The 56,736-nt window shown below is 61.4% G+C and carries 52 protein-coding genes and 2 riboswitches (2 of these 54 running past the window's edge); of the genes, 20 read left to right on the top strand and 32 right to left on the bottom strand.

Features of this window, described 5'->3' with window-relative positions:
- The 6 genes in view from G3O01_RS31215 to pelG are tightly spaced (at most 58 nt apart) and all read left to right on the top strand, a layout consistent with a single transcriptional unit that may run on beyond the window.
- Window positions 1-1,010, top strand: partial view of a tetratricopeptide repeat protein gene (locus G3O01_RS31215; protein WP_205810823.1) — the 3' portion only. It extends 2,914 nt beyond the left edge of the window; the window shows 1,010 of its 3,924 coding nt (coding positions 2,915-3,924); the start codon falls outside the window, past its left edge; its stop codon occupies window positions 1,008-1,010.
- A gap of 29 nt (window positions 1,011-1,039) precedes the next feature.
- Entirely contained in the window at window positions 1,040-1,603 is a 564-nt protein-coding gene (locus G3O01_RS31210) for a penicillin-binding protein activator LpoB (protein ID WP_205810821.1), read from the top strand.
- Between the two features lie 58 nt (window positions 1,604-1,661).
- Window positions 1,662-3,140 carry a PelD GGDEF domain-containing protein gene (locus G3O01_RS31205; RefSeq protein ID WP_205810820.1) on the top strand — a complete coding sequence of 493 codons (1,479 nt, stop codon included), beginning with the start codon at window positions 1,662-1,664 and terminating at the stop codon, window positions 3,138-3,140.
- Window positions 3,127-4,296, top strand: coding sequence for a sugar ABC transporter permease (locus G3O01_RS31200; protein ID WP_205810818.1), 1,170 nt, complete (start codon window positions 3,127-3,129; stop codon window positions 4,294-4,296). The genes G3O01_RS31205 and G3O01_RS31200 overlap by 14 nt, the downstream gene beginning before the upstream one ends.
- 10 nt (window positions 4,297-4,306) lie before the next feature.
- The gene (gene pelF, locus G3O01_RS31195) at window positions 4,307-5,890 is read left to right on the top strand and encodes a GT4 family glycosyltransferase PelF (protein ID WP_205810817.1); all 1,584 of its coding nucleotides are present in this window, start codon (window positions 4,307-4,309) and stop codon (window positions 5,888-5,890) included.
- A gap of 16 nt (window positions 5,891-5,906) precedes the next feature.
- The gene (gene pelG / locus G3O01_RS31190) at window positions 5,907-7,277 is read left to right on the top strand and encodes an exopolysaccharide Pel transporter PelG (RefSeq protein WP_205810815.1); all 1,371 of its coding nucleotides are present in this window, start codon (window positions 5,907-5,909) and stop codon (window positions 7,275-7,277) included.
- 65 nt (window positions 7,278-7,342) lie between these two features.
- On the opposite strand, the gene G3O01_RS31185 is transcribed toward pelG, so the two are convergent.
- Window positions 7,343-8,392 (bottom strand): aldo/keto reductase, encoded by a 1,050-nt coding sequence (locus G3O01_RS31185; RefSeq protein ID WP_205810813.1) that lies wholly within the window; start codon window positions 8,390-8,392, stop codon window positions 7,343-7,345.
- 52 nt (window positions 8,393-8,444) lie between these two features.
- The gene (locus tag G3O01_RS45605; RefSeq protein WP_277403063.1) at window positions 8,445-8,573 is read right to left on the bottom strand and encodes a hypothetical protein; all 129 of its coding nucleotides are present in this window, start codon (window positions 8,571-8,573) and stop codon (window positions 8,445-8,447) included.
- A 247-nt stretch (window positions 8,574-8,820) separates the two neighbouring features.
- Here G3O01_RS45605 and G3O01_RS31180 point away from each other — a divergent pair, with 247 nt between their 5' ends.
- Window positions 8,821-13,272, top strand: a complete 4,452-nt coding sequence (locus tag G3O01_RS31180; protein ID WP_241024409.1) for a DEAD/DEAH box helicase — start codon at window positions 8,821-8,823, stop codon at window positions 13,270-13,272.
- Between the two features lie 1,092 nt (window positions 13,273-14,364).
- Window positions 14,365-16,368, top strand: coding sequence for a cyclic di-GMP phosphodiesterase (gene pdeR / locus G3O01_RS31175; protein ID WP_205810809.1), 2,004 nt, complete (start codon window positions 14,365-14,367; stop codon window positions 16,366-16,368).
- Window positions 16,369-16,572: 204 nt separating this feature from the next.
- Here pdeR and G3O01_RS31170 read toward each other — a convergent pair whose 3' ends face one another.
- The 3 genes from G3O01_RS31170 to G3O01_RS31160 form a co-directional block, all read right to left on the bottom strand.
- Window positions 16,573-17,451, bottom strand: coding sequence for a crotonase/enoyl-CoA hydratase family protein (locus G3O01_RS31170; protein ID WP_205810808.1), 879 nt, complete (start codon window positions 17,449-17,451; stop codon window positions 16,573-16,575).
- Window positions 17,452-17,893: 442 nt separating this feature from the next.
- Window positions 17,894-19,000: a malate/lactate/ureidoglycolate dehydrogenase gene (locus tag G3O01_RS31165; protein WP_205810806.1), complete on the bottom strand. Its 1,107-nt coding sequence runs from the start codon at window positions 18,998-19,000 to the stop codon at window positions 17,894-17,896.
- A gap of 101 nt (window positions 19,001-19,101) precedes the next feature.
- Window positions 19,102-20,562: a M20 family metallopeptidase gene (locus tag G3O01_RS31160; RefSeq protein ID WP_205810804.1), complete on the bottom strand. Its 1,461-nt coding sequence runs from the start codon at window positions 20,560-20,562 to the stop codon at window positions 19,102-19,104.
- 169 nt (window positions 20,563-20,731) lie between these two features.
- Between G3O01_RS31160 and G3O01_RS31155 the strand changes: the two genes are divergently transcribed.
- Both G3O01_RS31155 and G3O01_RS31150 read left to right on the top strand, forming a co-directional pair.
- Complete coding sequence (locus G3O01_RS31155) at window positions 20,732-21,040, top strand: superinfection immunity protein (protein WP_205810802.1); 309 nt, start codon at window positions 20,732-20,734, stop codon at window positions 21,038-21,040.
- Window positions 21,041-21,081: 41 nt separating this feature from the next.
- Window positions 21,082-22,236: an epoxide hydrolase family protein gene (locus G3O01_RS31150; RefSeq protein WP_205810801.1), complete on the top strand. Its 1,155-nt coding sequence runs from the start codon at window positions 21,082-21,084 to the stop codon at window positions 22,234-22,236.
- Window positions 22,237-22,254: 18 nt separating this feature from the next.
- On the opposite strand, the gene G3O01_RS31145 is transcribed toward G3O01_RS31150, so the two are convergent.
- Window positions 22,255-22,665, bottom strand: coding sequence for a helix-turn-helix domain-containing protein (locus G3O01_RS31145; protein WP_205810799.1), 411 nt, complete (start codon window positions 22,663-22,665; stop codon window positions 22,255-22,257).
- A gap of 76 nt (window positions 22,666-22,741) precedes the next feature.
- Between G3O01_RS31145 and G3O01_RS31140 the strand changes: the two genes are divergently transcribed.
- Together G3O01_RS31140 and G3O01_RS31135 are read left to right on the top strand one after the other, a co-directional pair.
- The gene (locus tag G3O01_RS31140; protein ID WP_205810797.1) at window positions 22,742-23,059 is read left to right on the top strand and encodes a multidrug efflux SMR transporter; all 318 of its coding nucleotides are present in this window, start codon (window positions 22,742-22,744) and stop codon (window positions 23,057-23,059) included.
- A gap of 46 nt (window positions 23,060-23,105) precedes the next feature.
- Window positions 23,106-23,216: riboswitch (ZMP/ZTP riboswitch) on the top strand.
- Between the two features lie 39 nt (window positions 23,217-23,255).
- Entirely contained in the window at window positions 23,256-23,888 is a 633-nt protein-coding gene (locus tag G3O01_RS31135; RefSeq protein ID WP_205810795.1) for a LysE family translocator, read from the top strand.
- A gap of 433 nt (window positions 23,889-24,321) precedes the next feature.
- Here the strand turns inward: G3O01_RS31135 and G3O01_RS31130 are convergent, their stop codons facing one another.
- The 8 genes from G3O01_RS31130 to G3O01_RS31095 all read right to left on the bottom strand — a co-directional run bounded on the left by G3O01_RS31130 (window position 24,322) and on the right by G3O01_RS31095 (window position 31,058).
- On the bottom strand, window positions 24,322-24,594 hold the full coding sequence (locus tag G3O01_RS31130) for a YodC family protein (RefSeq protein WP_205810793.1): 273 nt from the start codon (window positions 24,592-24,594) through the stop codon (window positions 24,322-24,324).
- A 557-nt stretch (window positions 24,595-25,151) separates the two neighbouring features.
- Entirely contained in the window at window positions 25,152-26,654 is a 1,503-nt protein-coding gene (locus G3O01_RS31125) for an MFS transporter (RefSeq protein ID WP_241024408.1), read from the bottom strand.
- 32 nt (window positions 26,655-26,686) lie between these two features.
- Window positions 26,687-27,319 (bottom strand): TetR/AcrR family transcriptional regulator, encoded by a 633-nt coding sequence (locus G3O01_RS31120; RefSeq protein ID WP_205810791.1) that lies wholly within the window; start codon window positions 27,317-27,319, stop codon window positions 26,687-26,689.
- A gap of 68 nt (window positions 27,320-27,387) precedes the next feature.
- The gene (gene crcB / locus G3O01_RS31115; RefSeq protein WP_205810789.1) at window positions 27,388-27,783 is read right to left on the bottom strand and encodes a fluoride efflux transporter CrcB; all 396 of its coding nucleotides are present in this window, start codon (window positions 27,781-27,783) and stop codon (window positions 27,388-27,390) included.
- 76 nt (window positions 27,784-27,859) lie between these two features.
- Complete coding sequence (locus G3O01_RS31110; RefSeq protein ID WP_205810787.1) at window positions 27,860-28,225, bottom strand: DUF190 domain-containing protein; 366 nt, start codon at window positions 28,223-28,225, stop codon at window positions 27,860-27,862.
- Between the two features lie 27 nt (window positions 28,226-28,252).
- Window positions 28,253-29,563, bottom strand: a complete 1,311-nt coding sequence (locus G3O01_RS31105; protein ID WP_205810785.1) for a voltage-gated chloride channel family protein — start codon at window positions 29,561-29,563, stop codon at window positions 28,253-28,255.
- Between the two features lie 77 nt (window positions 29,564-29,640).
- Window positions 29,641-29,708, bottom strand: a riboswitch (Fluoride riboswitch).
- Window positions 29,709-29,793: 85 nt separating this feature from the next.
- On the bottom strand, window positions 29,794-30,018 hold the full coding sequence (locus tag G3O01_RS31100; RefSeq protein ID WP_205810783.1) for a hypothetical protein: 225 nt from the start codon (window positions 30,016-30,018) through the stop codon (window positions 29,794-29,796).
- Window positions 30,019-30,116: 98 nt separating this feature from the next.
- Window positions 30,117-31,058, bottom strand: a complete 942-nt coding sequence (locus G3O01_RS31095) for a LysR family transcriptional regulator (RefSeq protein ID WP_205810781.1) — start codon at window positions 31,056-31,058, stop codon at window positions 30,117-30,119.
- Window positions 31,059-31,250: 192 nt separating this feature from the next.
- On the opposite strand from G3O01_RS31095, the gene G3O01_RS31090 reads away from it, so the two are divergent.
- The 3 genes from G3O01_RS31090 to G3O01_RS31080 all read left to right on the top strand — a co-directional run bounded on the left by G3O01_RS31090 (window position 31,251) and on the right by G3O01_RS31080 (window position 33,574).
- Window positions 31,251-32,000: an SDR family oxidoreductase gene (locus G3O01_RS31090; RefSeq protein ID WP_205810780.1), complete on the top strand. Its 750-nt coding sequence runs from the start codon at window positions 31,251-31,253 to the stop codon at window positions 31,998-32,000.
- A gap of 90 nt (window positions 32,001-32,090) precedes the next feature.
- On the top strand, window positions 32,091-32,462 hold the full coding sequence (locus G3O01_RS31085; protein ID WP_205810778.1) for a nuclear transport factor 2 family protein: 372 nt from the start codon (window positions 32,091-32,093) through the stop codon (window positions 32,460-32,462).
- A 167-nt stretch (window positions 32,463-32,629) separates the two neighbouring features.
- Entirely contained in the window at window positions 32,630-33,574 is a 945-nt protein-coding gene (locus G3O01_RS31080) for an AEC family transporter (RefSeq protein WP_205810776.1), read from the top strand.
- Window positions 33,575-33,606: 32 nt separating this feature from the next.
- Here G3O01_RS31080 and G3O01_RS31075 read toward each other — a convergent pair whose 3' ends face one another.
- Window positions 33,607-33,939: a transposase gene (locus tag G3O01_RS31075; protein WP_241024407.1), complete on the bottom strand. Its 333-nt coding sequence runs from the start codon at window positions 33,937-33,939 to the stop codon at window positions 33,607-33,609.
- A 300-nt stretch (window positions 33,940-34,239) separates the two neighbouring features.
- On the bottom strand, window positions 34,240-36,144 hold the full coding sequence (locus G3O01_RS31070; RefSeq protein ID WP_241024406.1) for an MOSC and FAD-binding oxidoreductase domain-containing protein: 1,905 nt from the start codon (window positions 36,142-36,144) through the stop codon (window positions 34,240-34,242).
- Between the two features lie 262 nt (window positions 36,145-36,406).
- Here G3O01_RS31070 and flhD point away from each other — a divergent pair, with 262 nt between their 5' ends.
- Window positions 36,407-36,727: a flagellar transcriptional regulator FlhD gene (gene flhD, locus G3O01_RS31065; RefSeq protein WP_205810774.1), complete on the top strand. Its 321-nt coding sequence runs from the start codon at window positions 36,407-36,409 to the stop codon at window positions 36,725-36,727.
- Window positions 36,728-36,742: 15 nt separating this feature from the next.
- The gene (flhC, locus tag G3O01_RS31060; protein ID WP_205810772.1) at window positions 36,743-37,402 is read left to right on the top strand and encodes a flagellar transcriptional regulator FlhC; all 660 of its coding nucleotides are present in this window, start codon (window positions 36,743-36,745) and stop codon (window positions 37,400-37,402) included.
- A 39-nt stretch (window positions 37,403-37,441) separates the two neighbouring features.
- Here the strand turns inward: flhC and G3O01_RS31055 are convergent, their stop codons facing one another.
- On the bottom strand, window positions 37,442-38,278 hold the full coding sequence (locus G3O01_RS31055; RefSeq protein WP_205810771.1) for an isocitrate lyase/phosphoenolpyruvate mutase family protein: 837 nt from the start codon (window positions 38,276-38,278) through the stop codon (window positions 37,442-37,444).
- 104 nt (window positions 38,279-38,382) lie between these two features.
- Window positions 38,383-38,808, bottom strand: a complete 426-nt coding sequence (locus G3O01_RS31050) for an OsmC family protein (protein WP_205810769.1) — start codon at window positions 38,806-38,808, stop codon at window positions 38,383-38,385.
- Between the two features lie 338 nt (window positions 38,809-39,146).
- Between G3O01_RS31050 and G3O01_RS31045 the strand changes: the two genes are divergently transcribed.
- Entirely contained in the window at window positions 39,147-39,437 is a 291-nt protein-coding gene (locus G3O01_RS31045; RefSeq protein ID WP_205810767.1) for a DUF4148 domain-containing protein, read from the top strand.
- Window positions 39,438-39,583: 146 nt separating this feature from the next.
- Here G3O01_RS31045 and G3O01_RS31040 read toward each other — a convergent pair whose 3' ends face one another.
- The 6 genes from G3O01_RS31040 to G3O01_RS31015 all read right to left on the bottom strand — a co-directional run bounded on the left by G3O01_RS31040 (window position 39,584) and on the right by G3O01_RS31015 (window position 45,291).
- A complete protein-coding gene (locus G3O01_RS31040) occupies window positions 39,584-40,138 on the bottom strand; it encodes a carboxymuconolactone decarboxylase family protein (protein ID WP_205810765.1) in 555 nt (184 codons plus the stop codon).
- 33 nt (window positions 40,139-40,171) lie between these two features.
- Window positions 40,172-41,509, bottom strand: a complete 1,338-nt coding sequence (locus G3O01_RS31035) for an aspartate aminotransferase family protein (protein ID WP_205810764.1) — start codon at window positions 41,507-41,509, stop codon at window positions 40,172-40,174.
- 33 nt (window positions 41,510-41,542) lie between these two features.
- Window positions 41,543-42,583, bottom strand: a complete 1,041-nt coding sequence (locus G3O01_RS31030; protein WP_205810762.1) for a C45 family peptidase — start codon at window positions 42,581-42,583, stop codon at window positions 41,543-41,545.
- 103 nt (window positions 42,584-42,686) lie between these two features.
- Window positions 42,687-43,547, bottom strand: a complete 861-nt coding sequence (locus G3O01_RS31025) for a MurR/RpiR family transcriptional regulator (RefSeq protein WP_205810760.1) — start codon at window positions 43,545-43,547, stop codon at window positions 42,687-42,689.
- 138 nt (window positions 43,548-43,685) lie between these two features.
- Window positions 43,686-44,549 (bottom strand): hypothetical protein, encoded by an 864-nt coding sequence (locus tag G3O01_RS31020; protein WP_205810758.1) that lies wholly within the window; start codon window positions 44,547-44,549, stop codon window positions 43,686-43,688.
- 238 nt (window positions 44,550-44,787) lie between these two features.
- Window positions 44,788-45,291 carry a hypothetical protein gene (locus tag G3O01_RS31015; RefSeq protein WP_205810757.1) on the bottom strand — a complete coding sequence of 168 codons (504 nt, stop codon included), beginning with the start codon at window positions 45,289-45,291 and terminating at the stop codon, window positions 44,788-44,790.
- Between the two features lie 75 nt (window positions 45,292-45,366).
- On the opposite strand from G3O01_RS31015, the gene G3O01_RS31010 reads away from it, so the two are divergent.
- Window positions 45,367-46,005: an NUDIX hydrolase gene (locus G3O01_RS31010; RefSeq protein ID WP_205810755.1), complete on the top strand. Its 639-nt coding sequence runs from the start codon at window positions 45,367-45,369 to the stop codon at window positions 46,003-46,005.
- 11 nt (window positions 46,006-46,016) lie between these two features.
- Here G3O01_RS31010 and G3O01_RS31005 read toward each other — a convergent pair whose 3' ends face one another.
- The 3 genes from G3O01_RS31005 to G3O01_RS30995 form a co-directional block, all read right to left on the bottom strand.
- Window positions 46,017-47,537: a sugar ABC transporter ATP-binding protein gene (locus tag G3O01_RS31005; protein ID WP_205810753.1), complete on the bottom strand. Its 1,521-nt coding sequence runs from the start codon at window positions 47,535-47,537 to the stop codon at window positions 46,017-46,019.
- A gap of 79 nt (window positions 47,538-47,616) precedes the next feature.
- Window positions 47,617-48,594, bottom strand: a complete 978-nt coding sequence (locus G3O01_RS31000) for a substrate-binding domain-containing protein (RefSeq protein WP_205810751.1) — start codon at window positions 48,592-48,594, stop codon at window positions 47,617-47,619.
- 13 nt (window positions 48,595-48,607) lie between these two features.
- Entirely contained in the window at window positions 48,608-49,651 is a 1,044-nt protein-coding gene (locus G3O01_RS30995) for an ABC transporter permease (RefSeq protein ID WP_205810749.1), read from the bottom strand.
- A 481-nt stretch (window positions 49,652-50,132) separates the two neighbouring features.
- Between G3O01_RS30995 and G3O01_RS30990 the strand changes: the two genes are divergently transcribed.
- Window positions 50,133-50,906 carry a DeoR/GlpR family DNA-binding transcription regulator gene (locus G3O01_RS30990; RefSeq protein ID WP_205810747.1) on the top strand — a complete coding sequence of 258 codons (774 nt, stop codon included), beginning with the start codon at window positions 50,133-50,135 and terminating at the stop codon, window positions 50,904-50,906.
- A 7-nt stretch (window positions 50,907-50,913) separates the two neighbouring features.
- Here the strand turns inward: G3O01_RS30990 and zwf are convergent, their stop codons facing one another.
- From zwf to G3O01_RS30965, 5 genes are all read right to left on the bottom strand, one after another.
- On the bottom strand, window positions 50,914-52,395 hold the full coding sequence (gene zwf, locus G3O01_RS30985) for a glucose-6-phosphate dehydrogenase (protein ID WP_205810744.1): 1,482 nt from the start codon (window positions 52,393-52,395) through the stop codon (window positions 50,914-50,916).
- A gap of 184 nt (window positions 52,396-52,579) precedes the next feature.
- Window positions 52,580-53,293 carry a ribulose-phosphate 3-epimerase gene (locus tag G3O01_RS30980; RefSeq protein ID WP_205810742.1) on the bottom strand — a complete coding sequence of 238 codons (714 nt, stop codon included), beginning with the start codon at window positions 53,291-53,293 and terminating at the stop codon, window positions 52,580-52,582.
- Window positions 53,293-54,789: a xylulokinase gene (xylB, locus tag G3O01_RS30975; protein ID WP_205810740.1), complete on the bottom strand. Its 1,497-nt coding sequence runs from the start codon at window positions 54,787-54,789 to the stop codon at window positions 53,293-53,295. Before xylB ends, G3O01_RS30980 begins: the two co-directional genes overlap by 1 nt.
- A 30-nt stretch (window positions 54,790-54,819) precedes the next feature.
- Window positions 54,820-55,857, bottom strand: coding sequence for an NAD(P)-dependent alcohol dehydrogenase (locus G3O01_RS30970; protein WP_205810738.1), 1,038 nt, complete (start codon window positions 55,855-55,857; stop codon window positions 54,820-54,822).
- A 43-nt stretch (window positions 55,858-55,900) separates the two neighbouring features.
- A protein-coding gene (locus G3O01_RS30965; protein ID WP_205810736.1) for a sugar ABC transporter substrate-binding protein crosses the window boundary here: on the bottom strand, window positions 55,901-56,736 show its 3' portion. It continues 121 nt past the right edge of the window; the window shows 836 of its 957 coding nt (coding positions 122-957); its start codon lies off the right edge, out of view; it ends in the stop codon at window positions 55,901-55,903.

Here is a 56,736-nt window from a genome sequence, read left to right as displayed (position 1 = left end):
CCGCTGCGCAAACCAGCGCATTCGAATCGCTGACGCGCGAGCCCGACGACGAAGTGATGCAGGCAATGGCGCGCGAGCAGTTGCTCAGCAACGCACAGGCGCTGGCCGGCGCACTCCGTTACGTCGATCAGGGGTCGCTGCGCTTTACCGAGGAATCGGCGACGGGCAGCGTGCGCCTCACGCCGTCGCAGAACCTGCAGTTCCGCTATATGCAGCGCGATCAGACGGTGGACGGCTCGCAACTCGCGTATGCGCCAAAGCATGACCGGCTCGCCGAAGCAATCTACGGCCACAAGGGCCAATACGACGAAGAACACGTCACGCTGGGCCGCCGCAATGCGCTCGAAGACTTCACGACGGCGCGCGTCGAAGGCACGTACAACCTGTCGCAACGCCTGACGCTGACCTACGCGTTCGGCTACAACCAGGCGGCGACGGAGTCGACGCAACTGACGGTGGGCGGCACCAAAGACCTCGCGACACTCGGCTTCAACTACCGGCTCGATCCGCACTGGTTCGGCGGGGCGCGTTACGAATACGCGCGCTTTCATGGCCAGGACCGTTCGTATCTGGGCAACGGCAGTCTCGTCGAAGCGAACATCGGCTACAAGATCAAGGCCGATTACCCCGACTACACAATCCGCGCTGTATTTGCGCACGGCCAGTACAACGCGACGGGCACGCCCGGCGACCGGCTGCGCGTGCTGCTGCCGGATAACACGGCGTTCACGGCCGCGTCCTTCATGCCGCAGACCTTCACCCAGGGCGGCCTGCTCTTCTCGTTCGGCGACGATCTGCCCGAGCAGTATTCGAAGGGCTGGCGGCCGATGTTCGCAGGCGGCCCGATCCGCGACTCTCGCGCGGGCTGGTCGGGTCAGGCGGAACTCGGCTTCGCCGGCAGCGTGTTCGGCCACGATCAGATGCTGGTGTATGGCGCGTATCAAGGTGTCTCGTCGAATCATTCGACGTCGGTGAAGGAAGTCGGCGTACGGTATCGCTATCTGTATTGACGTATTCAAGCGCTTTTGAGGAGAACAACATGGACCACAACAGGAACATTCGCGTACGCGCGGCGGCGGCGCTTGCATCCGTATCGGCATCGGCGGTTGCGCTGATGGCGCTCACGCTCGCGGGCTGCGCGGTCGTCGACCGCAGTGCGCCGCCCGCGATCGCGAAAAGCGACAGCGTCGCGATCCTGCCGATCGCGAACAACACCGAAACGCCGCAGGCGGGCCAGCGCGCGGCATCGATTGCGCAAAGCCTGCTCGCGTCGTACGGCTATACGAATCTGTCGCGCTACCCCGCGAGCGCCGACGACGAAACGCTGTTCGATGCCGCCAGGCCCGATGCGCAGCAGAATGCGCTGAACTGGGCGCGCCAGCAGAACGCGCGCTATGCGCTGTCAGGCGCCGTCAACGAATGGCGCTACAAGGTCGGCGTGGACGGCGAGCCGGCCGTTGGCCTCACCTTCGACGTGATCGATGTGCAGACGGGCAAGGTCGTATGGACGGGCACGGGCAGCCGCACCGGCTGGAGCCGCGATGCCGTGTCGGGCGTTGCGCAGAAGCTGGAGCGCGACCTGCTCAAGCCGCTCGCGCAGTGAAGCACGCCCCGCTCCGCATGACTATCATCGAAGCTGGGTTCGATTTAAGGCGAACGCCATGAACACGCAGGCTAACGAACACTCCGCGGCGCGCGGGCGGCACCGGCGCCGTCAGGCGCAAAGCGTCGGCGCGGGCTCCTGGTGGGCGCGCGTGATTGCGCCGCCGCGCGGCTCCACGCACCGCCGCCTGATTGCCGCGCTCGAGACGATCGTCGCGACGCTCGTGGCCGTGGCGATCTGCTGGGCCTTCGATCACACCGATCCGCTGCTGGTGCAAACCGGCTTCGGCTGGATCTGGATCGTGCCACTCGTGATCGCGCTGCGCTACGGAACGATTGCGGGCGTGTTCTCCGGGCTGATCCTGCTGGGTGCGTGGTATGCAATTTACCCCGGGTATAGCGGCGTATCCGCGCCCGCGTCGTTCGCGCATGCGCTGATGGAAACGCCGCATACGCGGCTCTTTCCTGTGAGCTTCTTTCTCGGCGGCTTCGTCATCACGATGCTGTGCGGGCAATTCGGCGACATCTGGATCACGCGTCTGCGGCAAGGCCGCATTGCCAACGACTATCTCGCCGAACGCCTGTCGATCCTCACACGCAACCAGTTCATGCTGCGCATCTCGCATGAACGGCTCGAACAGGATCTGCTCGGCCGCCCCGCTACCTTGCGCGATTCGCTCGCGCGTCTGCGCACGGTGATTCTGAATCAGACACCGACCGACGCGCAGCACGGCGCGGTCGATCTGCGAGGTGCGCAGCAGTTTCTCGATGCAGCCGCGCAAGCGTGTCAGATAGAAAGCGCGAGCGTGCATGCGTGGCGCGGCAGCAAGCCGGCGACAGCCGTGGCGGCATCGATCGGCGCGCCGTCCGCCTTCGAGCCCGACGATCCCCTGGTGCGCGAAGCGCTCGAAACGCGCACGCTGGTGCATGTCGAATCGAAAGCGAATCAGGACGTGTCGGCAAGCCGCTATGTCGCTGTCGTGCCGCTGATCGACGCGCAGAAGAATCCCGTGGGCGTGCTCGCCGTCGAGCGCATGCCGTTCCTTGCGCTCACGCGCGACAACCTGCAGTTCCTGCTGGTGTTGTGCAACTTCTACGCGGACGGCGTGCAGCATGCCGTCGTCACGCGCGACACGTTGAGCGCCTTCCCGACCTGTCCGCACACGTTCGCGCTCGACTATGCGCGGCTCGTGCATCTGAAGCGCGATACGCAGGTGACGTCGTCGATCGTCGCGCTGGTGTTTCATACCGACGAACGCAGCACGACGCTGTTCGACCACGTGCTGCGCACACGCCGCGCGCTCGACGTGCAGTGGCCGTTGCGCGACGAGCGGCATCGCGTGGTGCTCACGCTGATGCCGCTGTCGGGCGATAGCGCTGTGGATGGTTATCTGCTGCGGATCGAAGAGAACCTGCGCGCGCAATACGGCGTCGATTTCGAAGCCGCGCGCGTGGCCGTTCATTCGATGTCCGTGCCCGCCGACGAGCCGATCGCCGCATTGCGGCGTTTGCTGGAGCGCTGCGATGTCCGCTTCTGACGACGCCACGGCCGCTCGCCGGCAACCCACCCGGCCACTCGTTACGTTGGCGGGTGTGCTGCTGGTTGGCCTCGGCCTGTTGCTGCAGTTCGTGGTCTTCGTGATCGCCACGCGCAGCGCGCCGGACACGTCGGCTGAATGGCTCGGCGGACTCGTCGATATCGATGTCGCGGCGCTGCACGCCGCCGCGCATCTGAACACGCAAACGCTGCTGCTGTGCCTGCTCGTGCAGGCTTGCGCGGCGCTCGCCACATCGCTCGGTCTGACAGCGCTGATGCCTGTGCGCTACCGGCGGCCGCACGTTGGACTGCTCGTATCGCTGTGGTTTCTGAACTTCGCGGTGCCCGTCGGCGGGATTCTCTGCACGATCGGCGCGCTCGCGATTGCCGCCGTGCTGCCACGGCCGCGCGCTCAGTTGCCGGTCGTGCTCGTCGAGGAACCGGAGTTCGCGGCGAACCTGATCGGCACCGTGTCATATGGACGCGGCGCACGGCTGAAAGCGGAATTGCAGAACTCGGAAGCGGGCACCTCGTTCCGGATGACCGCCCTGCTCGCGATGCAATCGATGCCCGCGCGCACCGTCTCGCCGCTGTTGCAAGGCATGCTCGCCGATCCGCTCGACGATATCCGCCTGCTTGCATACGGCATTCTCGACAACCGCGAGAAAGTGCTCACGCAGCAGATTCTCGTCGAACGCCCGAAGCTCGATACGAAGCTGAATCCCGATCTGAGCGACGCGGAACGTGCACGCGCGAACCGCACGCTGGCGCAGCTGTATAGCGAACTGATCTACGAAAACCTCGTGACGGGCGACGTGTACCGCAATGCCGCCGATCAGGCCGACGGCTTCGCCGCCGCCGCGCTCGAACACGATCCGAAGGACGCGGCGCTGTGGCGTCTGCGTGGACGCCTCGCGATCGCGCGAGCCGATCTCGACGGCGCGGACATGATGCTGCAACGCGCGATCGATTGCGGCTTCCCGCGCGAACGCATGTTGCCCTACCTCGCCGAAACCGCTTACCTGCGCCGCGATTTTGCGCGCGTGCGCAAACTGCTCGCCGAAATGGACAGCCGCGCGGCCACGCCGACGCTGTCCGCCGTGCTCGATTTCTGGAAGCCGCGCGGCCCGGGCGCCGCGCAGCCTCGCTCTATCTGAGGCCGCCCTCATGTTCTCACCGAAAACGCCCTCATTGCCGCACGCGGAATCCGCTGACATCGCCCTGCTGCTCGAAGGCACATTCCCGTATGTGAGCGGCGGCGTGTCGAGCTGGGTCAACCAGATCATCCGTGCGTTTCCCGAGTATTCGTTCGCGCTGTGTTTTCTTGGCAGCCGTCCGCAGGATTATCCGAAGATGCAGTACGCGTTGCCCGACAACGTCGTGCATCTGGAGAATCACTATCTGTACGATTTCGCGCCGCCGCCGCTGGTGCAAAAACAGCGCGGCGATTCGTCCGCGTTCATGCGCTCGGCGGATCTGCACGAGTCGCTGCGTAACCCCGCCATGCGCCACGCGGCGGGCCGCATGCTCAAGGACATGTTGAAGGATTTGCGCCCGGGCGGCGCCTTGGGCGAAGACGCGTTTCTCTATTCGAAGGAAGCCTGGCAGTATCTGACCGAACAGTACCGGCAGTTCTGCACGGACCCATCGTTTGTCGATTACTTCTGGACTGTGCGCATCATGCACAAGCCGCTGTGGCAGCTCGCGAAGATTTCCGAAGGGCTGCCGCGCGTGAAGATGTTCCATACGGTGTCGACGGGTTATGCGGGCTTTCTCGGCGCGCTGGCGCGCTATCGCCACGCGCGGCCGCTGCTCGTGTCGGAACACGGCATCTATACGAAGGAACGCAAGATCGATCTGTTCCAGAGCGAATGGATCCGCGACAACCGCAGCATCTTCGAGCGCGACGTGTCGCAGATCGGCTATTTCCGCGATCTTTGGGTGCGCTTCTTCGAAACGCTTGGGCATGTGTGCTACGACGCGGCCGAAGACATCATCGCGCTGTATGAAGGCAATCGACGCCGGCAGATTATCGACGGTGCGCCCGAAGCGAAAACGTCCAACATTCCAAATGGCGTGAATCTGCCGAAGCTCGCTCCGCTGCGCACGCAGCGTGCTCCTGGCGTGCCGAAGACGTTGTGCCTGATTGGCCGCGTGGTGCCCATCAAGGACATCAAGACGTTCATCCGCGCGATGCTGACCGTCGTGCGCCGCATGCCCGAAGCCGAAGCGTGGATTGCCGGGCCGGAGAACGAAGATCCTTCGTATGCGGCCGAATGTCATGCGTTGGTGGAAAGTCTCGGCTTGCAGGACAAGGTGAAGTTTCTCGGCTTCCAGAAGATCGACGAACTGCTGCCGAAATGCGGCGTGCTGGTGCTCAGTTCGATTTCGGAAGCGCTGCCGCTCGTCGTGCTCGAAGGGTTCGCGGCGGGCGTGCCGTCGGTGACGACGGATGTCGGCTCGTGCCGTCAGTTGATCTACGGTCTGGATGGCGACGATGCGGCGCTCGGCGCAGCGGGCCGCGTCGTGCAGATTGCGGATCCACGCGCGCTCGCCGAAGCCGCGCTCGATCTGCTCGATGAAAACAACTGGCACAGCGCGCAACAGGCGGGCATTGCGCGCGTCGAACGCTTTTACACCCAGGACCAGATGGTCGGCTCGTATCGCGATCTGTATGCGCGGCTCACCACGCAAGCCGATCTCGTCGATCCACCCGCATCGGAAGCCGATCTGATGCCAACGCCGCACTGAACGGGAGCACGCAACCATGGCAGGGATTGGTTTCGAACTGCGCAAGATGCTCCGGCGCAACACGCTGCTGGGGCTGATGCAGGCCTATACGTACGCGGGTCTGATTGGCGCGGGACCGTGGGTGCTGTCGATCGTCGGCATTCTGCTGATCGGCGTGCTCAGCATTCCGTTCGTGTTGCCCACTGGCCTGATCACGCAGTTTCAGGTGTCGGTCACGTATCTGATTTCGTTGTCGCTCGTATTGACCGGGCCGTTGCAGCTTGCGTACACGCGCTTTACGTCCGACCGCCTGTTCGAGAAGCGGCGCGATCTCGTGCTGCCGAATTTTCATGCGGTGATGTTCATCGTCACGGCTGCTTCGACGGTGCTCGGCGGGCTGGCCATTGTGTTCCTGTTTCCGCAGCAGACCGCCGCGTATCGCTTGCTGATGCTCGCGGGCTTCATCGTGATGGGCAACATCTGGATCGCGACGATTTTTCTGTCGGGCATGAAGCAATACATGTCGATCATCGTCGTGTTCTTCATTGGTTATTCGGTGACGACGATAGCGGCGCTCTCGCTGAACCGCTACGGGCTGACGGGTCTTCTGTCGGGCTTCGTGATCGGACAGACGGTGCTGTTGCTGGGCCTGCTCGCGTTGATCTACCGCGATTACACCAGCGATCATTTCATCTCGTTCGAAATGTTCCGCAAGCGGTATCGCTACCCTTCGCTGATGCTGACGGGCTTTCTGTACAACCTCGGCATCTGGGCCGACAAGTTCATGTTCTGGTATTCGCCAGGCACCGGGCAGCCGGTGATCGGTCCGCTGCGCGCGTCGATCATCTATGACATCCCTGTGTTTCTCGCGTATCTCGCGATTATTCCAGGCATGGCCGTGTTTTTGATGCGCATCGAAACGGACTTCGTCGAATACTACGACGCGTTCTACGACGCCGTGCGCGAAGGCGCGTCGTTGCAGCATATCGAACGCATGCGCAATGCGATGGTCGAGGCCTTGCGCAACGGCATCTGGGAAATCATGAAGGTGCAGGCCATCGCCGCAATGATGCTGTTCGCGGCAGGCACGATCCTGCTGAACTGGCTGCAGATTTCGACGCTGTATCTGCCGCTGCTGTATATCGATGTGATTGCGGCCAGCATGCAGGTCGTGTTCATGGGCACGATCAACGTGTTCTTCTATCTCGACAAGCGCAAGATCGTGCTGTTTCTGGTGGGCTCGTTCGTGGTGTCGAACGTGGTGTTGACGGCGATCACGTTGTCGCTGAATCCTGCGTACTACGGATATGGATTTGCAGGCTCGCTGCTTCTGGTCGTGCTGGCGAGTCTCTATCTGCTCGATCGCAAGCTCGATTCGCTGGAGTATGAGACGTTCATGTTGCAGTGAACATGCATGCGAAAACGGCGCGCATCGAAATGCGCGCCGCTTCGTTTCACACCGGCTGTTCCTTCTTATTCGCCAAAGCGCGTTCCCGCAATCTGCTGACGCCGCGGATCGCCCTGCCGCTCCAGCATCCAGCCCGGATACTCGGACGGCAAACGGCTCACTTCATCGAGTTTCGCGAGATCGTCCGCATTCAGTTCCACCTTCGTGGCCGCGATATTGTCATCGAGTTGCTCGACCCGCTTCGCGCCGACGATCACGCTCATCACCGAGCGTTGATGCAGCAGCCACGCCAGCGCGATCTGCGCGACCGACACGCCCTTCGCTTCCGCAATCGCGCGCATCACATCGACGCAATCGAATGCGCGCTCGCGGTTGACGGGCGGGAAATCGAATGTGGTACGGCGATCGCCGGCTTCGCCTTGCCGGTCGCGTTTGTATTTGCCGCTCAAGAGGCCGCCCGCGAGCGGGCTCCACACCATCAGGCCGAGCCCTTCGCTCCTGAGCATCGGCATGAGTTCGCGTTCGAGGTCGCGGCCCGCGATCGTGTAATACGCCTGCAACGTATCGAAACGCGCGAGGCCGAGACGCTCCGAAATGCCGAGCGCCTTCGCGATCTGCCACGCAGCCCAGTTCGATACGCCGATATAGCGCACATGGCCGTGCTGCACGAGCGTATCGAGCGCACGCAGCGTTTCTTCGATCGGTGTGACGGGATCGAAGCCGTGGATCTGATACAGGTCCACGTGATCGAGTTGCATGCGCTGCAAGCTCGCCTTGATGCCGTCCATGATGTGATAGCGCGATGCGCCGCGCGCGTTCGCGAAATCGCCCGTCTGACCGAACACCTTGGTGGCGACGACCACGCTGTCGCGCGGCACTTTGAGGTTCTTCAGCGCCTGGCCGGTGATCTGCTCGGAGAGACCGGAAGAATAAACGTCGGCGGTATCGATGAAGTTGATGCCCGCGTCGATCGCGCGGCCAATCAGACGTTCGGCGTCGTTCTGCTGCAGGTCGCCGATATGCTGCCAGATGCCACCCGTGCCGCCGAAGGTCATCGTGCCGAGGCACAGTTCCGACACGAAAACGCCAGTGCGGCCAAGCTGGTTGTATCGCATGGTTCGAGACTCCACGTTGGGTGAGGAAGCGCTGCTGGGTTGATCAGCATACTCAATGCGTGCGGATGCTGCTGGTGCTCTGCCATTGCGCGCCGGTGGCTTCGTCTTGCGTTGCAGCATCGATTGGTTGGATGTATTTCGGGCATCCTTTCATCGCGATTTCAAACACTGTTTCCGTCATGTGGTACAGGCACCGCTCATTGCTCGCATGGATGATCGGTGTGTATTGGATCAACGCTATCGGTAGTGCAGGCGTGTTTGACTGTTGATGACCGGTAGTTGCGTTGTACGATCAACTGCCTATCCATGCAGAATCAAACTCAGCAAGACGCCGCGAAACCTGCGAGACTGAGCCGGTCTACCGTTTTTCGCGGGAGCGAGCGCGCTGCGCACTGGATATGCCGCGCCCCGCCCCCACCTTCGACGCCATGACTCCCGCTTCCACCGCCGCCATCGGAAAGGCCGATCCACTGGCCGAGTTCCATCCCGCCGTCGCGGGCTGGTTCCGGAAGACCTTTCCCGCGCCCACCGACGCGCAAGCGGCCGCCTGGCCGTTGATCCGCAGCGGCCGGCACACGCTCGTCGCCGCGCCGACAGGCTCGGGCAAGACGCTGACCGCCTTTCTCGCCGCGCTCGACGAACTCGTGCGCGACGGCCTCGCGCACGGCGGCACGCTGCCCGACGAAACGCTGGTGGTCTACGTGTCGCCGCTCAAGGCGCTGTCGAACGATATCCGCATCAACCTGCAAACGCCGCTCGAAGGCATCGCGAACGAGCTGGCCGCAAGCGGTCTGCCCGTGCCCGAAATCCGCACCGCCGTGCGCACGGGCGACACCACGCAACAGGAGCGCAACGCGCTGAAAAAGCGAGCACCGCACATTCTCGTCACGACACCCGAATCGCTGTACGTGCTGCTCGGATCCGCATCGGGCCGCAAGATGCTCGCGACGGTGCGCACCGTGATCGTCGATGAAATCCACGCGATGGCGGGCGGCAAACGCGGCAGTCATCTTTCCCTGTCGCTCGAACGGCTCGACGCGTTGTGCGGACGACGTTTGCCGCGTATCGGGCTATCGGCGACGCAAAAGCCGATCGAGGCCGTCGCGCGTTTTCTGGTTGGCGGCGCGAGTATCGACAGCAGCGAGCCCGCCGATTGCGCGATCGTCGATGTCGGCCATGTACGGGAGCGCGATCTCGCGCTGGAGATTCCGCCCGTGCCGCTCGAAGCGGTGATGTCGAACGAAGCGTGGGAACTCGTCTATAACCGGCTCGCTGAACTGGTCGCACAGCATCGCACGACGCTCGTGTTCGTCAACACGCGGCGCATGGCCGAGCGCGTCGCGCGGCATCTGACTGAGCGCCTCGGCAAGGACGCGGGTGCCGCGCACCACGGCAGCCTTGCCAAAGAGCAGCGTTTCGACGCCGAACAACGCCTGAAGCGTGGCGAACTGCGCGTGCTGATCGCGACGGCGTCGCTGGAGTTGGGCATCGATATCGGCGACGTCGATCTCGTCTGCCAGATGGGTTCGCCGCGCGCGATCGCGCCGTTTCTGCAACGTGTGGGACGCTCGGGCCATCATGTGGGCGGCATGCCGAAGGGAAGGCTTTTTCCTTCGTCGCGCGACGATCTGATCGAATGCGCGGCATTGCTCGATTGCGTGCGGCGCGGCGAACTCGACATGCTGCACATTCCGCGCGCGCCGCTCGACGTGCTTGCGCAGCAGATCGTCGCTGAAGTCTGCAATGCCGAATGGAGCGAGGACGCGTTGTTCGAGCGCTTCCGCCACGCCGCGCCGTATGCATCGCTCGAACGCGAGCAATACGATGCCGTGCTGCGCATGCTTGCCGAAGGCTATACGAGCCGCCACGGACCGCGCGCGGCTTATGTGCATCGTGACGCGGTGAACGGCACGCTACGCGGACGGCGCGGCGCGCAGCTGTATGCGGTGACGTCGGGCGGGACGATTCCCGAGAATGCCGACTACGCGGTGATTCTCGAACCGCAAGGGCTCAATATCGGCACCGTCAACGAAGACTTCGCCGTTGAAAGCCTCGCGGGCGACGTGTTCCAGCTCGGCAACGCCTCGTACCGGATCATGCGTGTCGAGAGCGGCCGTGTGCGCGTCGAAGATGCGCAAGGTCAACCGCCGAACATTCCGTTCTGGCTCGGCGAAGCGCCGGGGCGCAGCGACGAGTTGTCGATGGGCGTCGCGCGGTTGCGCGCGGAAATCGGGCAGCGAATCGTCACGCAGGTCGCTTCGGACGCCGATGCATTCGCCGACCCGCACGACAGCGTAGTCACGCTGGAAGAACAGCAGGCCAAGACCACGCTCGATCTCGAACCCGCCATCGCGTGGCTCGTCGAACAAACACTTGTACCCGAAGCGGCCGCGCGACAGATCGTCGAATATCTGGCGCGCGCCCGCCAGACGCTCGGCGCGCTGCCGACGCAAGACACGCTTGTCATGGAGCGCTTCTTCGATGAGTCAGGCGGCACGCAGCTCGTGATTCACACGCCGTACGGCAGCCGTGTGAATCGCGCGTGGGGCCTTGCGCTGCGCAAGCGTTTTTGCCGCACCTTCAACTTCGAGTTACAGGCCGCCGCGACGGAAGACGCGATCGTGCTGTCGCTGACGGGCGCGCACAGCTTCGCGCTCGATGAAGTGTGGCGTTATCTGCGCCCGGCGACCGCCGAACACGTGCTGGTTCAGGCGCTGCTCGACGCGCCGCTGTTCGGTGTGCGCTGGCGCTGGAACGCGACCACGGCGCTCGCGTTGCCGCGCTACACGGGCGGCCGCAAAACGCCGCCGCCGTTGCAGCGCATGCGCAGCGACGATCTGCTCGCGACCGTGTTTCCCGATCAGGCGGCATGTCTCGAGAACATCGTTGGCGAGCGCGAGTTGCCGAGTCATCCGCTCGTCGACCAGACGCTCGACGACTGCCTGCACGAAGCGATGGACACCGACGCGTGGCTCGCATTGCTGCGGCGAATCGAGAGCGGCGACATCGCGCTGGTGTCGCGCGATCTGCCCGCGCCCTCGCCGCTCGCCGCGGAAATTCTCACGGCCAAGCCCTACGCGTTTCTCGACGACGCACCAATCGAAGAGCGCCGCACGCAAGCGGTGCTGAACCGCCGCTACACGAACGGCCCCGAATCCGCCGACGATCTCGGCGCACTCGATGCCGACGCAATTGCAGGCGTCGGCGAAGAAGCATGGCCGCAAGTGCGCAACACCGACGAGATGCACGAGGCGCTGATGGGGCTCGCGTGCATCACGGAAGCCGAGGCGCAGCGCAACGAAGGCTGGCCCGCGTGGCTTGCACAACTGGCGAAAACGGGCCACGCCACACGCATGCAGATCGCGCAGCACGACGCGCTATGGCTGCCCGCCGAGCGCCTGACGTGCCTGCGCGCGATCTATCCGCATGCGGAAATAGAACCGGCGCTGCGCGCGCCGAAAGGTTTCGACGAAGCCTGGACGGAAGACGACGCGCTCGTCGACGTGGTACGCGCGCGGCTGACGGGTTTCGGGCCGCTGCCGCTTTCGGTGATTGCACGCGCGCTGGCGCTACCCGCCTCCGTTGTCGCGCTTGCGCTCACGCGGCTCGAAGCAGAAGGCTACGTGATGCGCGGCCGCTTCACACCGGGTGCAACCGACGAAGAATGGTGCGAACGGCATCTGCTCGCGCGCATCCATCGATATACGGTGCGGCGCCTGCGGCGCGAGATCGAGCCTGTCGAGCGGCACGATTTCATGCGCTTTCTGTTCGAGTGGCAGCACCTCACACCTGACACGCGCGCCGAAGGACGCGACGCGCTCGCCGCCGTGCTCGATCAGCTCGAAGGTTTTCAGGCGGCGGCGAGCGCCTGGGAAGAAGACATCCTGCCGGCGCGGCTGAAGGACTATTCGATCATGTCGCTCGATGAACTGAGCCGAGCGGGCAAGATCGTCTGGATGCGGCTCACCGATCGTGCACGCGGCGCGAGCGGGCCGGTGCGCAGCACGCCTATCGTGCTGTTGCCGCGCCGCGCGCTGCCTGTATGGACGGCACTGCTCGATATGTCGAAGCAGCCGGAGTTGTCGTCGAAGGCGCAACTCGTGTTCGATGCGCTGACGCAGCACGGCGCGATGTTCTTCGATGAACTCTCGGGCGATGTGCATCTGCTGCGTGTCGAACTGGAAAACGCACTCGGCGAACTGGTCGCGGCGGGGCTCGTCAATTCGGACAGCTTCGCCGGGTTGCGTGCGTTACTGAAGCCTGTTGCGAAGCGCAACGCGTCGTATTTTCCGAGCCGTCGACCTCGCGGCGCGGGGGCGCTGATCGGCGGGATGGATGATGCGGGACGCTGGGCGCTGTTGCGGCGGCCCTCTGCTTCGCTGCCGGAAGACCATGCCCAGCCTTTGCGTCGCTCGCCATCGTCCCCGCCCGAGGTGATCGAGCATGTTGCGATGGCGCTGTTAAGACGCTATGGCGTCGTGTTCTGGCGGTTGCTCGAACGCGAAGCGGAATGGCTGCCGCCGTGGCGCGATCTGCTGCGGGTGTATCAGCGGCTCGAGGCGCGCGGCCAGGTGCGCGGTGGGCGTTTCGTCAATGGGCTTGCGGGCGAGCAGTTCGCGCTGCCTGAGGCGATTCCTTTATTGCGCGAAGTGCGCCGTCATGCGGGTGATGGTGCGTTGGTGTGCGTTGCTGGTAGTGATCCGCTGAATGTCGTCGGCACGCTGTTGCCGGGTGACAAGGTGCCCGCTGTCACGGGGAATCGTGTGCTGTATCGCGATGGGGTGCCGGTTGCGGCGCTCGTTGCGGGTGAATTTCATCTGCCAGAGGATGTGGTTGGCGAGGCCAGGGAGTTGATGCGGGTTCGGTTGGCTCGGCGGTGATAGGGGTGCCCTTTTTGCGGGGCTGCATGTGGGTTTGGTTTGTCTTGCTGGTTTGGTTTGGTTTGGTTTGCTTGTGCTTTCGCTGGCATCCGCGTTTTGTTACTGGTGCTTCACGCGTTGCCCCTGTGCGGGGCGGCACTTACTTTCTTTGCCGCCGCAAAGAAAGTAAGCAAAGAAAGCGGGCTAACACCGCCCGTTCCTGACCACCGCCTGAGGGCCTCCAACAGTTCCTCCACTTCAAACGGCGTTCTGCCATTCAATGCCCGTTGCCAACGCTTCGAATCAACGCCTCACCCGCTTCAATCACCCGTAACGCAGCCAGCGGCAGCGAACGGTTAATGCCGCCCAGGTGGCAAACTGTGTGTAGGTCGTAGTGCTTCACACGTCAGCGCTCTTACGACACCGATCGTGCTTTCGGGCCGTAACTTTGGTTTTCAGTCCAGAGTGGAGCGCATAAGCCGCGAAAGCCTACACACAGTTTGCCGCTATAGAACGTGGGCAATCTGATCGCGTGAACCGCGACGCGGGAGCATGAAGCGGGTGAGGCGCTCAATAAGAGCGTTGGCAACGGGCGTCGAAAAGAGCGACGCCGCATGAAGGAGAGGACCCGTTGGGGGCCCTCAGGCGGAGGTCAAGAACGGGCGGTGTTAGCCCGCTTTCTTTGCTTACTTTCTTTGCGGCGGCAAAGAAAGTAAGTGCCGCCCCGCACAGGGGCAACCCAGGCAAACCAATAACATCACGCGGATGCCAGCGAAACCACAAGCAAACCAAACCAACCCAACACCGCAAAAACAACCCCCAACAACAATCAAAACCGCATAACTTTTAACACGAACGATCGCACAACTCCCTGCGAGCCAGCGAGCACAACCACACACGTCAACGTTTGCTTAACCGACCCCAAAAAAGCATCATTTTTTTCTATGCTTTGTGGTTAAAGAAAGGCGATTACAAGGTCGTTAATCAATTCGGAGCCTAACGCCCGGCCGCTTCGTTACAATGAAGCAAGTCAGTCAATAAGACCTTAGCCGCCGCGTGCTGTAATCGTATTCGGAGCTCGACTGGAGGCAACTTTCTGCCCGGGGACTTCTCATGAACGACGACCAACACGATCAGGTGCTTTTCGCCCGATTCGGAACGAGCAGCCCCTGCTGGAGGCTGTCGAGCGACAGCAATGCACTCGAACTCACGCCTGAGACGGAAGACGATGCCGCCACGGTCGCCATCGCGCTGTCGGGCGCGCAAGCCGCGCAGATCCGCCGGCTCACGGGCGTCACCGCGCACCTGACCATGGACGTGCGTCTGCACGGCGAAGCGCTGCGTCTGCATCTCGTCGGCAAGAAACTCAATAGCAGCACCTGGGCAGGCACCGCTTCGGCATACGAAGACACGGAATCGGTCGCGCGCGATCTGGTGCATGGGCTGTCGTTTGCCGAACAGGTCGTGTCGGAGGTCAACTCGGTCGTCGTGATCGTCGACAAGAACGGCCGCATCCAGCGCTTCAACCGGCTCGCCGAAGAACTCACCGGCATGAAGGAAGAAGACGTGGTCGGGCGCAGCGTGTGGGCGCTCTTCATGTCGTCGGAAGCGGGCGCGGCGTCGAGCCAGAATATTTCGGGCTTCTTCAATCAGGGCATCGCCTATGAAGTCGAGCGCCGCGTGCGCACCGTGCACGGTGAGCGGCTCTTTCTCTTTCGCAACAAGTTCGTCATGAGCGGCAGCGGCGTCGACGAGCAGTTTTTGATCTGCTCGGGCACCGACATCACGGAAGAACGGCGCGCACAGGAGCGGCTGTCCGAACTCGCGAACACCGATTCGCTGACGGGCCTGCCCAACCGCAACGCGATTCACGACAAGACGCGTGTAGCGATTGCCAGCGCGGCGGCGGGCGAATCCGTCGGCATCCTGTTTCTCGATCTCGACAACTTCAAGAAGGTCAACGACCACTACGGCCACGTATTCGGCGACCGGCTGATCCAGGATGTGTCGTCGGCCGTGCGCGAATGCCTCGCCGACGAAGACACGCTCGCGCGCCTCGGCGGCGACGAATTCATCGTGCTGTCGCCGGTAGCGTCCGTCGCGTCGATGGAAGCGATGGCGCAGCGCATTCTGGAGCGGCTGCGCGTTCCGTTCAGTCTTGGGCTGGTGGAGGTCTACACCGGCTGCTCGATCGGCATCGCAATGTTCCCGGAGCACGGCGACAGCCTCGAAGCGCTGATCCGCGCCGCCGACACCGCCATGTACGTCGCCAAGGACGACGGCAAGCGCACTTACCGCGTGTTCTCGCCGGAAATGAACCGCAAGGTCGCCGAGTACATGTGGCTCGACACCAACCTGCGGCGCGGGCTCGAAGAAGGCCAGTTGACGCTGCACTATCAGCCCAAGCTCTCGCTGGCCACGGGCACTGTTTACGGCGTCGAGGCGCTGGTGCGCTGGAATTCCCCGGAACGTGGGCAGATCATGCCTGCCGCGTTCATCCGCTATGCAGAAGAGTCAGGTCTGATCGGGCCGCTCGGCCGCTGGGTAATGCAGACGGCAGCGCAACAGGCGGCGCAATGGAAAGCGCGCGGGCTGTCGCTGCGCGTGGCGATCAATGTGTCGGCGCGGCAACTGGTCGATACCGCCGTGGTGTCGCATTTCAGCGAGGCCTTGCAGCGCGCGCAGCTCGATCCTTGCCTGCTTGACATCGAATTGACTGAAAGCTGCCTGATCGAAGACGAAGCCGCTGCGATCGACCTGATTACGCAATTCCGCGATCTCGGTGCGCAAGTCCATCTGGACGATTTCGGCACAGGCTATTCGTCGCTGTCGCAACTCGGGCGCATCCCGCTCGACGTCATCAAGCTGGATCGCAGTTTCGTGAGCTCGATCAATGCGGACAAGAAATCTCAGGCGCTGGTGCGCTCGATGGTGGCCGTCGCGCAGGCGCTGCAACTGAAGGTGGTGGCGGAAGGGATCGAAACGGAATCGGAAGAACTGTTCATGAAGGGGCTGGGCGTCGAATACGTGCAGGGCTTCCTCTACGGCAAGCCGATGCCCGCGGCTGACTTCGAACGCTGGCTGCATGACAGGCAGAAGATCCGGTTGATCGCCTGAACCCCCGAAAAGTTCGCTCGACCTGAGAGATCTCCTGCCTGACGACTACTGGTGCGATTGCCTACTGCGGATTGCATGCTGCGTGTTACCTGCTTGCTACGTTGATGTTGCGTCAAAACCTGATGGGTGCAGACGGAGCGCGTTAACTGCTATGCGCTGGGGGCGTTCTGCGTATCAGACTACGTCTACTGCTCAATCACCCACTCACGCAACGTTCATCGCAGCCGGACGCAGATTGCCCGCGCGGCGGTTTTGCAGCATTACGAGCCGCTCCATGAATGCGAGATCCTTCTCTTCGATCGTGAACGCGGCCTCGACCCAGTCTTCCGTGATTTCCATCAGTTCCGCGCGCGACAACTGCAGCACGCGTTGACGCGCGCGAACCATTGCACGGATGCCGTTGAGCTTCGGGCGCAACGTGTCGATGAAAGTGCGCGTCGCGACGTACGCTTCGCCCGGCTCGAACAGCTGGTCGACGAGGCCTCGGCTTTCGTACCACTCACCCGTATGCGACTCGCCGCCGCCGATCAGCTCTTCCGCGAGGCGCATCCCCGCCTTGCGCGCGACCAGCGAGTAGCCGCCCATGCCCGGGAACAGGTTGAAAGCGATCTCGGGGAAACCCATGCGCGCGTCGTTCTGCGCAAGCACGAAATGATGCGCGAGCGCCGCCTCAAAGCCGCCTCCGAGCGCCGAGCCCTCCACCATGGCGATCGAAATCGCGCCGGTGTCGAAGCCACGCGCCGCCGCATGCACGCAATCGACGCAGGCGCGCGCGTACGCCATCAACTCCTGACGCCGGCCGCTTCGAATCGCGTCGGCGAAAAAGTTGAGATCGCCGCCGACGTTGAACATCGTCGGAATCACCGAGCCCGTCACCCAGAAATCGATGCGCACATTGGAATCGCGCGCGGCCCGCGCGAGTTCGAGAATGTCGTGCACCAGTTCGAGGTTGAAACAGGGACGCGGTTGCGCGCGCAACATCATCCACATGATGTTGCGCTCTTCTTCGTAATACGCGGCGATTTGCGACAGCTTGCCAGCTTCGAGAAACGGACGGCAGGCGTGATGGTTTTGCAGATTCATTTTGAACGGTCCTTTTTAAAGTTAAAAACTCGGGTGAAGCATTGCGAGCCTAAAACAGACCAGAATCCGCAGGGGCGGGGTAACGAACAGAACAATGCAGTTCGTCATATGTATTGCGATGCCCGCTGGACAAGGTTCTTGCCAGGAGCCGCTCTCGCAAACGATTGCGTATCGAGGCAAAACTTCAAACACGTGTTCTTTGCACCGCTCTAATAGGGTCGTAAAGCGGTAATTAGAATATGTGTTTTAAAACGGGGCGAATTTGATCGGCAAACGTTTTAATGCAATCGACGCATATTCCGATTGCATTTTTATGGGAATTCGAGGCGACGGGAGGCAAAAAGCGGCAATCCCGTCGGAGAGCCGCTTTGTGTCGGGTGATGGCGCGTGCGCAGGTCGCGTGGCTTGCCTGACTCGATGCGCATGCAACCAAATGTGCGCGTTAGCGCAGGCGCGCCGCCCAGCTATCTGCTGCATCCTGCGACAGTCCCGCAACAAGCGCCGCCTCGCGAATCTGCCGCCACGTTTGCGGATCGACGGGAATGCCGTTGGCTTCGCGCTCGGCACGCGTGGCGCGCTCCGGTTCGCCCGGCGCGTAGATGCGCTCGGCGCCCGCCGCGAGCGGCGACGCCTTCACCCACGCGACGAACGCGTCGGCTTCTGCCTCGGCGTTGGGTGCATCGAACGCGGCGGGATCGGCGATCACCGACAGCATGCAGTTGATGATCGCATGGGTCTTTTGCAGCGTGTCTTCGTGCGTCGTGTAGCCGCCCGACAGCGCGCCGCCGAAAATCTCGCACATCGCCGCGAGGCCGAAGCCCTTGTGGCCGCCCGCCTGCCCGCCGACGGGCATCAGCGCGCCGAACGGCTCTTCCATCATCACTTTCGGCTCGGTGGTCGGGTTGCCTGCGTGGTCGATCAGCGCGCCGGGCGGGGTCGGCTTGCCCTGGTTGTACGCGACGCGTGCCTTTCCATACGCAATGGCGCTGGTCGCGAAGTCGAGCACGAGCGGCGCCTTGCCCTCGCGCGGAAAGGCCGCGCAAAACGGATTGGTGCCGATGCGCCGGTCCGCGCCGCCGAACGGCGCGACAAGCGGATCGCCCGCGACGTTGACGAAGTGGAACGACGCAAAACCCGCCTTCGCGCACTGCTCGGCCCAATGCCCAATGCGGCCGATGTGATGCGCGTTGCGCAGCGCGACCGCGCACACACCGAGCTTCTTCGCGCGCTCGATGCCGAGTTCCATCGCCTCATGCGCGACGACCTGGCCGAAGCCCTTGTTGCCTTCGAGGGTCAGCACGGCGCCGACATCTTTCACGACATTCGCGTGCGTGTTCAACTTCAGCTCGCCATCGCGCAACGAATCGACGTAACGCGGAATCATGCCGACGCCATGCGAGTCGTGCCCCGTGAGATTGGCGGCGACGAGATGATCGGCGACGAGCTGGGCTTCACGCGGCGAACTGCCCGCCCGCTCCCAGATAGTGCGCACATATTCGTGCAGTTGATCGACGGGAATACGGGAAACAGGCGTGCGCGTGTCGTTCATTCGATGATGGGCTCGTCAAGGAAAGCAGATGGACAGCGGGAGAAGCCAGGCGGCTTCTCCCACGCGGGGAAGACTTCAGGAACGCACTGACGGGAACGACATCAGGGCGCGGCGGCGATCACTTCCGCGACGGCTGCCGTCAGTTTCTTGCCGTACGGCACGTGCAGGAACTCGTTCGGACCGTGCGCATTCGATTTCGGCCCGAGCACGCCGCACACCATGAACTGCGACGACGGGAAGCCCGCCTTCAGCACGTTCATCAGCGGGATCGTGCCGCCCTGCCCGATAAACGCGACATCCGCGCCGAAATGCTGGCGCGACGCATCGTTCAGCGCCGTGCCGAGCCACGGCGCGAGTTCCGGCGCGTTCCAGCCCGTCGCGGCACCCGCGTCCGGCTTGAACGTGACCTTCGCGTTGTACGGCGGATCGAACTCCAGCAGCGACTTCATCTGCTGCACGGCCTTCTCGGCATCGACGAGCGGCGGCAGGCGCAGCGACAGCTTGAATGCCGTACGCGGACGCAGCACGTTACCCGCATCGGCGAGCGACGGCAGGCCCGACGCGCCCGTCACCGACAGCGACGGACGCCACGTCGAATTGAGCAGCGCTTCTTTGGGATCGGTCGTGGTCGGCAGAACGGGGCCGCCGTCCTGGCCGCAGGCCCACGGCAGCTTTTTCCACACGTCGTCGCCGAGAATTTTCGCGGTCGCTTCGGCTTCGTCGAGACGGTCGAGCGGGACGGGGCAATGGAAGCCTTTGGGCAGCAGCGTGCCGTCGGCGGCGTCTTCGAGACGTTCGAACATTTGCCGCATGATGCGGAAGCTCGACGGCGCGATGCCGCCGTAGCCGCCCGAGTGGATGCCTTCGTCGAGCACCTGTACTTCGAGGTCGCCCGACACGAGGCCGCGCAGCGACGTCGTGAGCCACAGCTGATCGTAGTTGCCCGCGCCCGAATCGAGACACACGACGAGCCCGACCTTGCCCAGGCGCTCGCGCAATGCGTCGACGTACGGCAGCAGATCGTAGCTGCCCGACTCTTCGCAGGTTTCGATCAGGCCGACGCAGCGCGGCCGTTCGATGCCTTGCGCGTCGAGCGCCGCGAGTGCGGTCAGGCTCGCGTAGATCGCATAGCCGTCGTCCGCGCCGCCGCGGCCGTAGAGCTTGCCGTCTTCGAACTTCGGCGTCCACGGGCCGAGATCATTGCGCCAGCCGTCGAATTCCGGTTGCTTGTCGAGGTGGCCGTACAGCACGATGGTGTCCGTGCTGCCAGAGCGCGTGGCGGGCGATTCGAAGAAAATCACCGGCGTGCGGCCCGGCAGGCGCACGATTTCCAGCTTCAGCCCGCGCACGGGTTGCTGCTCGGCCCACTTCGCGGCCTCCGTGATGACGCGTTCGATATAGCCGTGCTTTTCCCACTCGGGATCGAAAGCCGGGCTCTTCGCGGGCACGGCGATATAGTCGGTAAGCGCCGGCACGATCTCATCGTTCCATTTGCGATCGACGAATTCGCGCAGTGTGTCGTGATTGAGCGTTTGGGCCTGTTGGGTATCGTCGGAGATCATGATTGCCACATCCGGTGCAGTCGAAACGCACATGATAGACCTTACGCGGCGCCTTGCCGAATTCGTACGAACCATGCGGCGCCTGGCTTGCAATCACCCTTCAAGGGCCAGGCGCGCGATGCCCGTTCGCGCGACAATGAAAGGATGACACCGCGCCTGGGGAGGTTCGATGAACGAACAGATGATGATGCAAGGCATCGCGACGGTGGCCGCGCTGGCGCTGTACTTCCTGCCGTCCATCATTGCCGATCGCCGCAAGCGCTACGACATGCTGACCATTGCCCTCTTCAATGCCTGCATGGGCTGGACGGTCTTCGGCTGGCTGGTCGCGATGTACTGGGCGTGGCAGCCGAATCCGCCCGTCAATCTGGAAGGCGAAGTGGTGCGCTCGCGGCGCATCATCAGCATGCGCGCCTTCACGAAAGGACTGGGCGAACGCGTGCGGCTGCGCGAATCGCGTGACCGTACTGGCAAGTAGCGCCGCCTGCCACGCCACTGAAACGACAAGGGACACATTCGATGCAGATCACGCCGTTCCAGATTTCGATTCCCGACTTCGAGCTTGCCGCGCTCAAGACGCGTCTTGCGCAGACGCGCTGGCCCGATCCGTTCGACAGTGCGCCGTGGGCGCTCGGCACCGACCTGAATTATCTGCGCGATCTGGTCGATTATTGGGCAGGCGCGTACGACTGGCGCGCAATGGAAGCGCAACTCAACCAGCAGCCGCAATTCATCGCGCAACTCGGCGATCTCGCCGTGCATTTCGTGCACCGGCGCGGCATCGGGCCGAAGCCCTACCCGCTCGTCATTACGCATGGCTGGCCGGGCTCGTTTATCGAATTCTCCGAACTGCTGCCGCAGCTGTGCGATCCCGCGTCTTTCGGCGCAGACCCGGCCGACGCGTTCGACGTCGTGGTGCCGTCGATGCCCGGCTACGGTTTCTCCGAGCGTCCTTCGAAGCCCGGAATGTCGGTGTTCGCGATTGCCGGTCTGTGGGTCGAGCTGATGCACGGCCTCGGCTACGAACGTTTCGGTGCGCAAGGCGGCGATCTGGGCGCGGCCGTGTCGATCGCGCTGGCGACCAGCCATGCGCAGCATGTGGACGGCATTCATCTCAACTTCCTGCCGAGTTCGTACGCGCCTGGCATCGCACCCGACGATCCGTCGATCACACCGGAAGAGCGCGATTTTCTCGCCTCGAAAGCGGTGTTTGCCGACGAGGAAGGCGCGTACGCGCACATGCACGCGACGAAACCGAACACGGCGGCATTCGCGCTGAACGATTCGCCGGCGGGACTCGCCGCGTGGATCGTCGAGAAATTCCGCGCGTGGAGCGACTGCGACGGCGACATCGAGCGCGTGTTCACGAAAGACCAGTTGCTGACGGACCTGTCGCTGTACTGGCACACGCAGACGATCGGCTCGTCGATGCGCCTTTACGCGGAAACGCGCGCGCGGCCATTGCGCTTCGAACCGGGCCAGCGCGTCACACCGCCCGTCGGTTTTGCGCGCTTCCCGAAGGAGATCAGCCAGCCGCCGCGCTCGTGGATCGAACGCGTTTTCGACGTCACGCAATTCGCCGACATGCCTCACGGCGGGCACTTTGCCGCCATGGAACAGCCCGCGCTGCTCGCCGAAGAGATACGGCGCTTCTTCCGACCTTTGCGTCGCTGAAGTTCAGACGACGCGTGCCTAGCGGTGCGACTGCGCGAGCCCGTCGTAATGCTCGCGTGCGGCGTCGAGCGCGCCGCCATGCGTTTCGGCCCAGCGATCGAGCGTGACGAGCGCATCGCTCAATGACAACCCTAGCGCGCTCAACCGGTATTCCACATGCAGGGGCTTCGTGCCGCGCACCTCGCGGATCACGAGCCCGTTGCGCTCCAGCTCGCGCAAGGTCTGCGACAACACTTTCTGCGAAATGCCGCCGATCTTGCGCAGCAGTGCGTTATTGCGCATCGGCCCGTCTTGCAGCGCGGGAAGAATCAACAGCGTCCATTTGCTCGCGATCAGCTCGAGCGCGAGCCGCGACGAACAGGCTTCGTCGAACACATTGCCGGGGTGATCCGCTTCGCGACCTGCCTTGATGGGTGCGGGCGATGCCATGGTTACCAGAAGGTGCGTAATGGTGGGCGGACCACTATACCTCTACGCTGCATTCATTCTTCGAATGGAGGTAGTGATGGCGTGGTTAATCCTGCTGGCGGCGAGTGTCGTTGAAATCCTGATGGGCCTTGCGCTCAAGTACGCGAATGGCTGGACGCGTTTGTGGCCGAGCATCGGCGGCGTCGCGGCTGCGCTCGCGAGCGTCTTCCTGCTCACGCTCGCGATGAAGCACCTGCCTGCTGGCACCGCGTATGTCGTGTGGACGGGTATTGGCTCGATGGGGATCACGCTGCTGGGGATCGTGCTATTCGGCGATCCCGTATCGGCGCCGCGCATCGCGTGCATGGTGTTGATCGTGGGCGCGGCGGCGGCGCTGAAGTGTATCGATGGCTAGGGGTGTTTCTGTCTCTGGCACGCGCCGACGTTGCGCGAAACAATGACGCTGTTCGCGCGACTGGCGCTTAATCGAGGTGGGTCACCACTGGGGAACGCGAACCGGGACGCATCGGCGACGAGCCGTGTCCTGCATGCCGCGCGCCTGGGCCTTGCAACGATCCTTCGACTGATTGTCCTTCAACGGAGCTCACGCAATGCCTCACACCTCGCATCTCATCGCATTCGCCCTCGTTGCGCTCGGCATGGCGCTCACGCCGGGCCCGAACATGATCTACCTGATTTCGCGCTCGATCTGCCAGGGCCGCACGGCGGGCCTGATATCGCTTGGCGGCGTCGCGTTGGGTTTCGTGTTCTATATGTTCTGCGCAGCCTTCGGCATCACGGCGCTGCTGCTGGCCGTGCCATTCGCGTACGACACGCTGCGCTTTGGCGGCGCGCTGTATCTGCTGTATCTCGCGTGGCAGGCGGTAAAGCCGGGCGGCCGCTCGCCGTTCCAGGTGCGCGACCTGCCTGTCGACAGCCCGCGCAAACTGTTCACGATGGGTTTCATTACGAATCTGTTGAATCCGAAAATCGCGGTGTTGTACCTGTCCTTGCTACCGCAATTCATCGATCCGCAGCACGGCAGCGTGCTGGGCCAATCGCTGATATTCGGCGCGGTCCAGATCGCGCTGAGCATCTCCGTGAATTCGATGGTGGCGATGACAGCGGGCTCGATCGCGGTGTTCCTGGCACGCAAACCAACGTGGCTAATCGTCCAGCGCTGGATGATGGGCACGGTACTGGCAGGCCTGGCGGTGAGAATGGCGACGGAGGCAAGGCGATAACGGAGGGCGGAGCAAAAAGCCGACGACGCCAAAGGAAAAACACAAGTAGCGCTTCGACGAGCGGCGGTTTCCGGCCGAGGTGAGGCGCAAGAGAACCGACGACCTACACACAGTTTGCCACCTGGGCGGCGCAAACCATTCGTTGCCGTTCGCTTGGCTATGGGTGATTGAAGTGGGTGAGGCGTTGATTCGAGGCGATGGCAACGGGCGATGACCGAGAAGTTGCCGTGCGAAGTATAAGAACCGTTGGGGGCCCTCAGGCAACGACAGGAGCTGGCGGTGTTAGCCGCTTTCTTTGCTTACTTTCTTTGCGGCGGCAAAGAAAGTAAGTGCCGCCCCGCACAGGGGCAACGCTTGAAGCACGAAGGCATAACGCGGATGCCAGCGCCAACTTCAACGCCAACGCCAACGCCAACACCAGCAAGACCAAACCTCACCGCACACCAACCCGAACAAACTTATGCACAGACCCAGCCGGGATCGACCGCGGCTGCAGCCAGACATCATCAAAAGAAAAAGTTTCCTGCCGCAATTCACCGTGGTCATCAAACCACTGGCAAACGAGCCACTCGCCGGCAAGACGAGCGATCGCCCCAGCGTAAGTAACGGTCATGCGGGGGCCGCCCGATTTAAGCGTCACCACGTCACCGACATTGATTTGCACCGTTTGCGTCGTATCAAATGCGTCGAAAGTAGCAGTCAGCATGGATTGTCCCCGTTATAAGCATTAGGCTGGCTGAAAAATTCACTGCCATAAACGCACCGCGGTCCAACGAATAATTAAAGAGTGGGCCAAGATTAACAATCGAATATTTCGACAGCAAGTAATTTTTATTGGAAGCGTTTTCAGCAAACGCGAAATAGACGGCGATTTACATCGAACGTTCGTTCGTTATTGTTTAGCGTCGCAATCGCTTGCTGGCAAAGGCGCCATGTTGTCGCGCAGCACGACGGGAATAGCCGTTTAGGCAGCGAGTTCACGGGGGTTCAGGGTATACGTAGATACGCCGGACCACCCGCTGTCATAATGTTGACATTCGCGCCCCGGCGCGGATTTAAAATCGATGCGCCGGGGATAATCAACGCCATCTGTGAATAAGCGCATCACTGCTGAACGGAAAAAATCAGTTGCAATGCGCAATGCCCGGTGACCGCAATAGTGGGATTGAAGTCTGCTAAAACGTTATCAGGCGATTTTTACGTCGTATTTTTGTTCTGCCCAATTACAAAAATGCAGCCGCTCGGGATTTTCCCTAAGCCGCCCTAAGTCGCTTCTGGCGCGCGCCGATGAGCGCGCTGCTGATGACGCACGAGCGTCACGCTGAGTCCGATGCAGATCACCATCAACACCGCGTTGATTGCGAGACTGCGCTGGAACGCAAACGCATAGCCCGCTGCCGAAGCATGCGCGGACAGTGCACCGAAGAACGCGCCACTGATAGCCGCCGTGCCGAACGCCGAGCCGATCTGCAGCGTCGACGTCACCACGCCCGACGCGAGCCCTGCCTTGGCCGGCGCCACTTCACCGAGCACGATACGCATGATCGACGGCAGCACGAGCCCCTGCCCGACGCCGGCAACCACCAGCCCCGCATAGAACAGCGTGCCGAGCGCCGCGTGCGTCGCGGCCCAGCCCGTCACGGAGAAGCCGCCCGCCAACATCGTGAAGCCGAGCGTCAACACATGAGCGCCGATGCGCTTCACGACAGCCGGCGACGTCAGCGGCCCGGCCACGAAGCCGAGCGCGAACGGCATGATCGCGATGCCGGACTGCAGCGGCGTCCAGTGCAGGCCCGTCTGCAGATAGATGCCGTACGTGAGGAAGAACGCGCTATTGCAATAGAACAGGAAGGCGAGCACGAGCCCCGTCGAAAACGCGGGATTGCGGAACAGTTGCAGATCGACCAGCGGACTGCCGTCGCTGCGCTCGACCCGGCGTTCGATGGCGATGAATGCGCCAAGCGCGGGCACGGCGAGCGCGAACATCGCGAAGGTCCACCATGGCCAGCCTGCTTCGCGGCCATGTGTCATCGGATAGATCAGCAAGATCAGCACCACCGATAGCAGCGCGACGCCCTTCAGGTCGACACGCTCGCGCGTCGCGGACTGATTCTCGGGCACGTACTTCCACGCGCCGAAGAACGCCAGCACGCCGACGGGGATGTTGATCAGAAAGATCGCGCGCCAGTCGAGACCGAACGGCTGATAGGTAATTAGCGCCCCGCCACCCAGTTGCCCGACGATCGACGCTAGCCCGAATACGAAGCCGTAAAAGCCCATCACGCGCGTCTGCTGATGCAGCGGCACGACGGCGCGCACGGTCGCGAGCACCTGCGGCGCCATCACGGATGCCGCCATCCCCTGCACGATGCGCGCGATCACGAGCACATGGCCGTTCGGCGCGAAACCGCACAGCGCCGACGAGACGACGAAGCCCGCCATCCCCGTCATGAACATGCGCCGCCGTCCGAACAGGTCGCCCAGGCGCCCGCCCGTGATCAGCAGCACCGCGTACGCGGACGCGTAGGCGGACACGATCAGCTGCAATTGCGCGTCGGTGGCGTTCAGGCCGGTGTGGATCGCGGGCAGCGCCAGATTGACGATGAAATAGTCGAGCGGCGCGAGAAACGCGCCGACGAACAGCACGGTGAGAGCAAGGCCTTGCCGCTCGAAGCGCTGCTGTCCGTGCGCTTCGTGCTTGTCCGAGGGCTGGGCGGATGCGGACGGCAAATCCACGCCCGACGCTTTCAGGCATCTTTCATTCATGACTGATCGTTCAAAAATTCGACAAAAAAATTTCAGGTCAGCGCGCGCATGGCGATATCGACGACGGCTTTCAGCTCGTCTTCCTTGCGCTTGCACTTGCCGAGCACGCGCAAGCCTTGCGTCACGCACAGCAGGAAATCGGCGACCGCCTTTTCATCGAGGTCGCTGTTGAACACGCCCGCTGCCTGGCCGCGAATGACGGCAGCAGCCAGCAGCGTGACGACGCGCCGCTGGATCGCGCGGATTTTTGCGTGCAGCGCTTCGTCTTCAGGCTGAAGTTCGAGCGTGCTGTTCGTGATGAAGCAGCCCGTCAGCGACGACGCCGCGCGCGTGTGATGCAGCAGCGCGTTGCGCAGCGCGACTTCGGGCGGGAGGTTCGCGTTCAGGCGTTCGACGAGGCCCGCAACCGCCCCTTCCGCGTAGTGATCGAGCGCGGCCATCATGATGCCGTGCTTGTCGCCGAATACGCCGTACAGGCTGCCGCGCAGCACGCCCGTCGCGGTGCAGAGATCGTCGATGGAGGTTGCGTGAAAACCGTTGCGCCAGAAGACCTTGCCTGCCTCGGCGAGTACGGCGGCCGTGTCGAATTCGCGCGGACGGCCGCGCGGGCAGGACGTGTCCGGTTTGGGCGCGCTCGCGCGCCGGGGTGCTGGGGTATCGGTCATGCACCGGAGTTTATGACTGTATGTTCAATAATTCAAGGAAAAATGGGAAACAACCCTCGCGCGACACGTCACCGGGCCAGCGCGAACCGCGCGAATCCCGCCACTGTCGCTATACCGAGAACCGTCATCACCAGAGACGAAGACACGTGAATGGCGACCTCGCCCGCGGCCCACGCCAGTTTCCCCTGCTGAAGATCCTCGACGACTTCCGCTGAAAAGGTCGAAAAAGTAGACAGTCCGCCCATCAGACCGGTAATCACGAACAGCCGCCATTCCGACGGAATTTCAGGCCATCGTCCGAAAAACGCGATCGCGACCCCGATGATGTAACCCGCAATCACATTCGACGCGAGTGTGCCGAGCGGAAGATCCGGGAACATCCCATTGAGGCGCAGGCCGAGAAACCAGCGGAAAAGCGACCCCAACGCGCCACCCATTGCGACTGCAAGGACAGACAGATACATGTGTCACACCTCTCTATGGCATTCGTGGCGGAAAGAGACCGTCAAGGACGGCCCGCTCAGATGATCCGGCAGTTCGTCAGATCGCGATTGCCTCCTCTGCCGCATGCATTGCCGTTTCGCACGGCAGGAACACACCGTGGACGTCGCGAAGATCGCCGCTATGCCGTTGCCAGAAATCACGCAGCTTGATTTCGAGGTCGATCAGTTCGATGCACTGAGGAAACCGGTGATGCAGATGTTCGACGTGCTCATGATGAATACGGTCGCCGCGAATGAAACCCGCCTGCACACGATGCAACAGCGCCTGCTCGATGCCCGCGAGCTTCGCCTGCGCAAGCAGATGCCGCGCCATGCCCGGACGTGAGATGCGATGCCATAAACGCGTCGGCCGGCCTTTGGCCGAATGATGAAAATACAGCCGCAAGGAAATCATTTTGCTCATGATATGAATCGCGAATGAGATGTCGGACTATGGCTGCGCAACGGCGGCGACGTTCTTGCGTCGCGCGCGGCGTAATGCGGGAATGTCTGCGAGACGAATGCCTTCGGGGAAGATCAGATGCTTCGATTGCCCCACGCGCTGAGCCCGATAAATACCCGTATGCCCTGAAAACAGATAGCTCACCACACACGCAACAGCCGCGTACACACCGATGTGCGTGCCGAACAGTTCCATCGCCATGATCGTCGAGGCGATCGGCGTATTGGCTGCACCCGCGAAAACGGCAACGAAACCTAGCCCCGCGAGCACCGGCACCGGCAGCGCCAGCACATGCCCGAGCGCATTGCCGAGCGTGGCGCCGATATAGAACAATGGCGTCACTTCCCCGCCCTTGAAACCCGAGGCCAGCGTGACGACCGTAAAGCCAAACTTGCCGGCGAAGTCATACACGGGCAGATCGCCACGGAACGCGGCTTCGATGGTCGGAATGCCGAGCCCGAGGAATTGAGGCGTAGCGAGCAGCGTGGCCATCATCGCGACCACCGCGCCGCCGATGAATGGACGCAACGGCGCCCATGCGATTTTCCGCTTGAACAACGCCGACAGCGCATGCGTCGAATCGGCGAACAGCATGCCGACCACGCCGAACGCGATGCCCGCCAGCACGGCCGAACCCAGACCGGGCGCGGTGACGGCCGGCAGATAAGGAATCGCGTAGACCGTGTGATGAATGCCCCACAGACGGCACGCTTCATCCGCGACCACCGAAGAAGCGAGGCACGCGAGCAAGGCGTCATAGCGGAGCCTGCCGATCGCGAGTACCTCGAGGCCGAAAATCGCGCCCGCGAGCGGCGTGCCGAACACCGACGAAAAGCCGGCCGCGATTCCGCCCATCAGCAGGATCCGCCGATCTTCCCGGTCGAGCTTGAACAGATGCGTCACACGGTCGGCGAGCGCGCCGCCCATTTGCACCGCCGTGCCCTCGCGTCCGGCAGAGCCGCCGAACAGGTGGGTGACCACCGTTGCAATCAGAATGAGCGGCGCCATGCGCTTGGGCACGATCTTCTGCGGATCGTGGATTTCGTCGATCAACAGGTTGTTGCCGCCTTCGACAGGCTTGCCGACACGGTGGTAGATCCAGCCCGTGACGAGGCCTGCAACTGGCAGCAGCCAGAGCAGCCAGGGATGGGTTGTCCGGGTATCGGTGGCGAGATCGAGGGAATAGAGAAAGAGCGCCGACGCCGAACCCGCGAGCGCGCCGAGCACAGAAGACAGCAGGAGCCAGCGCACCACGTAGGGCACCATGGCGAACTGCTCGACAGATTGAATACGCTTCATGATTTCCAGATTTGATCGAACATCAAACCTGGGTGGCAGGACGCCACTACGGACGGCCTACGACCTCCTGCACCCAGGAACTCGTAGGCATCATCAGCCGGTCAGCCCGGCGGTTGTTTGGAGGAATGCCATCTCCAGCGAAAGCGATTGTACGCGACAAACAAAAAGTCCGTAAATGTTCGTCACAGCCGCGCCGCGGATCTCCTGTGCCTGAAAACCTGTTTGCCGCGCTACGTGGCGCCCGAAAAATACGTTTCGAGCGTGGCGGCCAATGCTTCTTTCGAAGGTGCGCGGAACGTCTCGTGCGCGATCAGCGCTGTCCACGTGCCGTCGAGATGCTCTTCCCAACTGCCCTTTCCATGTCCATCCACCTTGACCGCGCCCCGGGTTCGCAAGGTCGGATCAGTCGGGTCGAGTACTTCGTCGTCGTTGTGCAATAACTCGACGCTTGTCATGAGAATCTCCCGCAATGTCCACATGCACAGTGCAGCAAATGGCGTACTCGATGCTTTCAGAATCTCGACGACGCACGCAAACACACCTGTAAATCCGGCTAAGACCGGAGCGTTTTCTTGCGCGCCCCAGGCGCGGTACCGCGCAGCTTTGCAGGAAAGCACTCCAGCAACCAGTCGATAAACACGCGCAGCCGGTGCGTCACGTGACGATTCTGCGGATAGACCACATGAAACGGATAAGACGGCGGGCGCCACTTCTTCAGGATCTCGACCAGCGTCCCATCCCGTAGCGCCGGATTGGCCGCATACGCAAATGTTTGAATAATGCCGAGTCCCGCAATCGAAGCCGCGAAATGGGCGTTGCTCTCATTGATGCCGATGCGGTGCTCGACCTTTATCTCGGTCCGCTCGCCATCGCGCTCGAACCGGAACGGCATGGTTCTGCCGTTCTGGGTCGACATATAGCCAACTAACCTGTGTCCGTTCTTCAGTTCCTCAGGGTAGGCAGGAACGCCGAACTGCTTCAGATAGACCGGCGCCGCGCAGGTAACCATCGCGGCATCGCCGATATGGCGTGCAATCAGCGACGAGTTGTCCAGCGGACCACCGCGAATCACACAGTCGACGTTATCGCTGATCAGATCGACCGGGCGATCACTCACGCCGAGATCGATCCTGATATCCGGATAACGCGCGAGGAAATCCGGCAATAAGGGAATCAGCACATCTCTCGCCGTCGATCCGCCGACATCGATACGCAGATGGCCGCGCGGATTGGTACGCGCCACGTTGAAAGACGAATCGATGTCCTCGAGATCTCTGAGCACACGCGTGGCTTTCGCGTAGTAATCCTGGCCTTCCGGCGTCACGGTGACACGCCGTGTGGTCCGCTGCAACAGCCTCACGCCAAGATGCGCTTCGAGCTCCTGCACCAGCTTGCTCATCGTGGCATTGGGTACGTCCAGTGAATCCGCCGCGCGCGTGAAGCTGCCCGCCTCCACCACGCGCGCAAAAGCGCGCATTGCCAGCAACTGATCCATTCGCCCTCGCTCGCTGATCGATCCATCCGATTATCCACAGTAGTGGATAGTCATTTTATTTTACGCCATTTATTAACAAACGACCTGTCGATAAAGTTCACCCATGCCAACGCGACACGCAGCAAACAACAGCAGGGCAGCGTCGAAGCGGGCACGACTCATCAACCTTGAAACCACGACACGGAGCACATCATGAGCAAGCAACTGAACGGCAAGATCGCACTCGTCACGGGCGGCAGCACGGGCATTGGCCTCGCGGCGGCAAAGGAACTGGCGGAACAGGGCGCGCGTGTCTTCATTACTGGCCGCCGTCAGGCGGAACTCGATGCGGCCGCGGCCGCGATCGGCCCGGCAGCGACGGCCATCCGCGCTGACGCATCGGTGCTGTCGGACCTCGATGCCGTGTACGCGAAGATCGCGGCGACGGCCGGCAAGCTGGATATCCTGTTCGCGAATGCGGGCGGCGGCGATATGTTGCCGCTTGGCGCGATCACCGAAGAACACTTCGACCGCATCTTCAATACCAATGTGCGCGGCGTGCTGTTCACCGTTCAAAAGGCACTGCCGCTGCTGGTCGACGGCGCGTCGATCATCCTGACTTCGTCGATCACGTCCGTGACGGGCACGCCTGCCTTCAGCGTGTACAGCGCCAGCAAGGCGGCTGTGCGGAACTTCGCCCGCTCGTGGGCACTGGACCTGAAGGATCGCGGTATCCGCGTGAATGTGGTCAGCCCGGGTCCGATCCGCACGCCTGGTCTTGGCGGTCTCGTGCCTGAAGAAGCGCGTCAGGGACTGTACGACGCGCTGGCTTCGCAAGTGCCGCTCGGCCGCCTTGGCGAACCCGAGGAAATCGGCAAGGCAGTCGTGTTCCTCGCCTCCAGCTCGGCCAGCTACGTCAACGGCATCGAACTGTTCATCGACGGCGGCATGGCTCAGGTTTAACGGCGCGCAGCCGGGCGCGCCAGCCTGCTACTTTCTCTGCACCGGCGGCCACGCTCACGGCCCCGGTGCCCTTCACAGGAATATGCCACCATGGACACCCATGCTCAGGATCTCGCGATCGCGCAATCGTTGATCAACCGGCACTTCGACATCTGGAACAACACCGATCCGGTTGCGCGGCTCGCCCTGTTCGCGGCCGCTTACACGCCGGAAGTGATCGTGGCCGATTACGCAGGCATCGCCTCAGGCTATACGGACGTCAATGAAATGATCGACAGAGTCCTCACGCAACACGCCGGCTTCACGTTCACGCCGGACCCGGTTGCGTTGAATCATGGACTCGGCCGCGTCACGTGGCGCTATGGTCCGAAAGACAACCCAGGCCTGATTCGCGGCGAGGACATCTTCACTGTCCACAACGGCAAGCTGGCCAGTCTTCATGTCTTTCTCGACAGCAAATAAAGCCCGGACAACACGGACGGCGCACATGCAGGCTTCGCGTAAGCAACGCATGACGCGAGGAGATGAACGAAACGCAAGTCACCTTTTCCGCACGATATTCAGCGGCCAACTACACTGGCTAAAGACAGTCCCCGGCGTAGCCCAAGATTCGAAAAAGGAGTCCGTCTTTGCTCGACACCATTCTCAATGGGTTGTTGCCGGTTGCGTTCGTCATCATGCTTGGCTGGCTATCGGCTCGCATCGGCCTGCTGAAACACGACGATGCCGGCGTGCTGGCAACGCTCGTGATCCGCTTCGCGCTGCCGTTCGCGCTGTTCGAAGGTGCCGTCAAGACCTCGCCTGACAAGCTGCATAACGTGGGCTTCGCGCTGTGCCTGATGCTCGGGTTGATGGGCACGTATGTGATCGCGCTGGGCGTCGGCCGCTTCGTGTTCAGACATGACCTGCGCACCGCCACCATGCAGGCGCTGGTATGTGCGTTCCCCGACATGGCGTATTTCGGCGCGCCTGTTCTCGCCGCCGTGTTCGGTCCAGAAGGATTTCTCGCCGTACTGGTCGGCAATCTCATTACCAGCATCTTCATGCTGCCACTGACCATCGTCCTGACGAGCCTGGGCGACAAAAGCGCCAGCGGAAAAGCCGGGCCGGACGTGTGGCGGGTTTTCGGCGAGAGTATTGCGCGAGCCGTCATCAACCCCATCGTCTGGCTGCCTGTCTCGGGCATGGTGCTGAGCTTCTGCCACGTCACGCTGCCTGGACCGGTATTGACCTCCGTCGATCTGATCGGCAAAGCCGCGGGCGGCACGTCGCTGTTTGCGCTCGGATTGATGCTTTACGGCGAGCGTTTCGTGATCAATGCGAACGTCCTCACGAATCTGGGTCTCAAGAATTTCCTGCAACCCGCATTGATGGCGCTCGGCGCCGTTCTGTTCGGCGTGGTGGACGCGCCTGCGCATCAGGCCATCATCACGGGTGCCGTGCCGACCGCGACGGCAGCCGCGATGTTCGCTCTCAAGAACAACACGTACATGCGCGACGCCACGGCGACGATCCTGATCAGCACGTTGCTCGGCGTGGTGACGGAGGCCCTGCTGATCGCCTACTTCTTCTGATCATGCCGACGATTGCAACAGCATCCGTCGCATCAGGCAGCCTCTGACATGGCATGACCGGCGCCATGGGCCGACGGCAACCGATTGCCATTGGCCAGCAACTCGAGAACCTGCTTCAGGGTGCCATCGCGGCGCCATTCGAGATATTTTTTATAACAGGTTTGAGTGGGCGGGAAATTCGCTGGCAAATGCTTCCAGCTCGCACCCGTCGTTTCGATCCAGAGAATCGCATTGAGAATCTGACGCGGATTGCAGCGGCGTTTTCCCTTGCCTTGCTCTACATCCGATGGGAAAAGGCCTTCAACGAGTTTCCAGTCTTCGTCCAGAAGGGAAAACTGCCAAAGCGCACCATTCATGGAAATCATGCCGGCCCCCGACCTCTAAGGTTTCTCTCAGTTCGTTCGCGACGCGCGAATCGTAGTAGTTCTCCAATCATGCTCCCGTTTTGAATTAATTCAACAACGGAATCGTTTCCATGGCCGAGTTGTGGCGTATTAATCAAATGCGGGACATATTGAATAGAACGCAAACGTTTGCCAAAAACCGGCGAAGGCGATTTTCAGGAATATTTTCCGATAAAGTATTTTTTGCCGGTGAGATATTTAATTCCATCTAATTCACGGGTGATGATCACGTTCAACAGCAAAGCGAATGAACAGATCAATTCACAGATCCACTACGACGTCGCCGACAGGTCGCGCGCAACAGATGAGCAGGTTTCCATTCGCGGGCTCGTCGAGTGGCGTCGGTGCATATGCAACCGTCCCCGAAACCAGCCCGCTTTCGCAGTTGTGGCAGATTCCCGAGCGGCACGACCAGCGAACAGGAACATCGCACGCCTCGGCGAGTTCGAGAATGCTCGGATAAGCCTGCGCATCCCAATGCGCTGTAATACCGCTTCGTGCAAACGACACACGCGGCCCTTCCGAGACCATTGAAAGCGGCACATGAGGAGCGCGCAAGGGCGCACCTGCAATGCCAGGCGTCAACGACTCGACACCGCCGAAGCGCTCCATGTGAATGCGTGACTTGGCGATGCCGGCGTCTTCGAACATTCGCTTCATGTCGTCCATGAACGACGCGGGCCCGCAAAGATAGACATCGGCATCGAGCGGGACGCCGATCTTCTCCAGCATGGCGGGCGACAGGCGCCCCGTATCATCGAAATCGACGCCGATGCGATCGTCCGCGCGAGGCGCGCTGTAGCACACATAGCCGCGCGCGCACGCGAGTGTGCCGAGCAGGCGCCGACATTCAGCACCAAACGGATGATGCTTGCCATCCCGGGCGACGTGAATCCACAGAACACCGCGCGCGGACCCCGACGCCGAAAGTTCAAGCAGCATCGACAGCACAGGCGTCACGCCGATTCCGGCACTCAGCAGAACAACCGGATTCATTGCTTCGTTGAGGACGAAATCTCCGCGCGGCGCGCTGACATCGAGCGTGTCTCCGACACGAACATGCTCGCCGAGATACTTGCCGGCTGCCCCGTTCGGTTCGATCTTCACGCTGATGCGATAACGCGCCGTGCCAGGTGCGCCGGAGAGCGAATAGCTGCGGAAAAACGGCGAGGCCTGATCGCCCTGCTTGATGCGCAACACGACGTATTGGCCTGGCCGGTGCGGCTTGAGCGGCAGTCCATCCGTCGGCTCGAACGCGAACGAAAGGACGTCGGCGGATTCACGCTGAATGGCGGCCACCCTGTGTTGCCGGAATCCGGGCTCTGCCGCCTTCGCCGCGGCAGCGGGCGCGAGCCCCGCGTTGCCATCGCTCGTACCCGCCTCGACACTGCGCAGCAATGTATCGAACGATGTCCGCCAGCCCGGCGAAAGCGCACTGATGCGCAATGCACGCTCCAGTAGCGGTTGCGGATGAGGCGGCGAATACAGCAGCGCGTTGATCGCCTCGACGGTCATCTGCTCGGGCGAGCCTTGCAGCTTGATGATTTCATCGCCCGCGCCGACGTCGCCTTCCTGCAGAACACGCAGATAGAAACCCGGGCGTCCGCTCGACGTCAGCAACGCGGCCATGCCCGGCTCGTCCATGCGGATGCCGAGCCGATAACAGGTCACACGCGGCTGCGAGACTTCGAAGACGGCTTGCCCGATCCGGTAAACATCGCCGATGCACACCTCATGATCGGGCAGTCCGTCGATGGTGAAGTTTTCGCTGAACTGTCCGAAGCCGAACGCCGGTCGTTGCAGGCGCTCCTGCCAGTATCGATAGGAATCGATCTGATAGGCCAGTACCGCGCGCTGTTCGCCACCATGCCCGCCGAGATCGCCCTGACCGTCACCGTCGAGGCCGAGACGCCTGGCAAAACATCGCCCTTGAACCGGCGTCTTCCAGATTCCCGTGTGCACGGTCCGGCCTTTCCATTCGATATCTCGCGGCAGGCCAACGTTTACCGACAGCAATCGCGCCATTCGTCGTACCTCCACAGGCGGCAAGGTCGCACTACGCATGCGATCGACGATACCCGCGATGCACGCAAAGCGCAGTGCAAGTCCCCGTTTGCGGCGCGTGGCTATCGCATCGGCATCGATCCGGTCTGCCGGCTTATCCATATCGCGTTTAAAACTATTGCAACAGTATTCAATGCAGATAGATTGAATTCAACGCGCATCGAAAATACCTTTAAATCAAACGCGCTTAACTATTTAAAATTAAATCCACAAAAGCCTTTGCAAAAAACAATGGCCACATCAGAAGTCCATTCATACAATTACTTCAATCGACCGCGCAGCACATTCACATCAGGCGATCGGTCGATGAATAACGCATTGCGGCCAATAGCGGGAAAGCATTCAAAAACTTCGGAGCACAAAAATGGACGGTAGCCACGAAGTAGTCGAACAGATCCGCGAAATCAATCTGTCGTACATCATGCTTGCGCAGCGCATCCTGCGTGAGGACAGGGCAGTCGGCATGTTCCGTCTGGGCCTGTCGTCGCAGGTGGCCGACATTCTTGCCGGATTGTCACTCGCGCAGATCGTCAAGCTCGCCAGTTCGGAGCAGCTTCTCTGCTCGTTCCGCTTCAACGATCACGCGCTGCTGTCGGCGCTCACGCATACCTCGAAGCACGCCGAGGTGACCTCCACGCACGCGGCAATCCTGCTCGCAGGACAGCCCGCCAAACAGTTCGGCTAGAGCGGGGGACTGCACATGTCGAAGAAAAGCCTCACTGAAGACGCACAGGAAGTCTTCCGCGCAATCGCATTGATCGAACTGGGTGCGCGCATGCAGGTGCTGGAAAGCGAACTGACGCTTTCGCGCGACCGCATGATCCGTCTTTACCGCGAAGTCAAAGGCGTGTCGCCGCCCAAAGGCATGCTGCCTTTCTCGGCCGACTGGTACACGACGTGGCTCGCGAACATTCACGCCTCCCTCTTCTACAACACGTATCGTTTTCTGAGGGACGAGGCGCACTGCTCGCATCTGGATGCGCTGACCAAGGGCTACCGCCTGTATCTCGAACATTGCGGTCACAGCCAGTCGGAGCCGGTGCTCGACTTCACGCGTGCGTGGACGCTGGTGCGCTTCTTCGATGCCAACCTGCTTCAACTGACACCCTGTTGCCGTTGCACGGGCAAGTTCATCGCGCACAAGCACGACCTGCAGCACAACGTCGTGTGCGATGCATGCCAGCCGCCGTCGCGCGCCGGCAAGACAAGAAAGGCCGCTGCCGCAAAGCGCGAGATGCTGCCGGAGGTCGTCGTGGAGGTCGTCGTGGAGGTCGTCGACCTGCCTGTCGTCGTCAACGTGGTCGAGACGGTCGCAACCGTCGCGCCTGGCGTCTTCGAGGAAGCCGTGTTAGCTGCGTGACACGGCTATCCGTTCATCGCGCAAGGGACTGCGCCCGCTTCAACCGGCCTTGCGCACCGACGCGAACAGATCAGTGATCTCTTTCGTCGGTGCCGCTTCGTTCGTGTACGTGAACGTGCCGCGCCCGAGCATCTCGTTCGAGGCGCGCAGCAACGCGCCCAGCGCAGCCCGTGCGAGCGCCCCGCCCACGCTGATCCGCTTCACGCCCATCTGCGCGAGATCGTCGACGGAGAACGACATGCCTGCCATGCCCATCAGCACGTTGACGGGCCTGTCGACGGAACTGACGACGGCGGCGATATCCTCGCGCGTTCTCAGCGCCGGCGCGTAGAGCACGTCGGCGCCCGCTTCCTGGAAGGCTTGCAGGCGGCGGATCGTATCGGCGAGATCGGCGCGGCCGACCAGATAGTTCTCCGCGCGCGCGGTCAGCGTGAATGGAAACGGCAGTGCACGAGCCGCTTCGACGGCGGCGCGCACGCGCTCGACGGCAAGCTCATGCGCGTAGATGGGATCGTCCGTGCGGCCCGTCGCATCTTCGATCGAACCGCCGACGACGCCCGCAGCCGCCGCCTGCCGAATCGTCTCGGCCGCGTCTTCCGGCGCGTCGCCGAAGCCATTTTCGAGGTCCGCGCTGACGGGCAGATCCGTCGACGGTGCGAGTTCGGCGAGATGCCGGATCATCTGTTCGCGGCCGACGGCGTTATCCGGCACACCGAGCGTGAACGCATAGCCCGCGCTCGTGGTCGCCAGCGCCTTGAAGCCGAGCGCTTCCAGCAGGCGCGCGGAGCCGATATCCCACGGGTTGGGAATGATGAACGGACCGCTCGCCTCATGAAGCGCGCGAAACGCGCGCGCCTTGTCTGCCTGTGTTGTCATGGCTGCTCCACCCGTCGCGGGCGTGGATCTGCAAAGGGAAGTTCTGCCCGGACCACGCTCGCCTGACCGGGCAAAACGGGAAAGATGCCCTGGCCGCGCTGCGCTCAGGTTTCGAGCTTCGCGTCCATCGTGATGGTCGCGTTCAATACCTTCGAGATCGGGCATCCGGCTTTAGCGTCGGCGGCTGCCTTGTCGAATGCGGCCTGGTCGCCGCCCGGAATCTTCACCACTACGTCCAGATGCGACGCTGTTACCGCGAAGCCGCCGCCGTCCTTGTCGAGCGTGACGGTGGCCGTGGTCGAGATGCGCTCCGGCTTGATGTTGGCCTTGCCCAGTTCCGCCGACAACGCCATCGAAAAGCATCCCGCATGCGCTGCCGCGATCAGTTCTTCGGGATTGGTGCCGATGCCGTTTTCGAAGCGCGTCGCGAACGAATACTGCGTGTCCTTGAGCACGCCGCTATCGGTGGAAATCGAACCCTTGCCGTCCTGCAGACCGCCCTGCCAGATTGCCGATGCTTTGCGCTTCATTAGTCTCTCCTGGATCGAGTTCGCGCCGCCGCGCTCCCAACGACGATGCCGGCCGCGACGGTCCCGCCCCGATTTCCGCAGCTTCGGCACCGGTCACGCACGCTGCGCCGAACGTGTAGGCCGTAGGCGTAGACCGAGGCTTCATCATAGGCGGATATCGGTGGCGCTGCCGTGAAGCCCCGTGCATGACCATTATTTCACCTGCCGCAAGAATCTTTCTCCAATCTGCTTCTTTTTTCATCACCCTCGCGGAAATACACTCTGATCAACGGTTCGGACATGAGCGTTCAAACCGCGTTCAAACCGGACTGATCAACAAAATGTTCTCGGAGGTTGTCATGAAGTCGCTTATTTCCGCAGTGGTCGTCGCATCCGCTCTGGTCGTTCCCGCCCTGTCGTTCGCGCAATCGAACGCGCCCGTGACGCGCGCTCAGGTTCAGGCCGAACTGGTTGCCGCACAACAAAACGGTTCGCTGGACACGAACGATGTCGCGTATCCGCCCGCCAAGCCGCAATTCGGCGCATCGGCGCAATCGTCGGAAGTCGGCGGCGTGCAGGCTGGCACGTCGGAATCGGGCAAGCGCCCGAGCGTCGAACAACGCATTTTCTCGACGTTCCGCGGCAACTGAGCGCCACGCTGTGACATCGCGCGTGTGATCGGCCGATCACGCACTGCGGTCGAATGAACGAAGGCCCCGGCTGACTCGTAAAGTCAGCCGGGGCCTTTCGTTTTGCTTTTGTCGCGTTGAAAGCGCTTATTCGGGCTTATTCAGGGTTATTCAGCGAAAGGCAGCGAGTCCTGCCCTTGCGCGCGCATGTCGAACACGTTCAGCGTCATCGCGACCAGCGCGTAATAGCCGAGCAGGCCCACCAGGTTGATCGTGACTTCATGCCCGAAATGCTCGACCGTCTTCGCGTAGGTCGCGTCGGATACGCGCTTCGCGTCGTACAGTTCCGTTGCGAACGCGTAGATCAGCGCGTCGTCCGCATCGGCGAACGATGGCGTCTGGCCCTGGCGGATCGCTTCGGCGTCTTCGGCGCGCACGCCGGCGTCGATTGCGATCGGATAGTGGATGAACCATTCGGCCTGCGCCTGCCAGCGCGACGCGGTGACGAGAATTGCGAGTTCCGACAGACGCAGCGGCAAGCCCGTCTTGTAGCGGCAGAATGCGCCGAGGCGCTGCGCGTGCTGCGCGAGTTCGGGGCTGTGAATCCAGCCGAGAAACGGCCCGTTCAGATTGCCGCGCGGGCCAGACAGGATTTCGTCGAGCACGGCTTTCTGCTCGGGCGTGGCGTGGCTGGCGTCGAATGCAGGCAAGCGGTTGGTCATCGGTAGCTCTTCGTACAAGGGTTCGTGGTTCGATCAGGCCGCGCCCGATGCGGCGAGCGCGCCATCGATTGCATCCGTCAGACGGCTGACGATCTGTTCGATATCGCGCGGCGTGCAGATGAACGGCGGCGCGAGCAGCACATGATCGCCGATCTTGCCGTCCACGGTGCCGCCCATCGGATACACCATCAGGCCGCGCGCAAACGCTTCGCGCTTGATCGCGGCGTGCAGCTTCAGTTTCGCATCGAACGGCGTTTTCGTCGCGCGGTCCTTGACCAGTTCCACGCCGACGAACAACCCGCGCCCACGCACATCGCCGATAAACGGATGCTGCGCGTAATGTTCGCGCAAGAGCGCGCGAAGCTGTTCACCGCGCGCTTTCACGTTATCGAGCAGATGATCGTCGGCGATCACGCGTTGCACTTCGAGCGCGGCGGCACATGCAGTCGCGTGGCCGATGTACGTGTGGCCGTGCTGGAAAAAGCCCGTGCCGCCGGTGATCGCCTGATAGATCTTGTCGCTCACGAGCGTCGCGCCGATCGGCTGATAACCGGCGCCGAGGCCCTTTGCGATGGTCAGCAGGTCGGGCGCCACGCCATCTTCTTCGCACGCGAACAGATAGCCGGTGCGGCCCATGCCCGACATGATTTCATCGAGAATCAGCAGCACGCCGTAGCGGTCGCACACCGCGCGAATCTTGCGGAAATATTCGCGCACGGGCGGCACGGCGCCCGCCGTCGCGCCGACCACTGTCTCCGCGACGAAGGCGGCAACCGTGTCCGGTCCGAGTTCGAGAATCTTCTGTTCGAGTTCATCGGCGAGGCGCTGCGCGAACTGCTCTTCGGTTTCGTCCGCGCGCTGCTCGCGATACGCGTAGCACGGGCTCACGTGATGCGCATCGATCAGCAGCGGCAGGAACGGCTCACGCCGCCATGCATTGCCGCCGATCGCGAGCGCGCCGAGCGTGTTGCCGTGATAGCTCTGACGCCGCGCGATGATATGCCGGCGCTGCGGCTGCCCTACTTCGACGAAATACTGGCGCGCGAGCTTCAACGCGGCCTCGATGGCTTCCGAGCCGCCCGACACGAAGTACACATGTCCGAGCCCTTGCGGCGCGCGCTCCGTCAGGTAGCTCGCGAGTTCCTCGGCAGGCTGCGTCGTGAAGAACGACGTGTGCGCATACGGCAGTTCCTGCGCCTGGCGCTTGATCGCGTCGATCACGCGCTGATTGCTGTGGCCGAGGCACGAGACAGCCGCGCCGCCCGATGCATCGATATAACGCTTGCCCGTCGAATCGACGATCTCGATGCCCTCGCCTTTGACGGCAACGGGCAAGGTCTGCTTCGGCATGCGGTGGAATACGGTAGTCATGCGCTTTCCTTGGATGGGCTAAGGCGGTGGCGCTCAGGCCGCCGTGCGTGCAATGAAGGTTTCGAAGACGATGGCGTGCTGCGAATGAACCTGCAGCGCAACGCCGTCGTCGCGGATCGTGAAAAGTGCGGTGGCGAGCGTGTTCTCGCCGTCCGGGTCGTGCGGGTCGTCGCGGTAAATGGGCAATCCTTCAGGCGCCTGGTCGTGCAGCATGTCGACGAGCGCAGCGCCGTCAAGCGGCGCTTTATCGTTTTCGAGCAGTACGCCGACTCGCGTTTGGCGATCGCGTGACGAATCGGTGACGATCTGCGGTTCGTCTTCGCAGCCGGGATGAATCATGTGATTCGCGTGACCTGAAACGCGTTCGACAGTCTGGATCGAACAGCGCATGGCCGTGGCCTCGACGCTGAGCACGCGACGCTCGCCCGCTGCGCCGAGCGTGTGATGGAAGCCGCTCGCGCGCGGCGTGCCGTTCAGAAGATTCGCGGCTGCATCGAGCGTCGGCTGATCGAGAACGGCGCGCGCGAGGATCATGCGCGGCACACCTGTCACCGGCCGACGGATGCGCAGGTTGTTGATCGCCTGCGCGAGACCCGCGCGATTTGCCGCGAACGTGTGGCCCGGCAGTGAGCCAGGATAATAGAAGCTGATGAAACCGGGCTTGCCTCGCGGCTGAATATCGACGAGCCAACCTTTGCCCAGCAGGAAAGGATCGCCGTCTTCGTTGTGCGCGATGAGCGTTTCGACGTCGCGTGCAGCCGCGAAAGTCGTGCAGCCGTCAGGCGTGTTGTGCACCAGTTCGCCGCGGCAATTCCACAGGAAAATGTCTTCCGCCTGCCAGCCGAGACCGGCGGCGATGCCATCCAGTTCAGCCAGCTGGTCGGGAAAATGCCTGTGCGCTGCGTCGCGCAGATGCTGCACGAAGGCATGGCCGCGCCACGCCTGCACGTCGCGCCATGCCGTGCTCTGCTGCATGTATGCATCGAATACCGGCCGCGCCAGCTCGCCGAGCTGACGGCCAATTTCATACGGCTCGCCCGCTATCCGATGCAACTCCCAAGCCTGCTTCGACACACGACACCTCGAACACTATCAACACGCGATGCGTATTTATAGTTCATTACAACATATGTTGTCAATGTCGATGCATTGTGCGCGCGTGTTGTTACGAGTGCGATCAGGGCACGTAAGCGCCCTTCGCATGCAGCGACTGCTCGGCGAGTTCGAGTTGCTGGACGGCGTCCGTGCCTTCGAGCGCGAGCAGATGCGCGACGAGGGATTCTGCGATCGCCGTCGCCGCCACCAGCGACGGGAAGAAAGACGGGCTTTCGTGCGAGAAGATCAACACCTTGTCGGCGTTCAGCGCGATGGGCGACACGGCGCTGTCGGTGATCGCGATCAGCTTGCTGCCCTTCTCCAGCGCGGCTTCGGCGACGCGCGCCGCCTCGACGGAATAAGGCGCGAAGCTGACCACCACGGTCGCGCTATCGCGTTCGATGCCGCGCAACTGCATTTCGAGCGTGCCCGCTTCGCCTGCCAGCAGCGACACGGACGAGCGGAACAGCCGGTATCCATAGACGAAGCCGAACGCGACGGGATAACACGAACGGAATCCGGCGACATGCACATGCGGCGCGCGCCGCAAGAGCCTCGCGGCTTCGACGGTAACGCGTGTGTTGTGCGCGGCCGTCACTTCGAGATTGTGCTGTTGCGCGACGAGCAGATCGTGCGCGAGCGCGTCTTTGGCGTGGCCCTTGACGAGCGAGCGGGCGCGGCTCGTCAGCGGCTCCGGACGCGTGCGCACGCGCGCGACGAACAGATCGCGCAATTCGTTCCAGCCCGGAAAGCCCAGTTGCTGCGACAGACGCACCAGCGACGCGGGTTGCACCTGCGCGCGCTCGGCCACCTTGCGCATCGACGAGACGGCCACCTCATCGGGATGATCGAGCAGAAACGCCGCGCCCATCTGGAATTGCGGACTAAGTTCGGAGAAGCGTCCACGGATCAGGGCGGCGAGCTGGTCGAAGTTGTCGGGCATACGGTGTACCGGGCGTTGAGGATGACAACAAATGTTATCACTGGGGTATGGGGGCGATTCAAGCCTCTCGAGAAAAAGCGTTCAACCAATGCGACTTTTGAGCAGCGCTTTCATCGATACGGGTTGCAGGACCAACCTTCACTGGACGTGCGCGTATTTCGAGGCAAGCTCGCGGTCGAGCACGCTCTCGAGTGGAATGCCGGTTATGTGGTCACTGGTCGGCATCAAGGATTGAATGAACGAGCGAACCGCCTGGGGTGGTTCGTTATATTGGGGAATTCTGACGCGCCGCGGGTAGCCGCTATTGGCAAGGGGCGCGAGGATGCTGTCCAGCTTGTCCTGTGAGACAAGGCACCTATCCTTCGTATTCGAACCCTTCAACGGCGAAAGCGCGTCGCGCACAACGAGCACAGCCTGAACCTCCGGAATGAGCTCCGGTATCCCATCTCCCCAGACCGCTATGGTAATGAGTTCACCATTGACCGCCAGCATCATGATTCTCGGAACAAACAGCGATTGTCCGAACTTCGCCTGCGTTTCACCGATGAGCAGATTCCATCGCCAGATACTTTCGAGCTCGGCTGAGGGCAACGTATAGACCTTTTGTGAAGGTTGCTGCATTCGCAGAATCGCATCGTAAGCGGCTTCATTGCCGGTGTTCCATCCAGCCAGAAAGCGCTCACGCGCATAGGGACCAGAGCCCATGCCATGGAGTTGCGGGTCCTCGATATTGGGCGAGAACCGTGCTACGAATGCGCTCAACTCCGGCTCCGCCTCCAGTGCAAACACATGAGGTCTGAAGTAGTTGATGTTGAATGAGACGCGGCTGACCTTGTTGCCATTTCCATCGCGTGACCACAGAAACGTGAAATAGACACCCGTGCTCGCGTTTTGATAGGTCGCCCCATCGTTGACCTGGTAATTCGCTCGACCACCGAAAAAACGCTCAATTTCTACGCCAGGGATGGGATCGGAAAAATTAAAGTAGAGGTCGTAGCTCATGTGCTGCCGCTGAAGAATTCAGAGAGGAGGCATGTAATATCGACCGCGTGCTACGTTACTTGAGAGCCAAGGTATTGTTTTGCGGTTGCGCTCACTCATTTGCTTTCGTAAACAACGCGACAAATTCCGACTCAACGAATGGAAGTCCCTTGCCGGGTCCAGCGAAGAGATGCAGTCGCTTCAGATTCAGCCGGTCTTAGGATCAACACAAACACGCGCGAAACATCTCCGTACTCGCTCAAGGCAGGAGGACGCACTTCTTTTTCCCAGGCTGAAGCAAAATTTTCGACGCGATAGGACCGCTACAATATTTCACCTGGTCCAGCTTCGACATATCGAACACGAAGCCACGAGCCGTCTTTGTGACCGTTATGACATCGCCATCCAACATGGGATAAGTCATCATGTTGGACGAAACGATAGGTGTACCTTTAACCAGGCTGGAATCAATCGTGCAATTCGTCGCAATCCCCTGCCCGGGAACGCTAGACAAATATGAAAAGCTGACGATCCCGCCGTTGGACTGCTTCACTTCAAGGTCGTGAGATACCTCGTCCTGGTCGACAGAACATCCAATCCTGTCCGGGTCGTTGACAGCCGCCTGCACGTTGCTCGCAAGCACGATTGCCACACAAAGCGCTATGCCAGTCCTCTGCACAATCATGTTCCTTTCACATCCTTGACGATATCTGCGGTGCTCTTCGCCGCACCACTCCAAAGGGTCACAGGTGAAGTTTGCCATCTACAATCTTCTTGTCGATGTATCGTCGGCAGGCCATTGAATCAGTGAAATGTGACACACCCGGCGAGCCATCAAATGACGGAACCCACCACGACCCAACCACTACCGAAACGTCTCGAACAGGCCCGTCGCCTGCTGGCACTCGCACAAACGGGTTTGCACTACGCGACCAGTCCTTTCGACAAGGAGCGCTACGACGAGATAGCCGGGATTGCCCACAGCCAGCTTGCCGAGATCGGCTCACTGGACGCGAGCGAAGTCGCGGAGTTGTTCGCCTACGAATCCGGCTACGCCAATCCAAAACTCGACGTACGCTGCGCAGTCTTCGACGATCACGGTCGAATCCTGCTTGTTCGTGAAGCTGCGGATGGTCATTGGTCGCTTCCCGGAGGTTGGGCCGACATAGGCCTCTCGCCCGCCGAAAATGCGGCAAAAGAAGTGCGCGAGGAAAGCGGATACACCGTGCGTATCGAACGATTGCTCGCGGTGTGGGATATGAACAAACACGATCACCCTGCTTCCGTATTTCATATCTGGAAGCTGGTGTTTCTCGGCTCGATCGTGACAGCCGGCGCGGTCATCGGCACGGAGACCGACGATCACAGTTTTTTCAGTCTCGACGACCTTCCTTCTCTTTCGCTCGGTCGAATCCTTCCTGCGCAGATTCAAAAGCTCGATCAACTGTATCGAGCAGGCGGCATCGACTTCGACTAGGTCAGCGCGATTTAAAGCATGCTGGTATTTCCACTCCAGGCCGCTTTGCGCAAACCCGCGACGCTCAGATCTTCAGCCTCGACCGCGACACCATCACAGCTTCCCTGATGGAACACGAGAACCCGGTCGGCAATTTCCAGTAGCTCTTCTTCCTCGCTGGACACGACCACCACGCATCGACCTTCCGCTGCCATGCGGCGAATGATCGCATAGATATCCGCCTTGGCGCCGATGTCGACGCCCTTCGTCGGTTCGTCGAGCAGCACAAGCTGGGCGTCCTGACCGATCACACGCGCGAGCAATACCTTTTGCTGATTGCCGCCCGACAGCGATTTGATCGGGCCGCGCAGATCACCGCGCGTGTTCATTTCGACGAGTATCTGATTAGCGCTTTGCGCCGCCGAGTTGTGGTCCACCAGCGCACGCTTTCTGAAGCGGCGCAGTATCGGCAAGGTCGCATTCGAGAAACTCGACATCAGCGGCACGATGCCGTCCTTCTTGCGCTCTTCCGTCAGATAGCCCACGCCCTGACGGATGGCCTGCGCCGGATTGCGCGCCGAATAAGCATCGCCCGCCACTCGGATTTCCCCGCCAAGTACTTCTTCGAGCCCATATAAGGTTCTACAGAACCGGGTGCGGCCTGCTCCGGCGAGTCCATAAATACCCACGATCTCACCCGGCCATGCCTGCAAGGACACATCCCTCAAACGTCCCGTAGACAGATTGCGGACCTCGAGAAATGGCTGCGCTTCGTTGCCCGTGACCTTGCGAGACGGCCGTCCGCTTTCGTCGAGCGATGGACCCGCGTCCCCGACAATCGCATCGATGATGTCCTGCTTGGCGATATTGCTCTTCGCGTGATAAATCACTTTGCCGCCGCACATGACCGTCGCTTCATCGCAGACGCCCAGTACTTCGTCCAGTTTGTGCGAAACAAGAACAACGCCGATCTGTTTCTCTCTGGCAATACGCTGCACCGAACGCAAAAGCGCTTCAGCCTGTGCGCCTTCGAGTGCCGTCGTGGGTTCATCCAGAAAGAGAAAGCGGGCGTCCCTGTCCAGATTGGCGACGACCTCGAGCATCTGCTTGTCGGGATGAGAGAGATCCCTGACCAGGCTGAGCGGCTCGATCTTCAGCTTGTAGTCATGCAATACCTGACGGGTGTGCGCTTTCATTGCCGCTTCGTCGAGCAAGCCGTTCTTGCGCAGCTCGCGGCCCAGAAACAGGTTCTGCCAGACCGTCATGCCGGGAATCAGTCGAAGCTCCTGATAAACGCAGGCGATGCCCTGACGCAGCGCGTCTCGCGGCGAGGCCAGTGAAATGGTTTCGTCGCCAATCAGGAGTTCACCCGAGTCCTGCGGATTGACGCCCGCGAGGATCTTGAGCAATGTCGATTTGCCTGCGCCGTTGTGACCAAAGAGGCCATGAATTTCCCCAGGCACCACATCGAAGTCGACGCCACGCAATACCTGCACGCCCGCAAACGACACCTTGATGTCGCGTGCCCGATACTGACGATTGCTGTTACTCATCGCTCAATTCCCTGTGCAAACGCAAGTCAGGAGATACGCACGAACGGCCATATCAGCGCATGGCCGCATGCCACTCAACTCAGTAAGCCTGCCCGACAACTTGACCGGCGTTGTCCTTGTTCACGAGCAAGGGCGGGCTGTTGACCATCGCCGAGGGTTCCTTGCCGGCGAACTGCTGGCTGACACTTTCGACCAGCAGAGACGCAAGTCTCACAGGCTCCTGAATCGCGCCAGCGCGCAGTACATCGCCCGACTGAATCTGCTTGACGCCTTCCTTGTCGACGAATGCGTACAGCTTCACCTTGTCTTTCAGGCCGAGCTGATTGATCGCCGCGAGTGCACCCAGTGCCGACGGTTCCGTGTCGGAGTAGACGACGTTCATGTTGGGATTGCCCTGAAGCATTTCCGTCGTGACCTTCAGGGAAGTCGTCTCTTCGACTTTCCCGTTCACGAGCGCGACCACCTTCATGTTCGGATTGGTTGCGATCGCCTGCTTGAAGCCGTCGTCACGCGCATTCGCCGCAATTGAAGTCGGCTCTCCGACAATGCCGATTACGGCATTTGCCTTCGCACCCAGATCCTTCAACAACTGCTGGCCGATAAATACCCCACCCGCCTTCTGGTCGGTCTGCACACCTTGCACGATGCGCGCGCCCTGCTGCTTCATGCCGTCAGCGTCAGGAAGAATATTGATGGCGAATGCGGGAATGTTCGCGTGATTCAATTCCGAAATGACGGATACACACGGCCCCGAACTCACACAATTCACGGCGACTGCATCGACCTTCTTTTGAACGAAGCTCTGCACCTGTGATAATTGCCGGGCGTCGTCATTGTCCGCAATCGATACTTCGACGTGCATGCCTTTTGCGGCGCCACTGTCTTCGAAGCTCTTTTTCATCGCGACGTAATACGGGTTGGTGAGGTTCGGCAGCACGACGCCAAGCGTTTTACCGCCGCCCGAAGCGCTTGCTTCCGGATGTCGATTGCAACCCGAAAGACCCAACGCGAGTACCGAACAAATAAGGCCAAAGGCCACGACGTGATTGTTTCGCATGCTATCCACCTGATTAAGACGTGCTTTTCAATGAATCACCGTGTTGCGCAAACTTCCGTTCTCTGCGCGACTTGAGCCAGGGGAAGCTGAGGCGCCGGTTCGAGCGCATCGTGTCCAGCGTCACGCCGATCAGAATGATCAGTCCGATAACCAGCGGCTGCCAGTACGCACTGACGTTCAGAACATTCATGAGGTTTGAAATCGCGGCGATCAGCATCGCGCCGATCATTGCGCCCACGATGCTCCCGCTTCCGCCGAAAAGACTGACGCCACCCACCACCGCGCCCGCAATCGAGAAGAACAGTTCGTCGCCGCGTCCTGCCGTCGGATAGCCCGTCATCAAACGCGAGCCGTAAATGAGGCCACCACATGCGGCGCACAGGCCGGATATCGAATAGACGAACAACGTGACGCGCGGGACGCTGATACCTGACAGACGCGCGGCATCGGCGTTACCGCCTACGGCGTAGATATGCGTGCCCGTCACAGTCCGCTTCAGCAGCAACGCGGCCAGCACGATCGCGATGAGCAACGCCAGCACGGGAAATGGCACACCGAACGGACGCGATTGACCAATCAGCGCGTAACCAATCTGCGTCACCCGAATCGACTCGGCGCCCGTGATGATCTGCGGAATGGACGCAGCAACGCCCATGGTTGCAAACGTCACGATGAAAGGCGGCACGCCCGTGCGTTCGATAATCCAGCCGTTGACCATCCCGGCCAGTGCGCCGATGGCAAGTACCAGCGGTACGGCGACTTGCCACGGCAGTCCGAGGCTTTGCATCAGCAGCGCGGCTACGACACAGGTCATCGCGACAATCGATCCGCAGGAGAGGTCGATACCGCCCGTCAACAGCACGAACGACTGGCCCAGACACAGGAAGCCGATCACGGCGCCATTGAGCAGCAGCACCATCATGTTCGACACGGTGAGGAAGTTTGGCGTCGCAATGAAACCGCCCAGCATCACCACGAAGAACACGAAGGCGATGCCCGCTTCGGTAGGTAGCCGAAACTGACGCTTCTTCGCACCGGGTGCTTCAAGACTGCTCATGTTTGTCTCCTGATCGTCTGCCAAAAGGAAAACGGGGAGACCGTCCAGCGCGCTGGTGGGATGTCGTCTCCGTTTTCTTTTCTTTCGCGTGGAACGCTGTGAACCCGGTCGCGCGGTGCCGCCTGGCTTCCCGCTGACATCAGTTCGCACAGAATGTTCGACGTCGATCACACTCTAACTCACAAAAGTTATAGTTTCAACTAAATGTTAGAGATGTGAACATTTACAATCGAAACGACGGGTGCCATTGCCGCCCGCCTTCGTCTGCTTCAGGATTGACAGGAAAGCGCATGGGGCAAGTCCCGGCTTGACGCCTGCGCGCAAACCCTGTTCGAGATTGAACGGACACTCGATCAAATGCGTCCGTAAGCGTTGTAATTGAGCTAAAATGTTCGATGTTGAACAAATTTTCGAACTACACTGCGGCCTGGCCTGATTTCGGGCCGTTTCCCGGCCGCTTCGCACGAGACACCACCTTTCTATGGCTAGCAAAGAGCAACGGGTTGACCAGATTCTCGAGATGGTCGACACCCGGCACTTCATGAGCGTTGGCGATCTGGCAAAGGCGCTCGATGTGTCCGAAATGACCATTCGCCGCGACGTGCGCGACCTGGCGGATGCCGGCAAGGTACGGACGGTGTACGGCGGCGTCGCATCGCTGGAGAACGGCGGCGGGGTCGCCAACTACAACGCGCAGACCGAGCGTACCCAGCACGCAGACGAAAAGCGCCGGATCGCGCTCGCGGCGAGCAAGCTGCTGACGCCCGGCGACGTGGTCATCCTCGACTCGGGCACGACCGTCCAGCAACTCGCGGAGTGCCTGCCGCCCGAGGGGGCGTTCACGTTCATCTGCTACAGCCTGAACACCATCAACGTGCTCGCCAAGCGGGAAGACACCACCGTCATTTCGCTGGGCGGCGTTCTGTCGACCAAGTCCTTTACGTTCTCCGGACCGGACGCGGTGCAGGCAATGCAGCGATATCGCGCGAACAAGGCATTCATCGGCGCGACCGGCTACGAGCTCAAGCACGGACTCACGTGCAGTTATGTCGAAGACTGTTCGTGGAAGCAGGCGGCCATGCAATCGAGCGTCGAAAGAATTCTTCTCGTCGATTCATCCAAGTTCGGCAAAGTGTCGACCTGCAGTTTCGCCGACGTCGATAACTTCGAAACGGTGATTACCGATGCAGGCGTGCCTGAGCGCTACCGGTACGATCTCGAAGCAAAAGGTCTCAAGGTGGTTATCGCGGACTAGTACGCGATCAGCTTTCCTCTTCAAGCCAACAGGTTCCTTCGCGCGCAAGTAACGCGCTCGCTGCCGCAGGGCCCCACGTTCCCGCCGCGTAGGGCCTGGGTGCAGCATCCGAACGTGACCATTCTTCGAGGATCGGCGCGACCCATCGCCATGCCGCTTCCTGCTCGTCACGCCGCACGAACAGCGCCAGCCGCCCCGCGATGACGTCGAGCAACAGACGCTGATACGCCTCCATCCGGTTCTGCTGAAAGAAGCGATCGAACGCAAGATCGAGATACACGCCGCGCAGATTCATACCCATGCCGGGCACCTTGCCGAGCGCATCGAGACGAACTGACTCGTTCGGCTGCAGGCGGATGGTCAACCGGTTGGAACCGGCACGCAGTGGCATCGAACCCAGCGCTGAATGCGGCACCGGCCGGAAGTTCACGACGATCTCCGCCACGCGGCCCGCCAGACGTTTGCCCGTGCGCAGAAAGAATGGCACGCCGGCCCATCGCCAGTTCTCGATCTCGACCTTGAGCGCGACAAAGGTTTCCGTAGCGCTGTCGTGCGGCACGCCGTGCTCTTCGAGATACCCTGGAACGGGTGCGCCATTACTCACACCGGCACGGTACTGACCACGCACGACTTGCTGTCGGATCTGCTCTTCGCGCAATGGCTTGAGCGCGCGCAGCACACGCAGCTTTTCATCGCGCACGGCGTCGGCTTCCATCGAACGCGGCGGCTCCATTGCGACGATGGACAGCAACTGCAGCAGATGATTCTGCACCATGTCACGCAATGCACCCGTCCTGTCGTAGAAGTCTCCACGGCGCTCCACGCCCAGTTCTTCTGCGACCGTAATCTGAATACTCTCCACCCATTCGCGGCGCCATAAAGGTTCGAACAGCACATTGCCGAAACGCAGCGCAAACAGGTTCTGCACCGACTCCTTGCCGAGATAATGGTCGATCCGGTAAATCTGATGCTCGGCAAAGATCTCACCGACAGCATCGTTGATCGCGTTCGATGATTCGAGGTCGTGGCCCAAAGGCTTTTCGAGAACGATGCGCGCGCCTTCGGTGAGACCGGCTGCAGCGAGTCCTTTGCAGATCGGAATGAATAGAGAAGGCCCGGTTGCAAGATAGAAGATGCGCTGACAACGCGTCACGCCTGGCACGTCACGAAGCGCGGTGAACGCATCAGATCGACCGGCATCGAGCGCAACGTAGGTGATGCGCGCGAGAAAACTCGCCCACGCGTCGGCATCGATGCTGGCGGGTGCCACGAGTGGCTTGACGTGCCCATCGACCCAATGCAGATAGCCGCTCTGATCCAGTGCGTTCTGCGCAACGCAAACGATACGGCCACCTTCCGCGAGCGTGCCGTCCCGATGCGCAGCATAAAGCGCAGGCAGTATCTTGCGCATCGCCAGATCGCCGGTTCCGCCGATGAGGATGAACACGAAACCCTCCGCGTCGGCGCTCTTTCTCGAACGTGTCGTCATACGCGCACCTGCTGTAAGGCAAGCGCACGCCAGCAGGGTGATTTGAGCAATGTCGCCATAGAATTCACCAGAGCTACAGGAAGAGTTGGTTGTGAGCAGCAAAGACGTCGACAGGCTCTGTCGACAATGCAATGGCGCAATGAGATCTGCAGACGAGATCCCATTGATCAGACGGCGCGAGTACTTATGAACTGACGCGAGTCGGCGACAACTTCTGACGGAGTTCGGAAAGCTCGCGAAGTCCTGAAGAAGGAGACTCGCGCGAAATGCACATGCTTCCCGCGACGAACATATCGACGGTCGATGGCGCGAATCTGGCAATCGTCTCCTTCGAAACGCGCCCGTCGATCTCAATCGCCGTGTTGCAGCCCTGCTCCCGAATCATCTCTCGCAAGGCGAGGATCTTTCGCTCCGCGTAGGGAACCTGCGCTTCACCAGGCACACCGGCGTAGCCTGGATTGGTCAGCATGAGAAGAACCGTATCGCACCGCTCCAGTACATACTCGAGCACGCTGAGCGGCGTCGAAGGTTTCAGCGCAACGCCCGCGCGCACGCCTGCGGACCGGATGTGGTTGAGCATTCTGTCCACATGCGGTTCCGATTCGATCTGAAACGTGAGTTGCTGTACGCCAATAGCGAGAAGCGCGTCGATGAAATAGTCGTGACGGGTCGCCATGACATGCACATCGAACGCAAGCCCGGTCTTGCGCCTGAGCTGCGCAATGGTTTCGATTCCCAGCGGCATGCTCGGACTGAAATGGCCGTCGATCACATCCAGATGCACGATATCGAGTCCGGACTCTGCGATGAGTTGCACCTGACGCTCGAGATTGCACATATCGAACGTAATGAGCGACGGCGCAATCAGACAGGATTGTTGCCAGGCGATATCGACCATCAGTTCGCCTCGAAGTCTTCGTTCGCGATGGTCTCGGTGAACGCTGCGAAGAGTTCGTTGTAACGCGCCGCCACCTCTGGACGCGGCTGCGCTGCGCGCGTCTCATCGAGTTCCACGTAGCGCTCGCAGACGTCGTACAGCGTGACGGACGTGCCTTGCGCGCGCTGAGCCACCGTCAGCGCCAGCAATGCCGCGGCAAACGCGCCGCCCTCGTCGCATTTCACGCGAATCACATCGATGTCGAACACGTCCGCGAGAATCTGGCGCCACGCAGCACTATTCGCGCCGCCGCCCGTCAGACGGAATTGCTCCGCACGCTCGAAGCTCCGCGAAAGAAGCTCATAGCCCCATTTCAGTCCGAATGCGACCGATTCCGCGCCGGCGCGCATCAGGTTTGCGCGCGTCATGTTGTCTGCCGACAGGCCCTTAATGACGCCTCTCGCGCGTGGCAGCGCGGGAATACGCTCGCCGCTGAAATACGGGAACATGCGCACGCCGCCCGCGCCGGGATTCGCCGACGCGATGAGGTTTTCGACTTCGCTAATTTCGACTTCGAAAAGCTGTTGCAGCAAAGTCGTAGTCGACGTTGCATTCATCGTCGCGATGGTCGGCAGCCATCCACCGTCGAGACCGCAGAACACATAGATGCTCGGGTCGACAGAATCTGCCAGCCGGTTCGCGTGGATGTTCAGAACGCCCGACGTGCCGAGACCCAGCGTCGCGCGCCCGGCGGTGACGTTACCTGTTCCGAGCGCACCCATCACATTGTCACCGGAGCCGCAGGCAACCAGCGTCCCCGGTGAAAAACCAAACTCGGCTGCCACCTCGGCGCGCACAGTGCCGATCGGTTCGAGCGGCGAAGCGATACGCGGCAATGACCGCTCGAGCCTGCCCGACGGATCGATCAGATCCGCCATCTGCGACGACCATGTACGGGACAGCACGTCGAAATAACCCGTGCCCGACGCCTCGCCGGCATCCGTCGTGTATTCGCCCGTCAACCAGAAGTTGACGTAGTCGTGCGGCAAAAGCACATGCTGCACTTTTTCATAGGTCTCAGGTTCATGTTGCCTCACCCACGCAACCTTCGATGCAGTGAAACCCACTGGAATCGTGGTGCCAATCAGGCTGCGAATACGCCTTTCACCGCCAGCCGCATTGAACAGCTTCTCATTGGCCTCGGTCGTTTCCGTATCGTTCCACAGCTTCACGTCGCGCACGACGGAACCATTGCCGTCCAGCAGCACCAGTCCATGCTGCTGCCCGGACACGGCGATTGCACGGACATCGGCCGGACTGCGTGTCGTCTGTGAAAAGAGATCCTTGAGTGCTTTTCGCAAAGCATCGATCCACCACTCGGCCTTCTGTTCCCGCCGTCCATTCGCCTCGGAGATGATCGAATGGCTGGCATGACCACGAGCCACAAGCGCGCCGCTCTCAGGATCCAGCAAAACCACTTTCGTGCCTTGCGTACCGCAGTCGATGCCAAGATACATTCGTTACCTCTGTCTGCCGTTTGAAGTGAGTTACTGAACGTCGATGAGAACCTTGATGACATCCGGCTGTGCGGACGCGGCCAGATCGAATGCCTCGATGCTGTCCTTGAACGCATAGCGGCGCGAGATCAGCGGCTTCACGTTAATCTGCCCGGATGCGATCAATGCAATCGAACGCTCGTAGTCGTTCGCATAGCGGAAAATGCCGACCGTTTCGATTTCCTTCACCTGCATCGCGACGATATCCATCGGCACGAGATCCTGCGGCATGCCGACGAATACGAGCTTGCCTGCGGGACGCAGACAATGCGGTGCAGCCGCAATCGCCTTCGCGTTGCCGCTGCAGTCGACGAACAGGTCTGCGCCATTCGGAAAATGCTGGCCCACAAATTCCTTCAGATCGGCCTTCGCCACATTGCAGGTGATGAGCCGGTCACCATAGTGCTCCGAGAGGAAATCGAGCTTTTCCTGCTTCACGTCGGTGATGATCACCCGGCTGCAACCGGACGCGAGCAAGGCGAGCGCCATCAGCGAGCCAATCGTGCCGGCTCCCGTCACGACAGCGGTATCGCCCGGCGCGATGCCGACCTTGCGTGCAACGTGCGTACCCGAGGTCAGCGGCTCGGCCAGCACGGCTTCTTCCAGGCTGACGTTGTCCGGCAGCTTGAACGTGAGGCTTGCAGGGTGAACGACCGACTCGCGCAGCACGCCGTGAATGGGCGGCGTTGCCCAGAACCGGATGCCCGGGTCGAGGTGGTAGTTGCCTTGCATCGCTTCGGGCGAGTTCGGGTCGAAAATGCCCGGCTCCATTGCGACGCGGTCGCCCGCCTTCAGATGCTTCACGTTGCTGCCCACTTCGGCAATGACGCCGCTCGCTTCGTGCCCGAGGACCATCGGCTCGTTCACAATGAAATCGCCGATACGGCCGTGCTTGTAGTAATGAACATCACTGCCGCACACGCCGACGTTGGCAATCCTGATGCGCACGTCGTTGGGACCGAGCTCCTCTTCAATGACGATATCGCGAATCTGGAGCTTGTCTTTTTCCTCGAGAACCAAGGCTTTCATGTCAATTCCTTTCAGTAGATGAATACAGTTGGCTGATGCGACGTCATCCCTTGATATCGCCGAGCTTCTTGTGAAGCGTCAGACAGGTATCGACGTTCGCTTTCGTGTACAGCTCCGTGCCTTCGACCTGATGCAGGTCGGTCTTCTGTTTGGTGAGGATGTCGTGCGCCATCTTCATCGACTTCTCGGCCAGTTCATCCGCGCTCTGCAGTGCCGTCGATGTCATCTTGCCGCTCTTGATGAGCAGACATGCTTCGGCCGTTCCATCCGTGCCGTAGACCAGCGGGAAAGGATTCATGCCCGAGCCCTTCAGCGCTTCCACTGCGCCCGCAGCCATGTTGTCGTTCATCGAAATGACCGCGTCGATTTTCGGGTTCGCCTGGATCCAGTCTTCCGTCAACTGCATGGCTTCGTCCTTGTTCCAGTTCGCGGTCTGCTCCGCGACGATCTTCACGTCGGGACGCTTCGCAAAGAACTCCTTTTGCCACGCGTCACGGCGGCCCGTCGAATGCGGGTTGCCCGGCGGCCCGAGCAGCACGACGACTTTCGCGTTCTGCGGCACCTGTTTCAGCGCCAGTTGCGCATTGACCTGACCCAGCAGATACGGGCTGGAATCGACGGACGGCACCGAGTCGTCACCGAACTTCGGGTTGGTCGCGACAAACTTCATGCCACTCTTCATCGCATTCTTCACAGGGCCGATCTGCACCGCCGGGTCATACGGCTGGATGATGACGAGGTCGTACTTGTTGGTGACAGCGTTCTCGATGTTCGACTGCATCACTGAATTCTGGCTCTGTCCGTCGAAGACCGTCAACGTGATATCCGGATACTTCTTCGCTTCCTTCACCATCGAATTGGCCAGCCACGCCGCAAACG

Source organism: Burkholderia sp. Ac-20365 (genome assembly GCF_017104715.1).
Taxonomy (GTDB): Bacteria; Pseudomonadota; Gammaproteobacteria; order Burkholderiales; family Burkholderiaceae; genus Paraburkholderia.
This window is presented reverse-complemented; position numbering and strand designations above follow the sequence as displayed.

What these genes read in the sequence shown, in the direction of transcription:
- G3O01_RS31005 (WP_205810753.1), bottom strand. Translation starts at nt 47,537, where the DNA reads ATGAGTAACAGCAATCGTCAGTATCGGGCACGCGACATCAAGGTGTCG.
- G3O01_RS31160 (WP_205810804.1), bottom strand. Translation starts at nt 20,562, where the DNA reads ATGATCTCCGACGATACCCAACAGGCCCAAACGCTCAATCACGACACA.
- xylB (WP_205810740.1), bottom strand. Translation starts at nt 54,789, where the DNA reads ATGTATCTTGGCATCGACTGCGGTACGCAAGGCACGAAAGTGGTTTTG.
- G3O01_RS30990 (WP_205810747.1), top strand. Translation starts at nt 50,133, where the DNA reads ATGGCTAGCAAAGAGCAACGGGTTGACCAGATTCTCGAGATGGTCGAC.
- G3O01_RS30970 (WP_205810738.1), bottom strand. Translation starts at nt 55,857, where the DNA reads ATGAAAGCCTTGGTTCTCGAGGAAAAAGACAAGCTCCAGATTCGCGAT.
- pelG (WP_205810815.1), top strand. Translation starts at nt 5,907, where the DNA reads ATGGCAGGGATTGGTTTCGAACTGCGCAAGATGCTCCGGCGCAACACG.
- pelF (WP_205810817.1), top strand. Translation starts at nt 4,307, where the DNA reads ATGTTCTCACCGAAAACGCCCTCATTGCCGCACGCGGAATCCGCTGAC.
- G3O01_RS31035 (WP_205810764.1), bottom strand. Translation starts at nt 41,509, where the DNA reads ATGACTACCGTATTCCACCGCATGCCGAAGCAGACCTTGCCCGTTGCC.
- G3O01_RS31165 (WP_205810806.1), bottom strand. Translation starts at nt 19,000, where the DNA reads ATGAACGACACGCGCACGCCTGTTTCCCGTATTCCCGTCGATCAACTG.
- G3O01_RS31045 (WP_205810767.1), top strand. Translation starts at nt 39,147, where the DNA reads ATGAAGTCGCTTATTTCCGCAGTGGTCGTCGCATCCGCTCTGGTCGTT.
- G3O01_RS31205 (WP_205810820.1), top strand. Translation starts at nt 1,662, where the DNA reads ATGAACACGCAGGCTAACGAACACTCCGCGGCGCGCGGGCGGCACCGG.
- G3O01_RS31000 (WP_205810751.1), bottom strand. Translation starts at nt 48,594, where the DNA reads ATGCGAAACAATCACGTCGTGGCCTTTGGCCTTATTTGTTCGGTACTC.
- G3O01_RS45605 (WP_277403063.1), bottom strand. Translation starts at nt 8,573, where the DNA reads ATGACGGAAACAGTGTTTGAAATCGCGATGAAAGGATGCCCGAAATAC.
- G3O01_RS31150 (WP_205810801.1), top strand. Translation starts at nt 21,082, where the DNA reads ATGCAGATCACGCCGTTCCAGATTTCGATTCCCGACTTCGAGCTTGCC.
- flhD (WP_205810774.1), top strand. Translation starts at nt 36,407, where the DNA reads ATGGACGGTAGCCACGAAGTAGTCGAACAGATCCGCGAAATCAATCTG.
- G3O01_RS31100 (WP_205810783.1), bottom strand. Translation starts at nt 30,018, where the DNA reads ATGACAAGCGTCGAGTTATTGCACAACGACGACGAAGTACTCGACCCG.
- G3O01_RS31135 (WP_205810795.1), top strand. Translation starts at nt 23,256, where the DNA reads ATGCCTCACACCTCGCATCTCATCGCATTCGCCCTCGTTGCGCTCGGC.
- G3O01_RS31090 (WP_205810780.1), top strand. Translation starts at nt 31,251, where the DNA reads ATGAGCAAGCAACTGAACGGCAAGATCGCACTCGTCACGGGCGGCAGC.
- G3O01_RS31200 (WP_205810818.1), top strand. Translation starts at nt 3,127, where the DNA reads ATGTCCGCTTCTGACGACGCCACGGCCGCTCGCCGGCAACCCACCCGG.
- G3O01_RS31075 (WP_241024407.1), bottom strand. Translation starts at nt 33,939, where the DNA reads ATGATTTCCATGAATGGTGCGCTTTGGCAGTTTTCCCTTCTGGACGAA.
- G3O01_RS31210 (WP_205810821.1), top strand. Translation starts at nt 1,040, where the DNA reads ATGGACCACAACAGGAACATTCGCGTACGCGCGGCGGCGGCGCTTGCA.
- G3O01_RS31050 (WP_205810769.1), bottom strand. Translation starts at nt 38,808, where the DNA reads ATGAAGCGCAAAGCATCGGCAATCTGGCAGGGCGGTCTGCAGGACGGC.
- G3O01_RS31015 (WP_205810757.1), bottom strand. Translation starts at nt 45,291, where the DNA reads ATGGCAAACTTCACCTGTGACCCTTTGGAGTGGTGCGGCGAAGAGCAC.
- G3O01_RS31170 (WP_205810808.1), bottom strand. Translation starts at nt 17,451, where the DNA reads ATGAATCTGCAAAACCATCACGCCTGCCGTCCGTTTCTCGAAGCTGGC.
- G3O01_RS30980 (WP_205810742.1), bottom strand. Translation starts at nt 53,293, where the DNA reads ATGGTCGATATCGCCTGGCAACAATCCTGTCTGATTGCGCCGTCGCTC.
- G3O01_RS31070 (WP_241024406.1), bottom strand. Translation starts at nt 36,144, where the DNA reads ATGGATAAGCCGGCAGACCGGATCGATGCCGATGCGATAGCCACGCGC.
- G3O01_RS31055 (WP_205810771.1), bottom strand. Translation starts at nt 38,278, where the DNA reads ATGACAACACAGGCAGACAAGGCGCGCGCGTTTCGCGCGCTTCATGAG.
- G3O01_RS31145 (WP_205810799.1), bottom strand. Translation starts at nt 22,665, where the DNA reads ATGGCATCGCCCGCACCCATCAAGGCAGGTCGCGAAGCGGATCACCCC.
- G3O01_RS30995 (WP_205810749.1), bottom strand. Translation starts at nt 49,651, where the DNA reads ATGAGCAGTCTTGAAGCACCCGGTGCGAAGAAGCGTCAGTTTCGGCTA.
- zwf (WP_205810744.1), bottom strand. Translation starts at nt 52,395, where the DNA reads ATGACGACACGTTCGAGAAAGAGCGCCGACGCGGAGGGTTTCGTGTTC.
- G3O01_RS31040 (WP_205810765.1), bottom strand. Translation starts at nt 40,138, where the DNA reads ATGACCAACCGCTTGCCTGCATTCGACGCCAGCCACGCCACGCCCGAG.
- G3O01_RS31105 (WP_205810785.1), bottom strand. Translation starts at nt 29,563, where the DNA reads ATGAAGCGTATTCAATCTGTCGAGCAGTTCGCCATGGTGCCCTACGTG.
- G3O01_RS31180 (WP_241024409.1), top strand. Translation starts at nt 8,821, where the DNA reads ATGACTCCCGCTTCCACCGCCGCCATCGGAAAGGCCGATCCACTGGCC.
- G3O01_RS31130 (WP_205810793.1), bottom strand. Translation starts at nt 24,594, where the DNA reads ATGCTGACTGCTACTTTCGACGCATTTGATACGACGCAAACGGTGCAA.
- G3O01_RS31025 (WP_205810760.1), bottom strand. Translation starts at nt 43,547, where the DNA reads ATGCCCGACAACTTCGACCAGCTCGCCGCCCTGATCCGTGGACGCTTC.
- G3O01_RS31085 (WP_205810778.1), top strand. Translation starts at nt 32,091, where the DNA reads ATGGACACCCATGCTCAGGATCTCGCGATCGCGCAATCGTTGATCAAC.
- G3O01_RS31110 (WP_205810787.1), bottom strand. Translation starts at nt 28,225, where the DNA reads ATGAGCAAAATGATTTCCTTGCGGCTGTATTTTCATCATTCGGCCAAA.
- G3O01_RS31095 (WP_205810781.1), bottom strand. Translation starts at nt 31,058, where the DNA reads ATGGATCAGTTGCTGGCAATGCGCGCTTTTGCGCGCGTGGTGGAGGCG.
- G3O01_RS31155 (WP_205810802.1), top strand. Translation starts at nt 20,732, where the DNA reads ATGAACGAACAGATGATGATGCAAGGCATCGCGACGGTGGCCGCGCTG.
- G3O01_RS31140 (WP_205810797.1), top strand. Translation starts at nt 22,742, where the DNA reads ATGGCGTGGTTAATCCTGCTGGCGGCGAGTGTCGTTGAAATCCTGATG.
- G3O01_RS31020 (WP_205810758.1), bottom strand. Translation starts at nt 44,549, where the DNA reads ATGAGCTACGACCTCTACTTTAATTTTTCCGATCCCATCCCTGGCGTA.
- G3O01_RS31185 (WP_205810813.1), bottom strand. Translation starts at nt 8,392, where the DNA reads ATGCGATACAACCAGCTTGGCCGCACTGGCGTTTTCGTGTCGGAACTG.
- pdeR (WP_205810809.1), top strand. Translation starts at nt 14,365, where the DNA reads ATGAACGACGACCAACACGATCAGGTGCTTTTCGCCCGATTCGGAACG.
- G3O01_RS31125 (WP_241024408.1), bottom strand. Translation starts at nt 26,654, where the DNA reads ATGAATGAAAGATGCCTGAAAGCGTCGGGCGTGGATTTGCCGTCCGCA.
- G3O01_RS31010 (WP_205810755.1), top strand. Translation starts at nt 45,367, where the DNA reads ATGACGGAACCCACCACGACCCAACCACTACCGAAACGTCTCGAACAG.
- flhC (WP_205810772.1), top strand. Translation starts at nt 36,743, where the DNA reads ATGTCGAAGAAAAGCCTCACTGAAGACGCACAGGAAGTCTTCCGCGCA.
- crcB (WP_205810789.1), bottom strand. Translation starts at nt 27,783, where the DNA reads ATGTATCTGTCTGTCCTTGCAGTCGCAATGGGTGGCGCGTTGGGGTCG.
- G3O01_RS31120 (WP_205810791.1), bottom strand. Translation starts at nt 27,319, where the DNA reads ATGACCGATACCCCAGCACCCCGGCGCGCGAGCGCGCCCAAACCGGAC.